Source organism: Amycolatopsis sp. NPDC051372 (assembly GCF_040682095.1).
Taxonomy (GTDB): Bacteria; Actinomycetota; Actinomycetes; order Mycobacteriales; family Pseudonocardiaceae; genus Amycolatopsis.
On the sequence record NZ_JBFBAF010000017.1, the window covers coordinates 1 to 56,619 of the forward strand.

At 71.5% G+C, this 56,619-nt stretch carries 53 protein-coding genes and 2 pseudogenes (1 of these 55 only partly in view); 38 read left to right on the forward strand and 17 right to left on the reverse strand.

What is annotated here, in order from left to right; all coding sequences use genetic code 11:
- Window positions 1-193 precede the first annotated feature (193 nt).
- Together AB0M56_RS24890 and AB0M56_RS24895 are read left to right on the forward strand one after the other, a co-directional pair.
- The gene (locus AB0M56_RS24890) at window positions 194-1,351 is read left to right on the forward strand and encodes a M50 family metallopeptidase (RefSeq protein WP_364180033.1); all 1,158 of its coding nucleotides are present in this window, start codon (window positions 194-196) and stop codon (window positions 1,349-1,351) included.
- An 81-nt stretch (window positions 1,352-1,432) separates the two neighbouring features.
- A complete protein-coding gene (locus AB0M56_RS24895) occupies window positions 1,433-2,263 on the forward strand; it encodes a tRNA (adenine-N1)-methyltransferase (RefSeq protein WP_364180202.1) in 831 nt (276 codons plus the stop codon).
- 3 nt (window positions 2,264-2,266) lie between these two features.
- On the opposite strand, the gene AB0M56_RS24900 is transcribed toward AB0M56_RS24895, so the two are convergent.
- Together AB0M56_RS24900 and AB0M56_RS24905 are read right to left on the reverse strand one after the other, a co-directional pair.
- A complete protein-coding gene (locus AB0M56_RS24900) occupies window positions 2,267-2,719 on the reverse strand; it encodes a hypothetical protein (RefSeq protein WP_364180035.1) in 453 nt (150 codons plus the stop codon).
- Between the two features lie 10 nt (window positions 2,720-2,729).
- The gene (locus tag AB0M56_RS24905) at window positions 2,730-3,755 is read right to left on the reverse strand and encodes a hypothetical protein (protein ID WP_364180037.1); all 1,026 of its coding nucleotides are present in this window, start codon (window positions 3,753-3,755) and stop codon (window positions 2,730-2,732) included.
- A gap of 349 nt (window positions 3,756-4,104) precedes the next feature.
- Here AB0M56_RS24905 and arc point away from each other — a divergent pair, with 349 nt between their 5' ends.
- Window positions 4,105-5,907, forward strand: coding sequence for a proteasome ATPase (gene arc, locus AB0M56_RS24910; protein ID WP_364180039.1), 1,803 nt, complete (start codon window positions 4,105-4,107; stop codon window positions 5,905-5,907).
- A gap of 21 nt (window positions 5,908-5,928) precedes the next feature.
- Here arc and AB0M56_RS24915 read toward each other — a convergent pair whose 3' ends face one another.
- Window positions 5,929-6,873 carry a DMT family transporter gene (locus tag AB0M56_RS24915; RefSeq protein WP_364180041.1) on the reverse strand — a complete coding sequence of 315 codons (945 nt, stop codon included), beginning with the start codon at window positions 6,871-6,873 and terminating at the stop codon, window positions 5,929-5,931.
- 116 nt (window positions 6,874-6,989) lie between these two features.
- Here AB0M56_RS24915 and AB0M56_RS24920 point away from each other — a divergent pair, with 116 nt between their 5' ends.
- From AB0M56_RS24920 to AB0M56_RS24930, 3 genes are all read left to right on the forward strand, one after another.
- Window positions 6,990-7,331, forward strand: coding sequence for a hypothetical protein (locus tag AB0M56_RS24920; RefSeq protein WP_364180043.1), 342 nt, complete (start codon window positions 6,990-6,992; stop codon window positions 7,329-7,331).
- A gap of 90 nt (window positions 7,332-7,421) precedes the next feature.
- Window positions 7,422-8,345 (forward strand): aldo/keto reductase, encoded by a 924-nt coding sequence (locus tag AB0M56_RS24925; protein ID WP_364180045.1) that lies wholly within the window; start codon window positions 7,422-7,424, stop codon window positions 8,343-8,345.
- Window positions 8,346-8,421: 76 nt separating this feature from the next.
- Window positions 8,422-9,048, forward strand: a complete 627-nt coding sequence (locus AB0M56_RS24930; protein ID WP_364180047.1) for a hypothetical protein — start codon at window positions 8,422-8,424, stop codon at window positions 9,046-9,048.
- On the opposite strand, the gene AB0M56_RS24935 is transcribed toward AB0M56_RS24930, so the two are convergent.
- Entirely contained in the window at window positions 9,039-9,551 is a 513-nt protein-coding gene (locus AB0M56_RS24935) for an NUDIX domain-containing protein (RefSeq protein ID WP_364180049.1), read from the reverse strand. The genes AB0M56_RS24930 and AB0M56_RS24935 overlap by 10 nt on opposite strands.
- 41 nt (window positions 9,552-9,592) lie before the next feature.
- On the opposite strand from AB0M56_RS24935, the gene dop reads away from it, so the two are divergent.
- From dop to prcA, 4 genes are all read left to right on the forward strand, one after another.
- Window positions 9,593-11,095 carry a depupylase/deamidase Dop gene (dop, locus tag AB0M56_RS24940; RefSeq protein WP_364180051.1) on the forward strand — a complete coding sequence of 501 codons (1,503 nt, stop codon included), beginning with the start codon at window positions 9,593-9,595 and terminating at the stop codon, window positions 11,093-11,095.
- A 99-nt stretch (window positions 11,096-11,194) separates the two neighbouring features.
- The gene (locus AB0M56_RS24945) at window positions 11,195-11,389 is read left to right on the forward strand and encodes a ubiquitin-like protein Pup (RefSeq protein ID WP_220240779.1); all 195 of its coding nucleotides are present in this window, start codon (window positions 11,195-11,197) and stop codon (window positions 11,387-11,389) included.
- Between the two features lie 208 nt (window positions 11,390-11,597).
- Complete coding sequence (gene prcB / locus AB0M56_RS24950) at window positions 11,598-12,464, forward strand: proteasome subunit beta (protein ID WP_364048730.1); 867 nt, start codon at window positions 11,598-11,600, stop codon at window positions 12,462-12,464.
- Between the two features lie 68 nt (window positions 12,465-12,532).
- Window positions 12,533-13,312 carry a proteasome subunit alpha gene (gene prcA / locus AB0M56_RS24955; RefSeq protein WP_364180053.1) on the forward strand — a complete coding sequence of 260 codons (780 nt, stop codon included), beginning with the start codon at window positions 12,533-12,535 and terminating at the stop codon, window positions 13,310-13,312.
- Between the two features lie 76 nt (window positions 13,313-13,388).
- Here the strand turns inward: prcA and AB0M56_RS24960 are convergent, their stop codons facing one another.
- Together AB0M56_RS24960 and AB0M56_RS24965 are read right to left on the reverse strand one after the other, a co-directional pair.
- The gene (locus tag AB0M56_RS24960; protein WP_364180055.1) at window positions 13,389-14,564 is read right to left on the reverse strand and encodes an alpha/beta hydrolase-fold protein; all 1,176 of its coding nucleotides are present in this window, start codon (window positions 14,562-14,564) and stop codon (window positions 13,389-13,391) included.
- A gap of 153 nt (window positions 14,565-14,717) precedes the next feature.
- Entirely contained in the window at window positions 14,718-16,217 is a 1,500-nt protein-coding gene (locus tag AB0M56_RS24965) for a phosphatase PAP2 family protein (protein WP_364180057.1), read from the reverse strand.
- Between the two features lie 146 nt (window positions 16,218-16,363).
- Here AB0M56_RS24965 and pafA point away from each other — a divergent pair, with 146 nt between their 5' ends.
- Window positions 16,364-17,722 carry a Pup--protein ligase gene (gene pafA, locus AB0M56_RS24970; protein ID WP_220240774.1) on the forward strand — a complete coding sequence of 453 codons (1,359 nt, stop codon included), beginning with the start codon at window positions 16,364-16,366 and terminating at the stop codon, window positions 17,720-17,722.
- Between the two features lie 161 nt (window positions 17,723-17,883).
- The gene (locus AB0M56_RS24975) at window positions 17,884-18,918 is read left to right on the forward strand and encodes an oxidoreductase (RefSeq protein WP_364180204.1); all 1,035 of its coding nucleotides are present in this window, start codon (window positions 17,884-17,886) and stop codon (window positions 18,916-18,918) included.
- Here AB0M56_RS24975 and AB0M56_RS24980 read toward each other — a convergent pair.
- Entirely contained in the window at window positions 18,915-19,613 is a 699-nt protein-coding gene (locus tag AB0M56_RS24980; RefSeq protein ID WP_364180059.1) for an SDR family oxidoreductase, read from the reverse strand. The genes AB0M56_RS24975 and AB0M56_RS24980 overlap by 4 nt on opposite strands.
- 75 nt (window positions 19,614-19,688) lie before the next feature.
- Between AB0M56_RS24980 and AB0M56_RS24985 the strand changes: the two genes are divergently transcribed.
- From AB0M56_RS24985 to AB0M56_RS25035, 11 genes are all read left to right on the forward strand, one after another.
- Window positions 19,689-20,681 carry a WYL domain-containing protein gene (locus tag AB0M56_RS24985; RefSeq protein ID WP_364180061.1) on the forward strand — a complete coding sequence of 331 codons (993 nt, stop codon included), beginning with the start codon at window positions 19,689-19,691 and terminating at the stop codon, window positions 20,679-20,681.
- Window positions 20,678-21,658, forward strand: a complete 981-nt coding sequence (locus AB0M56_RS24990; protein ID WP_220240771.1) for a WYL domain-containing protein — start codon at window positions 20,678-20,680, stop codon at window positions 21,656-21,658. The genes AB0M56_RS24985 and AB0M56_RS24990 overlap by 4 nt, the downstream gene beginning before the upstream one ends.
- Window positions 21,659-21,668: 10 nt before the next feature.
- Window positions 21,669-21,896 (forward strand): bacteriophage holin, encoded by a 228-nt coding sequence (locus AB0M56_RS24995; protein ID WP_364180064.1) that lies wholly within the window; start codon window positions 21,669-21,671, stop codon window positions 21,894-21,896.
- A 21-nt stretch (window positions 21,897-21,917) separates the two neighbouring features.
- Entirely contained in the window at window positions 21,918-22,214 is a 297-nt protein-coding gene (tatA, locus tag AB0M56_RS25000; protein ID WP_364180066.1) for a Sec-independent protein translocase subunit TatA, read from the forward strand.
- A gap of 89 nt (window positions 22,215-22,303) precedes the next feature.
- Window positions 22,304-23,269, forward strand: coding sequence for a twin-arginine translocase subunit TatC (gene tatC, locus AB0M56_RS25005; RefSeq protein WP_364180068.1), 966 nt, complete (start codon window positions 22,304-22,306; stop codon window positions 23,267-23,269).
- 10 nt (window positions 23,270-23,279) lie between these two features.
- The gene (locus AB0M56_RS25010) at window positions 23,280-24,215 is read left to right on the forward strand and encodes a YegS/Rv2252/BmrU family lipid kinase (RefSeq protein ID WP_364180070.1); all 936 of its coding nucleotides are present in this window, start codon (window positions 23,280-23,282) and stop codon (window positions 24,213-24,215) included.
- 67 nt (window positions 24,216-24,282) lie between these two features.
- Entirely contained in the window at window positions 24,283-27,048 is a 2,766-nt protein-coding gene (locus AB0M56_RS25015) for a DEAD/DEAH box helicase (RefSeq protein ID WP_364180072.1), read from the forward strand.
- 187 nt (window positions 27,049-27,235) lie between these two features.
- Complete coding sequence (locus tag AB0M56_RS25020; RefSeq protein WP_364180074.1) at window positions 27,236-28,087, forward strand: DUF4333 domain-containing protein; 852 nt, start codon at window positions 27,236-27,238, stop codon at window positions 28,085-28,087.
- Between the two features lie 80 nt (window positions 28,088-28,167).
- Window positions 28,168-29,370 (forward strand): GNAT family N-acetyltransferase, encoded by a 1,203-nt coding sequence (locus tag AB0M56_RS25025; RefSeq protein WP_364180076.1) that lies wholly within the window; start codon window positions 28,168-28,170, stop codon window positions 29,368-29,370.
- A gap of 45 nt (window positions 29,371-29,415) precedes the next feature.
- Window positions 29,416-29,808: a DUF4333 domain-containing protein gene (locus tag AB0M56_RS25030; protein WP_364180078.1), complete on the forward strand. Its 393-nt coding sequence runs from the start codon at window positions 29,416-29,418 to the stop codon at window positions 29,806-29,808.
- A 54-nt stretch (window positions 29,809-29,862) separates the two neighbouring features.
- Window positions 29,863-31,080, forward strand: coding sequence for a GNAT family N-acetyltransferase (locus AB0M56_RS25035; RefSeq protein ID WP_364180080.1), 1,218 nt, complete (start codon window positions 29,863-29,865; stop codon window positions 31,078-31,080).
- Window positions 31,081-31,087: 7 nt separating this feature from the next.
- On the opposite strand, the gene AB0M56_RS25040 is transcribed toward AB0M56_RS25035, so the two are convergent.
- Entirely contained in the window at window positions 31,088-32,038 is a 951-nt protein-coding gene (locus AB0M56_RS25040) for a 5'-3' exonuclease (protein WP_364180082.1), read from the reverse strand.
- Between the two features lie 111 nt (window positions 32,039-32,149).
- Between AB0M56_RS25040 and AB0M56_RS25045 the strand changes: the two genes are divergently transcribed.
- Genes AB0M56_RS25045 through AB0M56_RS25060 form a run of 4 tightly spaced genes read left to right on the forward strand, consistent with a single transcriptional unit; the run spans window position 32,150 to window position 35,276 of the window.
- Window positions 32,150-33,037, forward strand: coding sequence for an NAD(P)H-binding protein (locus tag AB0M56_RS25045; RefSeq protein ID WP_364180084.1), 888 nt, complete (start codon window positions 32,150-32,152; stop codon window positions 33,035-33,037).
- Entirely contained in the window at window positions 33,037-33,648 is a 612-nt protein-coding gene (locus AB0M56_RS25050) for a CPBP family intramembrane glutamic endopeptidase (protein WP_364180086.1), read from the forward strand. The genes AB0M56_RS25045 and AB0M56_RS25050 overlap by 1 nt, the downstream gene beginning before the upstream one ends.
- 36 nt (window positions 33,649-33,684) lie before the next feature.
- On the forward strand, window positions 33,685-34,827 hold the full coding sequence (locus tag AB0M56_RS25055) for a Xaa-Pro peptidase family protein (RefSeq protein WP_364180088.1): 1,143 nt from the start codon (window positions 33,685-33,687) through the stop codon (window positions 34,825-34,827).
- Window positions 34,824-35,276 (forward strand): Lrp/AsnC family transcriptional regulator, encoded by a 453-nt coding sequence (locus AB0M56_RS25060; RefSeq protein ID WP_009078207.1) that lies wholly within the window; start codon window positions 34,824-34,826, stop codon window positions 35,274-35,276. The genes AB0M56_RS25055 and AB0M56_RS25060 overlap by 4 nt, the downstream gene beginning before the upstream one ends.
- A gap of 46 nt (window positions 35,277-35,322) precedes the next feature.
- Here the strand turns inward: AB0M56_RS25060 and AB0M56_RS25065 are convergent, their stop codons facing one another.
- Together AB0M56_RS25065 and AB0M56_RS25070 are read right to left on the reverse strand one after the other, a co-directional pair.
- Entirely contained in the window at window positions 35,323-36,060 is a 738-nt protein-coding gene (locus tag AB0M56_RS25065) for a hypothetical protein (RefSeq protein ID WP_364180090.1), read from the reverse strand.
- Window positions 36,061-36,090: 30 nt separating this feature from the next.
- Window positions 36,091-36,360 (reverse strand): hypothetical protein, encoded by a 270-nt coding sequence (locus AB0M56_RS25070; RefSeq protein WP_364180092.1) that lies wholly within the window; start codon window positions 36,358-36,360, stop codon window positions 36,091-36,093.
- A 68-nt stretch (window positions 36,361-36,428) separates the two neighbouring features.
- Here AB0M56_RS25070 and AB0M56_RS25075 point away from each other — a divergent pair, with 68 nt between their 5' ends.
- From AB0M56_RS25075 to AB0M56_RS25090, 4 genes are all read left to right on the forward strand, one after another.
- Window positions 36,429-36,701 (forward strand): hypothetical protein, encoded by a 273-nt coding sequence (locus AB0M56_RS25075; protein ID WP_364180094.1) that lies wholly within the window; start codon window positions 36,429-36,431, stop codon window positions 36,699-36,701.
- Between the two features lie 395 nt (window positions 36,702-37,096).
- Window positions 37,097-38,167, forward strand: coding sequence for a class I SAM-dependent methyltransferase (locus tag AB0M56_RS25080; protein WP_364180096.1), 1,071 nt, complete (start codon window positions 37,097-37,099; stop codon window positions 38,165-38,167).
- Between the two features lie 5 nt (window positions 38,168-38,172).
- Entirely contained in the window at window positions 38,173-38,400 is a 228-nt protein-coding gene (locus tag AB0M56_RS25085; protein ID WP_360601484.1) for a hypothetical protein, read from the forward strand.
- Entirely contained in the window at window positions 38,387-38,686 is a 300-nt protein-coding gene (locus AB0M56_RS25090) for a hypothetical protein (RefSeq protein WP_360601482.1), read from the forward strand. The genes AB0M56_RS25085 and AB0M56_RS25090 overlap by 14 nt, the downstream gene beginning before the upstream one ends.
- Window positions 38,687-38,695: 9 nt before the next feature.
- Here the strand turns inward: AB0M56_RS25090 and AB0M56_RS25095 are convergent, their stop codons facing one another.
- On the reverse strand, window positions 38,696-39,775 hold the full coding sequence (locus tag AB0M56_RS25095) for a GDSL-type esterase/lipase family protein (RefSeq protein ID WP_364180097.1): 1,080 nt from the start codon (window positions 39,773-39,775) through the stop codon (window positions 38,696-38,698).
- Between the two features lie 365 nt (window positions 39,776-40,140).
- Between AB0M56_RS25095 and AB0M56_RS25100 the strand changes: the two genes are divergently transcribed.
- Entirely contained in the window at window positions 40,141-40,461 is a 321-nt protein-coding gene (locus tag AB0M56_RS25100) for a hypothetical protein (protein WP_364180099.1), read from the forward strand.
- Window positions 40,462-40,625: 164 nt separating this feature from the next.
- Here the strand turns inward: AB0M56_RS25100 and AB0M56_RS25105 are convergent, their stop codons facing one another.
- The 3 genes and pseudogenes from AB0M56_RS25105 to AB0M56_RS25115 form a co-directional block, all read right to left on the reverse strand.
- Window positions 40,626-41,849: a sigma-70 family RNA polymerase sigma factor gene (locus tag AB0M56_RS25105; RefSeq protein ID WP_364180206.1), complete on the reverse strand. Its 1,224-nt coding sequence runs from the start codon at window positions 41,847-41,849 to the stop codon at window positions 40,626-40,628.
- On the reverse strand, window positions 41,846-42,193 hold the full coding sequence (locus AB0M56_RS25110) for a YciI family protein (protein ID WP_364180101.1): 348 nt from the start codon (window positions 42,191-42,193) through the stop codon (window positions 41,846-41,848). The genes AB0M56_RS25105 and AB0M56_RS25110 overlap by 4 nt, the downstream gene beginning before the upstream one ends.
- A 140-nt stretch (window positions 42,194-42,333) precedes the next feature.
- Window positions 42,334-44,372: pseudogene (locus AB0M56_RS25115) on the reverse strand (hypothetical protein).
- 290 nt (window positions 44,373-44,662) lie between these two features.
- Between AB0M56_RS25115 and AB0M56_RS25120 the strand changes: the two are divergent.
- From AB0M56_RS25120 to AB0M56_RS25135, 4 genes are all read left to right on the forward strand, one after another.
- Complete coding sequence (locus AB0M56_RS25120; protein ID WP_364180103.1) at window positions 44,663-45,892, forward strand: S8 family serine peptidase; 1,230 nt, start codon at window positions 44,663-44,665, stop codon at window positions 45,890-45,892.
- Between the two features lie 107 nt (window positions 45,893-45,999).
- Window positions 46,000-46,620: a hypothetical protein gene (locus AB0M56_RS25125; RefSeq protein WP_364180105.1), complete on the forward strand. Its 621-nt coding sequence runs from the start codon at window positions 46,000-46,002 to the stop codon at window positions 46,618-46,620.
- A 356-nt stretch (window positions 46,621-46,976) separates the two neighbouring features.
- Complete coding sequence (locus AB0M56_RS25130) at window positions 46,977-47,963, forward strand: serine hydrolase domain-containing protein (protein WP_364180207.1); 987 nt, start codon at window positions 46,977-46,979, stop codon at window positions 47,961-47,963.
- Between the two features lie 84 nt (window positions 47,964-48,047).
- Window positions 48,048-49,361, forward strand: coding sequence for a DUF4041 domain-containing protein (locus AB0M56_RS25135; RefSeq protein ID WP_364180107.1), 1,314 nt, complete (start codon window positions 48,048-48,050; stop codon window positions 49,359-49,361).
- Between the two features lie 123 nt (window positions 49,362-49,484).
- Here the strand turns inward: AB0M56_RS25135 and helR are convergent.
- Window positions 49,485-51,688, reverse strand: a pseudogene (gene helR, locus AB0M56_RS25140) (RNA polymerase recycling motor ATPase HelR).
- Window positions 51,689-51,807: 119 nt separating this feature from the next.
- Between helR and AB0M56_RS25145 the strand changes: the two are divergent.
- Window positions 51,808-52,338, forward strand: a complete 531-nt coding sequence (locus AB0M56_RS25145) for a hypothetical protein (RefSeq protein WP_364180109.1) — start codon at window positions 51,808-51,810, stop codon at window positions 52,336-52,338.
- Between the two features lie 383 nt (window positions 52,339-52,721).
- Here AB0M56_RS25145 and AB0M56_RS25150 read toward each other — a convergent pair whose 3' ends face one another.
- Both AB0M56_RS25150 and AB0M56_RS25155 read right to left on the reverse strand, forming a co-directional pair.
- Complete coding sequence (locus AB0M56_RS25150) at window positions 52,722-54,110, reverse strand: lysine 2,3-aminomutase (RefSeq protein ID WP_364180111.1); 1,389 nt, start codon at window positions 54,108-54,110, stop codon at window positions 52,722-52,724.
- Window positions 54,111-54,245: 135 nt separating this feature from the next.
- Complete coding sequence (locus tag AB0M56_RS25155) at window positions 54,246-55,664, reverse strand: FAD-binding oxidoreductase (protein ID WP_364180113.1); 1,419 nt, start codon at window positions 55,662-55,664, stop codon at window positions 54,246-54,248.
- Window positions 55,665-55,878: 214 nt separating this feature from the next.
- On the opposite strand from AB0M56_RS25155, the gene AB0M56_RS25160 reads away from it, so the two are divergent.
- Window positions 55,879-56,619: the 5' end (the start) of an amidohydrolase gene (locus AB0M56_RS25160; protein ID WP_364180114.1), read on the forward strand. The gene runs 876 nt beyond the window's last position; 741 of the gene's 1,617 nt are visible here — the first part of the coding sequence; its start codon is at window positions 55,879-55,881; its stop codon lies beyond the right edge, outside the window.

Below are 56,619 nucleotides of genomic sequence, written 5' to 3' on the forward strand. Positions count from 1 at the left end.
GGATTGGGGGGGATCGGCCCCCCGCCGGACCCACCGCCCCCCCCAATCCGGAAGCCGGCTCAAAGGCGATCTCGCACGCCCCTGCGAAGCCGGGCAGAAAACACAGCGATCTCGCCCGGCCCGGCGGAGCCAGGGCCAAGGACACGGACACAGGTCACTCCCTTCCCACACCTTGACCCCTACTCTTGCCCGCATGGCCGCGACCCGACAGCACGGTGCCGGGCCGTCCCGGCGCGCCACGCCCGGCGACGGCGGGCTGCTGCTGTTCCGGGTGGCCGGGGTGCCGGTGCTGCTGGCGCCGTCGTGGTGGATCGGGTCGCTGATCATCGTGGTGCTGTACGCGCCGCTGGTGGGGCGGCTGCTGCCGGACGCGTCGACGCCCACGTCGTGGCTGCTGGCGGCCGCGTTCGCGGTGCTGCTGGGGCTGTCGGTGCTCGCGCACGAGCTAGGGCACTGCCTCGTGGCGCTGCGGTTGGGGATTCCTGTGCGGCGGCTGCGGCTGTTTCTGCTCGGCGGGCTGTCCGAGGTGGCGCGAACGCCGCGCCGGCCCGGGCAGGAAGGGCTGGTGGCCGCGGCCGGGCCGGCGGTCTCGCTGGTGCTGGGCGGGTTCTGTGCCCTGCTGATGCTCGCTGTGCCGCCTGACGGTGCGGTGTGGCTGCTGGTCGCGGAGTGCGCCGTGGCGAACTTCGCGGTGGGCGTGTTCAACCTGCTTCCCGGGCTGCCGCTCGACGGCGGCCGCCTCGTGCGGGCCGGCGTCTGGGCCGCGACGGGGCTGCGCGCCAAGGGCACACGCGCCGCCGTGGCCGGGGGCGCGGTGGTCGCAACGGGCCTGATCGTGTGGGCGCTGTGGGGCCTGGCCACCCAGAGCGAGGACCGCTGGCTGCGGCTCGGCGTCTGCGTGGTCACGGCGTGGTTCGTGATCCTCGGCGCCCGTGCGGAGCTCGCGGCCGAAGCCCGGCGCAGCTGGCCCGACGGCCTCGAGCTGACCGAGCTGGTCCGCCCCGTTCTGCAGCTGCCCGCGGAAAGCCCGGTGTCCGACGCGCTGGCCGCCTCGGCCGGCCGCGGGGTCGTCCTGGTGCGCGCCGACGGGGTCGCCGCGGGGCTGCTCGACGAGCAGGCCGCCGAACAGCTGGCCGGGACCCACCCGCACGCCCCGGCGGAGCTCGCGGCCGAGCCGATCCGTGCCGAGACGGTACTGCTGGCCTCCGAACCGGGGGAGGAGATCGCCGAACGCGTGCGCGAAACCCCCGCGTGGCAGTTCCTCGTGGTCGACGACGAGGGCCGCCCCGCCGGCGTGCTGCGCCGCGAAGACCTCCGGGCTGCGTTCGTGCGCGGCCGCCACGCTCACTGAGAGTGCACCCGACCGGCGGCCCGCGCGGACGACCTGCGAGGATCTGACGCCAGCGTTTCGCGTGTGAGGTGGAGGAAGAAGTTGTCGGTCAGCGGACCGTTTCGCGCAGGAGACCGGGTTCAGTTGACGGACTCGAAGGGCCGGCACTACACCCTCACGCTCGCCGAGGGCGGGGAGTACCACACCCACCGCGGTGCGCTCGCGCACAACGAGCTGATCGGGCTCCCCGAGGGCTCCGTGGTGACCTCGGCCGGCGGCAGCAACTACCTCGCGCTGCGGCCCCTGCTGCCGGACTACGTGCTCTCCATGCCGCGCGGCGCCCAGGTTATCTACCCCAAGGACGCGTCGCAGATCGTGATGTGGGGCGACATCTTCCCGGGCGCGCGCGTCCTCGAAGCCGGTGCCGGCTCGGGCGCGCTGACGCTCTCGCTGCTGCGCGCCGTCGGCCCGGCCGGGCACGTGTCCTCCTACGAGATCCGCGACGACCACGCGGAGCACGCCGAGCGCAACGTCGTGAAGTTCTTCGGCGAGAAGCCGGACAACTGGACGCTCACCGTCGCCGACCTGGCCACGCACACCGGCGAGGTCGACCGGGTCGTGCTCGACATGCTCGCGCCGTGGGACCAGCTGCCGAACGTCGCCGCGCACCTCGTGCCGGGCGGCGTCCTCACGGTGTATGTGGCGACCGTCACACAGCTTTCCCGTGTGACGGAGTCGTTGCGGGAACAGCAGTGCTGGACCGAACCGGAGTCGTGGGAGACGCTGATGCGCCCGTGGCACGTCGTCGGCCTCGCGGTGCGGCCGGACCACCGGATGGTGGCGCACACGGCGTTCCTGCTCACCGCGCGCCGGCTGGCAGACGGCACGGTGTCCCCGCGCGTGTCGCGCCGGCCCGCGAAGGGCAAGGGCTGAGGCCTAGCCCGGCACACACCACCGGCCGCGTTCCCGGTGCATCGGGAACGGCGTGTCCTTGCGCCCGCCCGGGCCTTCCACGTGCACGGTGACGCCGGCCGAGTCCCCGGCCACGTTCGGCGGCCTCGCCAGGGTCACGGTGAGCGGTCCCGCCGCGTCCCACTTCGACTGCAGTTCGGCCAGTGCCTGGGAAGTCTGCGGTTCGCACGTGAGCCGGCCGAACTCCGTGGCGTCGCCGCGCTTGATGGCGTCGACGATGGCGTTGGCGAGCACGTTCGTCGCGGCGACGTCCGCGTCGCTCGCGGGCGAGGAAAACGAGGGGACGCTCGCCGGCTGGGAAGTCGCGGCAGGCGGTGGCGGTGAGGGCCCGGCCGGTGCGACCAGCACCAGGCCGAGCACCGCGCCGGCCACGAGAGCGCCGAGCACGACGAGCCCGGCGGTGAGTCTGCCACTCACCGCCGGGGTCTCACTGCTTGTCCGCCTGGGCGTCGACCAGGCACCAGACGCCGGCCTCGCGCTTCGAGGTCATCGTCCCGTTCGCCGTTCTCGCGCCCTGCGTGGCCTTGTACCGCACGGACGCAGTGTCGCCGTTCTCCTGTGCGGCGCCCGTGAGCTGGATCTGGGTGGTCGGGATGTCCACGGCGCCACCGTTGTAGAGGCTGCGGCAGGCCAGTCCGGCGAGGGCGGCACCGTCGCCGCTTGTGAAGTCGTCCGCGGCGGCCTGGAACAGCTCCTGCGCGCTTTGCTTCCCGCCGGGTGCGGGCGAGTTGCTGCCGGAGGCCGAACGCGTCGACGGGGTCGAACCGGTGCTCGTGCTGGGCCGGGTCGGCACGCCGGTGTTCGGCAGGCCCCCGCCCGGGCTGCTCACGGCCGGGGGCGCCGGCGGGGCTGCGGTGTCGGTTTTGTCCTTGTCGTCACCCGAAAGCCCGATGACGAGACCGATCGCGGCACCCACCACGACCACGACGCCGACGGCGATCCCGACGATCAGGCCGGTCTTCTTTTTCTTCGGAGGCTGCTCGTTGTAGCCGCCGAAGGACTGATAACCACCCGGTTGGCCGTACTGATCGCCGAAACCGCCCTGCTGCTGGCCCTCCGGCTGCCCGAACTGCTGCGTTCCGCCCTGCTGGTACGGATCTTGCTGCCCGTACTGCTGGGGCCCGCCGTGGGGCTGGTAGGGATCTTGCTGGCCGTACTGCGGTGGCTGGGAGTACGGATCTTGCTGCCCGAAGGGCGGGGGCTGCTGAGCCGGGTAGCCCGGCTGCTGCTGCGGACCGGACTGCGGGTACCCGCCCTGTGGGGGCCAGGTGCCCGGCTGCGGCTGCCCGCCGTAGGGCTGCCCGCCGGGGTAGCCGGGCTGCTGCTGAGGGCCGGACGGGGGCTGACCTGGGCCCTGCTGGGACTGTCCGTAGGGATTCGGCTGCTGCCCGTAACCTCCGTAGCCACCGCCCTGCTGGCCGTGACCACCGGGCTGCTGCGGCGGGTAGGTCATGTGTGGTGCCCCCTAGTGTTCCTTCGCGTGCCGACCTGGCCACCGGGTGAGGTGAACCCCGGGCGATGCTAGCCAGGCCACCCGGGATCCGTGCGCTCAGGCCGGAATCCGGCGAAACCAGGGTTGGCGGCGGCGGCCGAGGGTACCTGCACCGTGCTCGCTTTCGCCTGGTGAACACGGCGTGACGGCCTCCGGTGTCCGGGCACCGAATCGGCCGCTTGCGCATCCGTGACGACCGTGCTGAGCGGGTGCGGAAATCGCGACGCGCCGATCTTGTGATGCGGAAAGGCCTTTTATTGTCGGTGATCGCCGGTACCGTGGAATGAAAAGCACTCCGAGGAGGTGCCCGATGCATCATGACCTTCCCGGAGGTCGGCGCGAGGAGGCCGACCCTTCAGCAACAGGCGGAGCTGGGCAGACGGCGGAACAACAAGCCCGGCAGATCCGTTTTCTCGAGGAGGAAGTGGCGCTCTTGCGTCGCAAACTCACCGATTCGCCGCGGCAGAACCGAGTTCTCGAACAGCGCCTCGCCGAGGCGTCCGAACGGGTGAGCCAGCTCACCGAGCGCAACACGAAACTGGTCGAGACCCTGCGCGAGGCGCGTGGTCAGCTGCTCGCCCTCCGCGAAGAGGTCGACAGGCTGGCTCAGCCGCCGAGCGGCTACGGGGTCTTCGTCACCTCGTACGAGGACAACACGGTGGACGTCTTCACCGCGGGCCGCAAGATGCGGGTCTCGGTGTCGCCGGCCGTGGAGATCTCGTCGCTGCGCCGTGGTCAGGCGCTGCGTCTCAACGAGGCACTCACCGTCGTCGAAGGCGGCGATTTCGAGCGCACCGGCGAGGTGTGCGCACTGCGTGAGGTGCTCGCACCCGAGGACGAGGGCGGCGTGCCCCGTGCCCTCGTGGTGGGGCACGCGGACGAGGAGCGGGTCGTCCTGCTCTCCGAACCGCTGGCCGAGCAGCCGCTCAAGCCGGGCGACTCGCTGCTCGTGGACACGAAGGTCGGGTACGCGTACGAACGCGTGCCGAAGGCCGAGGTCGAGGACCTGGTGCTGGAGGAGGTGCCCGACGTCCGCTACGAGGACATCGGTGGCCTGAGCAGGCAGATCGAGCAGATCCGCGACGCGGTGGAGCTGCCGTTCCTGCACGCCGATCTCTACCAGGAATACCAGCTGCGGCCGCCGAAGGGTGTGCTGCTCTACGGGCCTCCGGGCTGCGGGAAGACGCTCATCGCCAAGGCGGTGGCCAACTCCCTGGCCAAGAAGGTCGCGCAGGCACGGGGCGACAAGGCGGACGGGAAGTCCTACTTCCTGAACATCAAAGGTCCCGAGCTGCTCAACAAGTTCGTCGGCGAGACCGAGCGGTCCATCCGCCTGATCTTCCAGCGGGCACGGGAGAAGGCCTCCGAGGGCACTCCTGTCATCGTGTTCTTCGACGAGATGGACTCCATCTTCCGCACCCGTGGTTCGGGCGTGTCCTCCGACGTGGAGACCACGATCGTGCCGCAGCTGCTGTCGGAGATCGACGGTGTGGAAGGGCTGGAGAACGTCATCGTCATCGGCGCCTCCAACCGTGAGGACATGATCGACCCGGCGATCCTGCGGCCGGGCCGGCTCGATGTGAAGATCAAGATCGAGCGTCCGGACGCCGAAGGCGCGAAGGACATCTTCTCCAAGTACCTGGCCGAAGGCCTGCCGATCCACGCCGACGACCTGGCGGAGTTCGGCGGGGACCAGAAGGCCACGTTCGACGCGATGATCCAGCACACGGTCGAGCGCATGTACGAGGAGAGCGACGAAAACCGGTTCCTCGAGGTGACCTACGCCAACGGGGACAAGGAAGTCCTGTACTTCCGCGACTTCAACTCGGGCGCGATGATCCAGAACATCGTGGACCGGGCGAAGAAATCGGCCATCAAGTCCGTGCTGGAGACGCAGCAGCCCGGCTTGCGTGTGCAGCACCTGCTGGACGCGATCGTCGACGAGTTCGCGGAGAACGAGGACCTGCCGAACACCACGAACCCGGACGACTGGGCCCGGATCTCGGGCAAGAAGGGCGAGCGGATCGTCTACATCCGCACGCTCGTCACCGGCAAGAACCAGGACTCGGGGCGGGCGATCGACACCGCCACGAACACGGGTCAGTACCTGTAGAAGTCGTTTCGAGACGTGGGGCTACCGGTTCGCCGGTGGCCCCACGCTTTCGTTCGCGCCTTGCACCTGCACCACACGGCGGCGCGGCGTGAGCTTGCCGTGCGATGCCAGGATTCCGAGGACCACCAGGACGGCGCCGGCGGGTTCGTTCCAGTGCACGGGCTCGTGCAGCACGAGGACGCCGAGCACCACCCCGACCACCGGTGTGAGGTAAGTCACCGACGAGGCGTGCGCCGCGCCCCAGGCCGCTACTACGCGTGTGTTCCACACGTACGCGATGCCCGTCCCGAGTACACCGAGGGCGAGCATGCTCACCACCACGGCCACGCTCAGGTGCATCGGCTGCGCCGCGATGAGCGGCGACAGCAGGGCCAGCAGCACGGTCGCCGACCCGACCTGTCCGAACGCGACCACCACCGGATCCGCGCCCCGCGGCGACACGAACCGGCGCAGGTACACAAAAGCCGCGCCGTAGCACGTCGTGGCGCCCAGACACGCCAGCTGGGCCGTGAGCTCGTGCGACAGGTCCACGCCCTGCCACACGCCGACGAGCGTCAGCACACCCGCGAACCCCAGCAGCAGCCCCGAGACGCGCGCGGCGGTGAGGCGCTCGGCCGGCAGGGCCGCCGCGGCGAACAGCATCGTCAGCAACGGCGTGGTCGCGTTGAAGATGCTGGCCAGCCCGGACGAGATGTACTGCTCGGCCCACGAGAACAGCAGGAACGGCGCGACGCACAACAGCACCGACACCACGGCGAGGTGACCCCACAGCGCGCGGTCGCGGGGGAGGGGCCGGCGGCGCACCACGAGGACCACCGCCAGGGCGAGCGCGCCGAACCCGACCCGCGCGAACGCCACCTGGGCAGGGGAGAGGCCCTCCAGCCCGACCTTGATGAAGAGAAAACTCGCGCCCCACACCACCGCCAGCGCGACAAACCGCGCACTGACGCCGAACCGCCCGCTCATGACCCTCCTGATCGCCGCCTGCTCGTGGTCAGTCAAGGGGTTCGCCACGCCGGGAGGCCAGCGCTTTTCGGCCATCTCGCTCAAGTCTGGTGTATAACGCCCTATACTTCCTGGCTGTGAGCACCGACGACACTCCGCGCCCGCGCGCCCCGATCACCGAAGCCGACGTCCTCACCTGGCTGGAGACGACCGCGGCCGCCGTCCAAGCGGGGGAGCTGAACGCCAACGACCTCATCGACCTGCTGGGGGAGCTGCGCCGCGCGTCCGCCGCCTGCGCCGACGCGTCAGACTGGGCTCTGCTCGCCGCCCGCGAGGAAGGCGCCAGCCTCCGCCAGATCGCCCCGGTCTTCGGCAAAGGCTACGTCCGAGCGCCCGCCGCCCGGCTGGAAAAACTCCACCGCCAAGCCCAGAACTCCGGACAATGGCTCGCCATCCTCCGGCACAAACAATCCGTATAACGACCTATACATCTGGCTGTTGGAGAAAAAATCCGTACCCGGCAATGCATTCGCGTCACCACACAAAACCCGCACAGACAAGGACACCGAATGGAGCGCATCGCGGTCGGGCTCGCCGCTCTCGGCCGGCCCGCGTACATCAACCTGGGCCGGGAGCTGCCGGGGACGCGGGACGTGCCGGCGATGCGTGCCGCGACCCACGAGGTGCTCGACGCGGCCTACGCGGCGGGCGTGCGCTGGGTCGACGTCGCGCGTTCCTACGGGCTGGCCGAGGACTTCCTCGCGAGCTGGCTCGCGGAGACCGGCCACACCGACGTGACGGTGTCGAGCAAGTGGGGCTACCGCTACGTCGGCGAGTGGCGGCTCGACGCGCCGGTGCACGAGGTCAAGGAGCACTCGGCGGCGCGGTTCGCCGAGCAGTGGGCCGAGACGCGGGCCCTGCTGGCCGACCAAGTGAGCCTGTACCAGGTGCATTCGCTCACTGTGGACAGTTCCTTGTTCTCCGACGCTGCGCTGATCGAAGCGCTGGCGGGATTGTCCGATCAGGGCGTCGAGGTCGGGTTCTCCACGTCCGGGCCGGCGCAGGCGGACGCTGTGCTGCGCGCGTTCGAGCTGGAAGCGGCGGGGCGGCCGGTGTTCTCGTCGGTGCAGTCCACTTGGAACGTCCTGGAGCCGTCGGTCGGCGGGGCGCTCGCCCAGGCGCGGGCGGCGGGGAAACGGGTGCTGGTCAAGGAGACGCTGGCCAACGGGCGGTTGGCCGTGGAGGCGCCCGCGCCGCTCGCGCGCATCGCCGCCGCGCACGGGGTGGGTCCGGACGCGGTCGCGGTGGCGGCGGTACTGGCGAACGACTGGGTTTCGGCGGCGCTGGTGGGTCCGTCGAGCACTGCGCAGCTGGCCGCGAACCTGGCGGCCACCCGGGTTTCGCTGACTGCGGACGAGGTGGCCGAGTTGGCGGCTCTGGCGGAGTCGCCGGAGGAGTACTGGCGGCACCGGTCCCACCTCGGGTGGGACTGAGGGGCTGCACTACCCTCGCTGCAGCGCGGGCCTGGCGGGTGGGCCGCGGTTCTCGGATCTTCCGGAGGGGCGGCAGGTGCGTCATCGGCAGGTGCTCGCGGTGGCGGCGGTCGCGCTCGTAGGGCTCACGTCCGCGTGCGGCAACCGGCCCAACGATCTCGAGACGTACTACGACGATCCGACGCCGGTGAACGACGCGACGTCGTCCGCGCCGGTGATTCCGCCGCCTGCCGCGCCGCCGAGTTCTCCCACGTCCGCCGCGCCCGATCCTCGGATTCTGGCCGCTGGGGCGGCTTCGACCGCGTTGCTGTCCGATGAGGACGTTGCGGAGGAGGGCGTGGCGCCCGGGCCGGGGAAGGCGTCGGGGTGCTTGTCGGGGTTGGCTCAGGGGGAGCGGCGGTCGGCGAGCTGGGTGTACCCGAGTGGTTCGGGGATCACGCACGAGGTCACGGCGTACGCGGGTGGGTCGGGTGCGGATGTGGTGGCCGCTGCGGATTGTGCCGGTCAGGTGCTGACGATCGCGCCGCAGCCGGGTGTTTCGCAGCAGCGGGCGTGGTGCGACGGGGCGACCTGCACGGTGCTGGTGGCGAAGGGTGAGCTGGTGTCGGCGTTGAGCGTCGCGGCGAGCACGCCGGCACGGGCGGCGGACGCGGCGAAGCGGTTGCTGCCGAAGGTCGTGGCGAAGCTGGTTGCTCAGCAGTAGCGGCGGAACCACTCCTGGACGCCTTCGCGGCCGTCGGGGATGAAGGGGCTTTCGGGGTCGTCGACCCAGGCGCGCAGTTCGGTCAGGGGGAGCCAGCGGCCTTCGACGATTTCTTCGGCCTGGTGGTGGATGGGGCCGTCCCAGCGGACTTCGTAGGCGAAGTTGTGGCAGTGGACGGTGCCGTTGTCGTAGATCTTGGTGAACAGGGGTTCCGGTTCCACTCCGTGGACGCCGAGTTCTTCGGCGAGCTCGCGGCGGGCGCAGTCGGCGGGGGTTTCGCCTGCGGCGACGACTCCGCCGGCCCAGCAGTCCCAGGTGGACGGGAAGATGTCCTTGTCCGCGGTGCGGAGGTGGACGTACACGGATTCGCCGTCGCCCGAACGGACGAGCACCACGCCGGCGGCGTGCCACAGTCCTTCGGCGCGGACGCGGGAGCGGGGGGCCTGGCCCACGACGTGGCCGGTGCGGTCATAGAGGGCAACGAGTTCGTCACTGCCTGGCATGGGGGCATCGTCGCACGGCCTTACCCCGTAGGGTGGTGGGTATGCGTCGGATCATGGGAACCGAAGTCGAGTACGGCATCGCCGTGCCCGGGGACGCCACGGCGAACCCGGTGCTCACCTCGACTCAGGTGGTGCTCGCCTACGCGGCGGCTGCTGACATTCCGCGGGCTCGCCGGGCCCGGTGGGACTACGAGGTGGAGTCGCCGTTGCGCGACGCGCGCGGGTTCGACTTGACGGGTCCGGGTGGGCCGGGGCACGACCCGGACGTGGAGGATCTGGGCGCCGCGAACGTCATTTTGACGAACGGTGCGCGCCTGTATGTGGACCACGCGCACCCGGAGTATTCGGCGCCTGAGGTCACGAACGCGCGGGACGCGGTGATCTGGGACAAGGCCGGCGAGCGGGTGATGGAGGAGGCGGCGCTGAAGGCGGCGTCCGTGCCGGGTCAGCCGCCGTTGCAGCTTTACAAGAACAACGTGGACGGCAAGGGTGCGAGCTACGGCACGCACGAGAACTATCTGTGTTCGCGGTCGACGCCGTTCACCGCGATCATCGCCGGGTTGACGCCGTTCTTCGTGTCGCGGCAGGTGGTGACGGGCTCGGGGCGGGTCGGGATCGGCCAGCAGAGCGAAGAGGCCGGTTTCCAGCTGTCGCAGCGGTCGGACTACATCGAGGTCGAGGTCGGCCTGGAGACGACGCTGAAGCGCGGGATCATCAACACGCGCGACGAGCCGCACGCGGACGCGGACAAGTACCGGCGGCTGCACGTCATCGTCGGTGACGCGAACCTGTCGGAGTATTCGACCTACCTGAAGGTGGGTACGACGGCGCTGATCCTGGATCTCATCGAGTCGGGGATCCGGTTCGACGAGTTGAAGCTGGACGAGCCGGTGCGGGCCGTGCACAAGATCAGTCACGACCCGACGTTGAAGACGAAGGTCGAGCTGGCGAACGGGAAGAAGTTCTCGGGGCTGGACATGCAGTTCGCCTACCACGAGATCGCGTCGGCGAACCTCGAGCGCACGGGTGCGGACGAGGCGTCGAAGGAGGTTCTGCGGGTCTGGGGCGAGGTGCTGGACGCGTTGGCTCGGGATCCGCAGGAGTGCGCGGACCGGCTGGACTGGCCGGCGAAGCTGCGGCTGCTGGAGGGGTATCGGGAGCGGGACCAGCTGGCGTGGGGTGCGCCGCGGTTGCGGCTGGTGGACTTGCAGTACTCGGACGTGCGGCTGGCGAAGGGCCTGTACAACCGGCTGGTCACGCGTGGGTCGATGAAGCGGCTGGTCACGGAGGAGGAGGTCCAGGCGGCGATCACGACTCCGCCGTCGGACACCCGGGCGTACTTCCGGGGGCGGGCTCTGGAGAAGTACGCGACGTCGATCGCGGCCGCGTCGTGGGATTCGGTCATCTTCGACGTGGGCAAGGAGTCGCTGGTGCGGATCCCGACGCTGGAGCCGCTGCGGGGCACGAAGGCGCACGTCGGGAAGCTGCTGGACGCGGCGGCGACGGCCGAGGAGCTGGTCGAGGCGATCACCGGTTCGGACTAGTCCGAACCGGCACGGGGCCGCGGATCGGGATCGCGGCGTTGCCCCGAATGTCGGGGCCGCTGGGTAGGCTAGGAATCATCGGCCACACCGGGAGGCGATATGGCGCAGGAGAAGATCGAGAAGCACGGCGGTGGAGACTCCGACGAGGAGTTCGAAGCCACCGGAGCGGCGGGCCAGGAGCGGCGCGAGAAGCTCGGCGAGGACGTCGACACGATCCTCGACGAGATCGACGACGTGCTGGAGGAGAACGCCGAGGACTTCGTTCGCGCCTACGTGCAGAAGGGCGGCGAGTAGTCGTTCGCGGCCGGTAGCCGCCCTCGGGTTTCCGGGGGCGGTTGTCGGTTGGCGTGCCGCTGCGCGACTTCGGCGGTGCGGGCGACATACTGCGCGGCGACGGATGGCGCGGCAGAGTTCGCCTCGCCACGGTTTCGGGTTGCGCAGCTTCGGCACGCGGCTTCAGCGTTGTTTCTTCAGCCGATACAGATGGGAACCAAGAGCACGTATGGACAACACCTTCCCTCGGGCGGGTTTTTCGGGACCCGGCCTGCCTGCTTCGTACTTCTCGCCGGCTTCGTCGTCGTTCGCGGACTTCGTGCGGGCGCAGGCGCCTGAGCTGTTGCCGGCGCGGCGGGTGCCGTCGTCCGGGGCGGGTGAGCTGGCGGTGCCGCACGGGACCACGATCGTGGCGCTGACGTTCGCCGGGGGTGTGCTGATCGCGGGTGACCGGCGGGCGACGTCGGGGAACCTGATCGCGAGCCGGGACATCGAGAAGGTGCACGTCACGGACGAGTACTCGGCGGTGGGGATCGCGGGTACCGCGGGCCTGGCCGTGGAGATGGTCCGGTTGTACGCGGTGGAGCTGGCGCACTACGAGAAGATCGAGGGTGTGTCGCTGTCGCTGGACGGCAAGACGAACAAGCTGGCCGGGATGGTGAAGGCCAACCTGGACATGGCGATGGCGGGCCTGGCCGTGGTGCCGCTGTTCGTGGGCTATGACTTGGAGGCCGAGGACGCGAAGCGCGCCGGCCGGATCATCTCGTACGACGCCGCCGGTGGGCGCTACGAGGAGAACGCCGGGTACGCGGGTGTCGGTTCGGGTTCGCTGTTCGCGAAGTCGGCGTTGAAGAAGCTGTACGACCCCGACGCGGATGTCGACGCCGCGGTGCGGGCGGCCGTGGAGGCGTTGTACGACGCCGCGGACGACGACACGGCGAGTGGTGGGCCGGACCTGGTGCGGCGCATCTTCCCGAGCGTTGTCACGATCACCGCCGAGACCGGTGCGGTGCAGCTGCCGTCGGAGCAGACGGCGGCGGTGGCGGAGGCCGTGGTGGCCGGCCGCGCCGAGCGCACGCACCACCGGCCGAGCTGATCACCGGTGACTTTCCCGAACGCTGAACCTTCGACCGCCGGTACACCGGAGAACGTGGAGCCGACACCGTGACGATGCCGTTGTATGCCTCTCCCGAGCAGCTGATGCGGGAGCGTTCCGAGCTGGCGCGCAAGGGCATCGCGCGCGGCCGGAGCGTGGTGGTGCTGAAGTATTCCGGCGGGGTGCTGTTCGTGGCGGAGAACCCGTCGGCGACCTTGCACAAGGTGTCGGAGATCTATGACCGGATCGGGTTCGCCGCGGTGGGCCGGTACTCGGAGTTCGAGAACCTGCGGGTGGCAGGGATCCGGCATGCGGACCTGAAGGGCTATCAGTACGACCGGCGTGACGTGAGCGCGCGGGCGCTGGCGAACGCGTATGCCGCGACGCTGGGCAGCATCTTCACCGAGCAGCTGAAGCCGTTCGAGGTGGAGGTGTGTGTCGCCGAGGTCGGGGCGAATCAGTCGGAGGATCAGCTGTACCGGCTGACTTACGACGGGTCGATCTTCGACGAGTCGCCGTTCGTGGTGATGGGTGGCCAGACCGAGCCGATCAGCACGAAGCTGAAGGACACCGTCGACCCGGAGCACGATCTGGCGACGGCGCTGGCGACGGCGATCGAGGGCCTGCGGGCGTCCGCGTCGTCGTCGAACGGCAACAACGGTGCGGCCGCTGCCGAACCGGACCAGATCAAGCTCGAGGTGGCCGTGCTGGATCGGGCGCGGCCGCGGCGGGCGTTCCGCCGGTTGACCGGGGCGGCGCTGGATGCGTTGCTGCCCGCGGCGCCGGCGAAGGACGACGCCGAGAAGCCGGCCGAGGGTGACTCGGACGGTGACTCCGCCAAGGAGTGACGGCCACGGAATGAAGTGGTCGTGCGAGTGGGCCGTCCGGGTTTCCGGGCGGCCCACTCGGCGTTTCAGGACTGGTTCAGGACGTCGGCGTGCTGCGGAAGTTCTGGTCGGCGAAGGCCAGGAGGTAGGGCAGGGTCGCGCGGGCGGTGTGCCAGGTATGGTTGAAGCCGTGTTCGGTGTGGACGACGGCGTCCTGGCCGCGGCGGTGCAGCGCGTCGGCGATGCAGTGGGCCGTGGCGACGTCGGTGGGGGCGCCGGTGCCGGCCGCGAGGAGCACGGAGATCGGTGCGGTGAACGTCATCGTCGGCAGGTAGTGGCGTGGCGTGTTCGCGGCGATGGCGGAGGGATGGCCGTCGAGGACGCCGATGGAGTCGTTGAGGTCGTCGTAGGGCAGGGCGATCACGAGGGTGGCGAATTCGTCGAGGTGGTGCAGGCCGGTGTTGAGGGCGGCGAACCCGCCGCCGGACATGCCGCCGAGTGCGCGGTGGCGGCGGTCGGCGAGGGTCCGGTAGCGGTGGTCGACGCCGGTGACGACGGTTTTGGCGAGGTAGGTCTCGAGCTGCGGGCCGCCGGGGACGTCGAGGCCTTCCCAGTCCTTGCTGGGCACGCCGGCGGTGAGGTCGACGCTGACCACGATCATCGGGGCGATCACGTGGTCGGCTTCGAGGTTGTGCAGCGCGTCGGGCGCGGCGCCGGAGGTGAGCCAATCGCGCGGGCCGCCGTAGGGGTAGCCGTGGATCAGGTAGACGACGGGGTAGCGGTGGCCGGCGTTGGCCGGGTCGTCGTAGCCGGGCGGCAGGATCACGTAGTTCTCGCCCGAGGGCACGGTGTCGGCGGGGTCGGGCAGGCTGAGCACGTCGACGCGTTGCCCGCTGCTCACCACCGCGGGGTGGCGCTGCGCGGTGGCGGCCGGCGCGTCGGGTTCGTCGGCGCCGTCGTCGAGCAGCATCCCCACGGCGTCGGCCGCGCCGGAGCCGCGTTCGAAGAGCCGGCCGAGGTCGCCAGGGGTGCGGACGTAGCCGACGTAGCTGTTCACGGCGGTCACGGCCGCGAGGAGGAAGAGCACCACCGCGCCGCTGGTTCCCCAGCGGCGGGCGCGCCGGTGGTGCCCGAGCACGATGGTCACGGCGAGTACGGCGACGGCCGCGCCCGCGGCGGTCAGCCAGATCGCCGGTGACTCGAGCGGGCCGAGGTCACGCGCCTGTGCCGTGATGTCGGGCGGCAGTACCGGGTCGACCGCGGCTTGCGGCATCACGATCGCACCGCCGGGCGCGTGGCATCGCATGAGGAAAAACGCACGAGGGGTTCCCTGCCGTGAACGGAAGCGGGCAGGGTCGCCCGCACCTGACGTGATCACGCTAGGGACGAGGTGCTGTGGATTCGCTGTGAGCGGGTAAAGCGCTGGTCAAGCCCGGTTGTCGGGGTTGCGGTAGATCGTCAGGGCGCTGGGGCGGGCGCGGAAGGTGAACTCGTTGCCGAGCGGCCCGACCTCACCGTCGGTGGCGACGCGGCGGTTGCCGCCGAGCAGCTTCACGCGCAGCTCCGGCACGTCCAGCTGCTGGTAGACGTGGCTGGCGTTGAGGCTGTTGGTCACCATCGCGAGCAGGAACCGGGCGCGGGAGTACGGCACGTCGGCGCGCAGGTAGCGCACGTCGAGCAAGCCGGTGTCCAGCGCCGGGCGCCGCGACGGCGCGAAGCCCTTGGGGGAGTAGGTGCCGTTGCCGACGAAGATCAGCCAGACGTCAGCGGGTTCGTCGTTGAGCAGGATCGGCAGCGGTTTCGCACCGCGCAGCACGCGGGCCAGCGCCAGCGCGGCCGCAGGCCATTTCGGGTGCTTCTGCTGCAGCTTCTCGCGCAGCCGGACCATCTCGGGGTATCCGCCGAGGCTCGCGGTGTTCACGAACCAGCGGTGCTCCGCTTCGCCCGCGCCGTGGACCTCGACCTCGCCCAGGTCGATGCCGACCGCGTTGCCGGCTTCGGTGGCCGCGTCGGCGTCGGGCATCGACCGCACGCCGACGTCACGGGCGAAGTGGTTGAGCGTGCCCGCGGGAATGAGCGCGAGCGGCAGGCCGCGTTCGGCGGCCACGGACGCGACCGCGGCGACCGTGCCGTCACCACCCGCCACGCCCAGCGCGCGCACGGAGCCGCCGCGGGCGTCGATCTCGGCCGCGAGCTGGTCGCGCAGGTCCTGGTGCGGGTCGGGGTAGAGCAGCGTGGCCTTGGGCCAGGCGTAGCGGACGTCCTCGGTCGGGTCCTGGCCGTCGACGCCGGAGTGCGGGTTGACCAGGGCCAGCATGTCCTCGCCGTCACGCATCTCCGGCGCTTCGGCCGTGTGCGCGGTGCGGGCGGGCACGTCGGGGTGCAGCGGCCACCAGTGCCTCGTCAGGGCGGCGACCCCGACGCCGATCACCAGGCCGGCGCCGACGTCACTGGGCCAGTGGACGCCGGTGTGCACCCGCGAGTACGCGACCGCGCCCGCCAGCGGTGCGACGACGAGCCCGGCCTTGGGCGACTCCATCGCGACGGCCGTGGCGAACGCGGCCGCCGATGCCGCGTGGCCGGACGGGAACGACGAGGACGTGGGCCGCTTGCGCAGCCGCCGGTGCTCGGGCACCTCGTCCTCGGCCGGGCGCCGGCGGGGGAACATCGGCTTGCCGAGCAGGTTCGCGGCCGCGCTTGCCCCGGCGATGGCGACAATCCCGCGCAGCGCTCCCCGGCGCGTCGCACCCTTGCGCGTGGCCAGTGCGGCGGCCACGACCCACCACAGGCGCGATTTGTTCGCGGATTTCGAAAGCCGGCCCAAAACATCGTCGGCGCGGGTCTTCGGCAGGGCCGCGCTACGGCGGATCAGGGCCCGATCGGAGCGCCCCACCTTCCGGAACGGGCGGCTGAGCTGGTACAACACCGTCGCTGGCCTCTTCTCCGTCCGGCCTGGGCCACGCTGCTCCGTCGCCGGATTCGCGCGATTTCTCACCCCACGCAACGTACCGACCGGGTGTCGCCGCCCGATCGGCGCACCGCTCAAGGGGGTGCAGCGCCTACTCTGGTGGGATGCAGCGGCGGATCTTTGGCATCGAGACCGAGTTCGGGGTCACGTGCACCTTCCACGGTCAGCGCAGGCTCTCGCCCGACGAGGTCGCGCGGTATCTCTTCCGGCGGGTCGTGTCCTGGGGACGCTCGTCGAACGTCTTCCTCTCCAACGGCTCCCGGCTCTACCTCGACGTGGGCTCGCACCCCGAGTACGCGACGGCCGAGTGCGACGACCTCACGCAGCTGGTCACGCACGACAAGGCCGGTGAGCGGATCCTCGAGGACCTGCTGGTCGACGCCGAGCGCCGGCTGGCCGACGAGGGCATCGGCGGCGACATCTTCCTGTTCAAGAACAACACCGACTCCGCGGGCAACTCGTATGGCTGCCACGAGAACTACCTCGTGACGCGCGCCGGCGAGTTCTCCCGCATCGCCGACGTGCTGCTGCCGTTCCTCGTGACCCGCCAGCTCATCTGCGGCGCGGGCAAGGTCCTGCAGACCCCCCGCGGCGCCGTGTACTGCCTCTCGCAGCGCGCGGAGCACATCTGGGAGGGCGTCTCCAGCGCCACCACGCGCTCGCGCCCCATCATCAACACCCGCGACGAGCCCCACGCCGACGCCGAGCGTTACCGGCGCCTGCACGTGATCGTGGGCGACTCGAACATGGCCGAGCCCACCACGATGCTCAAGATCGGGTCGGCGAACCTGGTGCTCGAGATGATCGAGGCCGGCGTGCAGTTCCGCGACTTCACCCTCGACAACCCGATCCGGGCGATCCGCGAGATCAGCCACGACCTGACCGGCCGTCGCCAGGTCCGCCTCGCCGGCGGCCGCGAGGCCTCGGCGCTCGACATCCAGCGCGAGTACCACGCGCGCGCCGTGCAGCACCTCAAGGAGAATGGCTCCACCCCCGCCAACGAGCGGGTGGTCGAGCTGTGGGGCCGCGCCCTGGAGGCCGTCGAACAGCAGGACTTCGCGAAGATCGACACCGAGATCGACTGGGCCATCAAGCACCGCCTGGTCGAGCGCTACCGCGCGAAGCACGACCTGGACCTCTCCAGCCCCCGCATCGCCCAGCTCGACCTCGCCTACCACGACATCCGCCGCGGCCGGGGCATCTTCGACCTGCTGCAGCGCAAGGGCCTGGTCAAGCGCGTCACCGACGACGGCGAGATCGAAGCCGCCAAGGACACCCCGCCCCAGACCACCCGTGCCAAGCTCCGCGGAGACTTCATCGCCGCCGCCCAGGCCGCCGGCCGCGACTTCACCGTCGACTGGGTCCACCTCAAGCTCAACGACCAGGCCCAGCGCACCGTGCTGTGCAAGGACCCGTTCCGCTCGGTGGACGAGCGAGTGGAACGTCTGATCAGCTCGCTGTAACCCGCCAGGACCGCAGCCGCCGAGGGTCGCCCCGCCACCACGCGAGGCGGCCCTCGGGCATTTCCGGCGCAATCGGCTCGGGCCCGACGGGCGGTTGGCAGATCCGGCGTTCCCGACGAAAGTCGCCGTCCGGGTGCGGCAAGATCGGCCGCATGCGGCTCGTGCGTACGTTGGTGGTTCTGCTGGGTGCGGTGCTGCCGCTGGTCGCCGGTGGGGTGGCGGGCGCGGCTCAGCGGCTCCCGTCGTGGCGGCTGACGCCGACCGGGCTCCCGGCGCAGTTCCGGGGGCTTTCGGCCGTCAGCGGGCGCGTGGCGTGGGTCAGCGGCACGCAGGGGACCGTCTTGCGCACCACGGACGGCGGCCGCACCTGGAGCCCCGTCGGGCCGCCCGGCACGGAGACGCTGGAGTTCCGCGACATCGAGGCCTTCGACGCCGACCACGCCGTGGTGCTCTCCATCGGCCCCGGGGAGGACTCGCGCGTCTACCGCACCGACGACGCCGGCCGGCACTGGCGCCAGACGTTCGCCAACCCCGACCCGAAAGCGTTCTACGACTGCTTCGCCTTCTTCGACCCCTGGCGCGGTCACGCGATGAGCGACCCCGTCGACGGGAAGTTCCGCGTGCAGGCCACCGCGGACGGCGGCCGTACCTGGCGGCAGATCCCCGACAGCGCATTCCCGCCCGCCCTGCCCGGCGAAGCGGGCTTCGCGGCGAGCGGCCAGTGCGTGGCCACCTCCGGGCCGTTCGACGCGTGGCTCGCGATGGGCGGCGGGGACCGCGCCCGGGTGCTGCACACCGGCGACGCCGGGCACCACTGGACCGTCGCCGACACCCCGCTGCCCAGCAGCGCGTCCGCCGGCGTGTTCGCGCTCGCGTTCCGCACGCCGTGGCAAGGCGTCGCGATCGGCGGGGACTTCGCGAACCCCACGGCGCCCGGCCCGGCCGTCGCGCTCAGCGCCGACCGCGGCCGTACCTGGCGCACCCCGGCGCAATACCCCGCGGGCTACCGCTCCGGGCTCGCGTGGCTCGGCGGCTCCGTCATCGCCGTCGGCCCCGGCGGCAGCGACCTCAGCCCCGACGGCGGCCGCCACTGGACGCGGTTCGACACCGGCAGCTTCGACACCGTCGACTGCGCGCCCGCGGGCAGCTGCTGGGCCGGCGGCACCGGCGGCCGCGTCGCCCGGCTGGAGCGCTAAAGGACCTGCCCGGCCGGGCGGACCATGATCTCGTTGACGTCCACCGACGGCGGCTGCTCCAGCGCGTAGAGCACCGCGCGGGCGACGTCGTCGGCCTCGAGCTTCGGCTTGCGCCGCTGCTCATCCGTCAGGATGTCGGTGTCGGTGATGCCGGGCTGCACCAGCGTGACCCGCACGCCCGTGCCGACGGCCTCCTCCCGGATTCCCGCCGCCAGCCCGCTCACCGCCCACTTCGTCGCCGAATACAGGCTCCCCTTGCGCGGGTAACGGCCGGCGACCGAACCCGTCAGCACGAGATGACCGCTCGTGTCCGCCAACGCCGGCAGCACGGCACGGGCCGTGAGCGCGGGACCGTAAACGTTGGTCAGCACCAGTTCCCGCCACTGTTCGGGCTCCGCGCCGCCGTCGCCGAAGAACGACACGCCCATGCCGATCCCGGCATTCGCGAAAGCCGCGTCCAGCCGCCCGAACCGCGCCAGCGTCGCCTCGACCGCGCCCGACACACCCCGCCAGTCGGTGACGTCGGCGGCCAGCGCCAGCGCGTTTTCCTCGCCGAACTCGGCCACGAGCGGGGCCACGGCCTCGGATTTCCGGGCCACGAGCGCCACCCGGAACCCCGCCGACACGGCGCGCCTGGCCGTGGCCGCCCCGATCCCTCGCGACGCTCCGGTCACCAGCAGTACACGTTCAGCCATGGTTCCAGGCTAGGGTCGCGACGCGTTCGGGGAACCTCACGATCGGGGACGACGAGGAGAGCTAGGGTTGTACGGGTGTCCACCGCACGCGCCGAACGGCTGGTCAACCTCGTGCTCGCCCTGCTGTCCACCCGGCAGTACCTCACCGCCGAGCGGATTCGCGGAATCGTGCCCGGGTACGCCGACGCGGCCAGCGACGAGGCCTTCTTCCGCACGTTCGAACGCGACAAAACGGAGCTGCGGGAGCTCGGCATCCCCCTGGAGACCGGCCGCAACTCCGCGTTCGACCCCGTCGAGGGCTACCGCATCGCCCGCCGCGACTACGAGCTCGGTGAGATCGACCTGGCCCCCGACGAAGCGGCCGCCGTCGGCCTCGCCGTGCGCCTGTGGGACTCGCCCGAGCTGACCGGGCAGGCCCAGGGCGCGCTCGTGAAGCTGCGCGCTGCCGGCGTCGAGGTCGACGACCAGGCGCCCACCGTGATCGAACCCCGCGTGCGCGCCGAGCCGGCGTTCGGGCCGCTGCTCGCCGCCGTGCAGAGCGGCCAGGCCGTGCGCTTCGAGTACCGCCGCGTCGGCTCCCCGGAACGCCGCATGCGTGAGCTCGAACCGTGGGGAGTCGTGTCCTGGCGCGCTCGCTGGTACGTCGTCGGGCACGACCGCGACCGCGGCGCGACCCGCTGCTTCCGGCTCTCCCGCGTCACCGGCAAAGTGACCCCGATCGGCGAGCCCGGCGCGGTGACGCGGCCCGAGGGTGTGAAGCTGCTGCAGCTCGTGTCCGTCACCGGCGGCAGCGAGGAATCCAGCCCCGTCACCACCGCCCGCCTCTGGGTCGCGGACGGGCGCGCCGCCGGCGTGCGCCGCCGCGGCGAGGTCGTCGGCCGCGACACGATCGACGGCGAGGAGGGCGACCTCATCGAGATCGGCCTGTTCTTCCCCGAGTCGGCCGCCGACTGGATCGCCGCCCAGGGACCCGACGTGCTCGTGCTCGAACCCGACGTGCTCGCCAAATCCGTGCAGCACCGCCTCGAAGCCGTCCTCGCCCGCGCCGAGCAGGGGAGCGGCCGATGAGCGGCTCCACCGAACGCATGCCGCGCCTGCTCGCGCTCGTGCCCTACCTGCTCGCGCGCCCCGGCGTGCGCGTCGACGAGGCCGCCCACGACTTCGACGTCACGCCGCGCCAGCTGCGCAAGGACCTCGAACTGCTGTGGATGTGCGGCCTGCCCGGCTACGGCCCGGGCGACCTGATCGACCTCTCCTTCGAAGGCGACACCATCGTCGTCACCCACGACGCCGGCATGAGCCGCCCCCTGCGCCTCACCGGCGGCGAGGCCACCGCGCTGCTCGTGGCCCTGCGCGCGCTCGCCGACACCCCCGGCGTGGTCGACGGCGACGCCGTGCGCCGCTCGATCGCCAAGATCGAGGACGCCGCGGGCCAGGCCCAGCCGGCCGGTGTCGTGGTCGGCGGCGGCGTGCGCGAGGGCAAACGCGCCGCGAAGACCCGCGAGGAGGTCGCGGCCGCGCTACAGGCCGGGCGCGCCCTGCGGATGCGGTACTACACCGCGTCCAAGGACCAGATCACCGAACGCACCGTGGACCCGATGCGGCTGCTCATCGTGCAGGCCGTCGGCTACCTCGAAGCCTGGTGCCGCCGCGTCGAGGACGTCCGGCTGTTCCGCCTCGACCGCATCGACGAGCTGACCGTGCTCGACGAACCCGCCGCGCCCCCGGCCCACGCGCGGCCCACCGACCTGTCCGACGGCGTGTTCTCAGCGCGGCCCGACCAGTGCGAGGCCGAGCTCGTGCTCGACCCCGACGCGCGCTGGGTCGCGGAGTACTACCCGTGTGAAGAACTCGCCGAACTCGACGGTGGGCGGCTGCGCATCCGGATGCGCTATGCGGACGAGTCCTGGATGGTCCGTTTGGTCCTCGGACTCGCCGGAGACGCGCAGGTGGAGAGCCCCGTCACACTCGCTGACGCGGTTCGACGACGAGCGGCCGACGCGGTGGCCCGATCCCGTCACCTACCGTCAACCTACGGCCGTTAAGGTAACCCACGTGTCGTACTTGCCCACTTACGTAGTGCTCGCGGCGGGCCTGCTCGTCCTGATTCTCCTGGCAGTACAGACGATCAGAGTCTTGCGCCAGTTCCGCCGCACCCTGAGCATGGTGGCTACGAACACCCAGGACCGGACCGGACTCCTCCGCGCCCGGTCCGCAGCACTTCGCGTGGCCGTGGCGCAGCGCCGCGACGCACCGGAAACCAGTAACATCGGCAACGACTAAAGAAACAAGGAGGCCACCGCCATGAACGCGCTGCAGCCGTGGCACATCATCATCCTGGTGCTCGTCGTGGTTCTGCTGTTCGGGGCCAAGAGGCTTCCGGACGCCGCCCGCTCCATCGGCAAGTCCATGAAGATCTTCAAGGCCGAGACCAAGGACCTCACCGGCGAGCACAAGGACGAGGCCGAGCAGGTCGAGACCCGCCAGCTCCCGCAGGCCACCGCCCCGGCCCAGGACCAGCAGGTCGCCGACCTCCAGCGCCAGCTCGACGAGCTGAAGAAGCAGCAGGCGGCCGAGCAGCCGCAGAAGAACGCCAGCTGAGGCCCGACCACCCCACCCGGTCCCCGGTCCGCGGAGCGCGCTGAACACCCAGCGCGCTCCGGCGGGCTATGACGAGAACGGAACGACCAGTGGCGGAAGCCGCCAACGGCGCAGGCGCGCGCCCCAGCAACCGGCGCCGGCGCAGCCGCCGGAGAAACCCCGACGGCACGATGACACTCATCGAGCACGTCTACGAGTTCCGGCGCCGGCTCGGGTTCGCCCTGCTGTTCATCGTCATCGGCGGCATCTTCGGCTGGATCTGGTTCGAACAGCACCTCGGCCCGATCCCGTCGCTCGGCGACATCATGACCCACCCGTACTGCGCCATCCCCGCCGAACAGCGCTTCGGTGGCAACCAGGCCGGGTGCCGGCTGCTGCAGACGCAGCCGTTCGAGGTCTTCATGGTCCGCCTGAAGATCGGCGTCGCGGCCGGCGCGGTCCTGCTCTCGCCGTTCTGGCTGTACCAGTTCTGGGCGTTCATCGCTCCCGGGCTCTACACGAAGGAACGCAAGTACGCGCTCGTCTTCGTCGGCTTCGCCTCGGTGCTCTTCGCCGCCGGTGCCGTGCTGGCGTACTTCCTCGTGCCGCACGCGCTGGCGCTGCTGGCAGGCTTCGGCCAGGACCAGTTCGTGACCGCGTTGACCGCGGACAAGTACATCTCGTTCATCCTGTCGCTGCTGCTCATCTTCGGCGTCAGTTTCGAGCTCCCCTTGATCGTGGTGATGCTCAACCTCGTCGGGGTCGTCCGCTACCAGCAGCTCAAGCGGTGGCGCCGCGGCATCCTGTTCGCGCTGTTCGTGTTCGCCGCGTTCGCGACGCCGGGCTCCGACCCGTTCTCCATGCTCGGTCTCGCCGCCGCACTCACCGTGCTGTTCGAGATCGCCATCCAGATCACGCGTTTCCACGACCGCAAGCGCGACAAGATCCGCGAAGACGAGGGCTGGGACAAGCTCGACGACGACGAAGCCGCACCGTTCAACTACACGCCGAGCACCGTCGAGGAAGACGAGCCCGTGACCTCGCCGCGCAGCCAGTCGACCGACGACATCACGTAACCACCACCGCATGGGGCTCACCGCGGCGCTCGCCGTCCACCCGGCCTCCGGCCACGGAGCCGCGGCCCGGATCGCGGACGCCGTGGCCGCCCGGCTGCGCCTCGCCGTCGAAAGGCTCGACGTCCTCACCGCCACCAGCGTCGAGGAATCCCGAGCCCTCATGCGATCCGCGCACGCCGAGGGTCTCGACGTGCTCATCGTCCTCGGCGGCGACGGCGCCGCGCATCAAGGCGTGCAGTTCTGCGCCGACCACGACGTTGCCCTCGGCCTCGTGCCCTCAGGAACCGGCAACGACTTCGCCCGCGCCCTCGGCACTCCACCCGACGCCCTCACAGCCGCAGACAAGCTCGCCGAAGCCCTGCGCGCCGGCACCCGCCGCACCCTCGACCTCGGCCGCCTCGGCGGCGCGGAAGGCAGCGGCGCGGGAGAGCAGGGCGCTTGGTTCGCCACGGTCCTGTGCTCCGGATTCGACGCCGCCGTCAACGCCCGCGCCAACAGCCTCCGCTGGCCCTCCGGCCCCCGCCGCTACGACGTCGCCATCCTCGCCGAGCTCGCTGCCTTCCGCCCCCGCCCCGTCACCCTCCACACCGACGAAGGCACCCTCGAGCTCGACGCCACGCTGATCGCCGTCGGCAACACCCCCTACTACGGCGGCGGCGTCCCGATCTGCCCCCAGGCCACGCCGGACGACGGGCTTTTCGACGTCACCGTGATCGGCGCCGCCGGCCGCCTGCAGCTGCTGCGCCTGCTGCCCGGCCTGCGCACCGGCGCGCACCTCGACCACCCCGCCGTCCGCACCCTGCGCACCCGGACACTGAGTATCGAAACCGGCATCGAAACCGGAACCGGCCCCGGCTGGCCCGCCTACGCCGACGGCGAATCCCAGGGCACCACCCCCGTCACCGCCACCTGCGTGCCCGGCGCGCTCACCGTCGTCGCCCCGTAACCGCACGGCCACACACCGGTCGGCACGCCGCGTGCGGACTGTCGGTGCCGTGTGGAACCCTGACGGGGTGGCCACTAGCCCTTCACCTTCCCCGGCCGAGGCCTACGCGGTCTCACGCCGCCGCGCCAAATACCCGCAGCTGACGCGTTTCGCCGGCGAGGTGTCGTTCGAGTTCGACGACTTCCAGGTCCGCGGCTGCGAGGCTCTCGAAGACGGCCACGGCGTGCTCGTGTGCGCACCCACCGGCGCCGGCAAGACCGTGGTCGGCGAGTTCGCCGTGCACCTGGCACTCGCCGAGGGCCGTAAATGCTTCTACACGACGCCCATCAAGGCGCTGTCCAACCAGAAGTACGCCGACCTCGTAGCCCACTACGGCAGCGACGCCGTCGGCCTGCTCACCGGCGACACCTCCATCAACGGCAACGCGCAGGTGGTCGTGATGACCACCGAGGTGCTGCGCAACATGCTCTACGCCGGCAGCTCCGCCATCCCCGAGCTCGGCTACGTCGTGATGGACGAGGTCCACTACCTCGCCGACCGCTTCCGCGGCGCCGTGTGGGAGGAAGTGATCCTCCACCTGCCCGAACACGTCCGCGTCGTCGGGCTCTCGGCCACCGTGAGCAACGCCGAGGAGTTCGGCGAATGGCTCGTCGAGGTCCGCGGCGACACCACCGTCGTCGTCGACGAGCACCGGCCCGTGCCGCTGTGGCAGCACATGCTCATCGGCAACCGCCTGATGGACCTGTTCGCCGGCCAGGACGAAGGCGACCCGAACGCCGAGCTGAGCATCAACCCCGGCCTGCTGCGCCGCGCCGAAGAGCTCGGCCGCTTCGCCCCCGCCTCGATGCGCGGCAACCGCGGAGGCCGCCGCGGCGCACCCCGCCCGCAACGGTTCCGCCCGCCCTCACGCGTCGACGTCGTGGAGCGCCTCGACACGGCCGGGCTGCTGCCCGCGATCGTGTTCATCTTCTCCCGCGCCGGCTGCGACGCCGCCGTCGCGCAGTGCGTGCGCTCCGGCCTGCGGCTCAACGGGCCCGAGCAGGTCGAGGAGATCCGCCGCATCGTCGCCGAGCGCACCGCCGACCTGCCCGAGGGCGACCTGAGCGTCCTCGGTTTCTGGGAATGGCGCGAAGCGCTGGAACGCGGCTTCGCCGGCCACCACGCGGGCCTGCTGCCCGCGTTCAAGGAGACCGTCGAGGAACTGTTCCTGCGCGGCCTGGTCAAGGCCGTGTTCGCCACCGAGACCCTCGCGCTGGGTATCAACATGCCCGCGCGCACTGTGGTGCTGGAACGGCTGGTCAAGTACAACGGCGAAGCCCACGTCGACCTCACCCCGGGCGAGTACACGCAGCTGACCGGCCGCGCCGGGCGCCGCGGTATCGACGTCGAGGGCCACGCCGTCGTCGCGTGGCAGCCCGGCGTCGACCCGAAGCAGGTCGCCGGCCTCGCCTCCACGCGTACGTATCCGCTGCGCTCGTCGTTCCGGCCCGGCTACAACATGGCCGTCAACCTCGTCGCCCAGGTCGGCGCAGACTCCGCGCGCGAGCTGCTGGAACAGTCGTTCGCCCAGTTCCAGGCCGACCGGTCCGTGGTCGGCACCTCGCGGCGCATCGACCGCAACAAGGAAGCCCTCGTCGGCTACGCCCGCGCGGTGACCGGCGAGTTCGACGAGATGCTCGAATACGTCGAGCTGCGCGCCAAGATCTCCGCCCGCGAGAAGACGCTCTCCCGGCAGAACACCGCCACCCGCCGCGCCGGCACCGCGGAATCGCTGGAGAAGCTGCGCAAGGGCGACGTCATCGCCGTGCCCGCCGGGCGCCGCGCCGGGCTGGCCGTGGTCGTCGACCCGGGCCTGGATCCGATCCGCGAGCCGCGGCCCGTGGTCGTCACCGAGGACCGCTGGTCCGGGCCGCTTTCGGTCGCCGACTTCCCGGCCCCGGTCGAGCCCCTCGGCCGCATCCGCCTGCCCAAGCACGTCGAACTGCGCTCACCCAAGACCCGCCGCGACATCGCGTCGGCCCTGCGCGACTCCGGCATCTCCCTGCCCGGGCGCCAGCGGCGCCGCACGAGCCAGGGCGACGATGCGGAGCTCAACGCCCTGCAGCGCGCCCTGCGCGCCCACCCCTGCCACGGTCTGGCCGAACGCGAGGCCAACCTGCGCTGGGTCGAGCGTTACCAGCGCCTGCAGGCCGAGACCGAGCAGCTCGAACGCAAGGTCGCCGCGACCACCCACTCGCTGGCCCGCGCGTTCGACCGGATCCTCGCGCTGCTCGGCGAACGCGGCTACCTCGGCCCCGGCACCGGCGAGGACCGCGTCACCGAACACGGCCACCGCCTCGCGCGTCTCTACAGCGAGTCCGACCTGCTGGCCGCCGAGTGCATCCGCCATGGCGTGTGGGAAGGCCTCGGCGCGGCCGAGCTCGCCGCCGTCGTGTCCACGCTCGTGTTCGAGGCCCGCCGCGATATGGCGGGGGAGCCGCGCCTGCCCGGCGGCTCCGTGCCCAAGGCCTGGGAAGAGACCACCAAGCTGTGGGTCGACCTCACCGAGGACGAACGCCGCCACCACCTCGACCGCACCCGCGAACCCGACGCCGGTTTCGCGTGGCCGGTCTACCGGTGGGCCCGCGGCGAATCGCTCGAGAAGGTCCTCACCGCCGCCGAGACCAACGGCCAGGAACTGTCCGCCGGCGACTTCGTCCGCTGGTCACGCCAGGTGATCGACCTGCTCGACCAGATCCGCGACGTCCTCGGCAAAGCCGACCCGGTCGGCGCCGCCGCCGCGGAAGCCGTGCGCGCACTGCGCCGCGGCGTCGTCGCGGCCGGCGGGGCATGACTGTTTTGCCGGAAGCGCGCGCCTCGGCCGCAGGGCGTTCGCGGGCAGGTCGAGGTCACCGCTCGGACAGGGTGCGCGTGGACGCGTGTGCTCGGCCCCGACCTGTGGTTGGATCGCGCTCGACACCGTGGGCAGCGACTCCTCCCGAGGAGGTCACTGCCACAGGCAATCAAGGCGGAGGCGAACGATGAGCACGCCGTATGGCGGCAACGACCCGCAGCAGCAGCCCCAGTACGGGCAGCAGCCGCAATACGGGCAACAGCCGGGCGGCGCCTACCCGCCGAGCGGGCCGCAGGAGCAGCAACAGCAGCCCTACAACCCGCAGCAGTACGGCCAGCAGCCCCAGCAGCCCTACGACTCGCAGCCGACGCAGTGGGTCCAGCCGCAGCAGCAGCCCCAGTACGGCCAGCAGCCCGGCGGCTACCCCCAGCAGCAGCCACCGCAGTCGCCGCAGCAACCGCAGTGGGGCCAGCAGCCGCTCCCGCAGCAGTACGGCCAGCCCTACGACCCGAACCGGCAGCAGCCGCCCCAGCAGTACGGGCAGCAGCCCGGCGGCGGGTACCCGCAGAGCGGCCCGCAGCAGCAGCCGCTGTACGGCCAGCCGCAGACCGGCCCGCAGGCTCAGCAGCCCTACGGCCAGCCCGCCGGCAACCAGTACGACTACGGCCAGGCGACCGCCCTCACGCAGACCGTCGGCGACACCGGTGACGAACCGAAGTCGAAGCGCGGCCTGTTCATCGGCATCGGCGCGCTCATCGTGGTGGTGGCCGTGGTCGCGATCCTCGGGTTCGTCGCCCCCGGCTTCTTCAAGACCGAGGTCTTCAACAACACCCAGATGCAGACCGACGTCGCGAAGCTGCTCACCGACACCTACAAGATCGAAGGCGTCACCGGCGTCACCTGCCCGGCCGAGCAGAAGGTCGAGGACGGTGCAAAGTTCGAGTGCACCGCGACCATCAACGGCAAGCCGCAGCAGGTGCCGATCACCGTCAAGGGCAGCGACGGCAACTACGAGGTCTCGCCGCCTGCCGCCCCATGATCACCGCGGTGATCCACTCTGAAAAGTGAAGCCGGGTAAATCGGTGGCCCGCACCCCGCTGGCCACAGGATGATCGCGGCATGAGCGACCACACCGTACGACTCCTGTCCTCCGCCGACGAGCAGCGCGCGGCCTGGAACCTGTTCCGGTCCGCGCTGCACGTCAAGGCCGGCAGCGACGAGGAGTGGGAGCGGATCGGCGAGGCTCTGCAGGAGTCGCGCGTGTTCGCCGCGTTCGACCCGGAGCTGATCGGCACCGTGCGAGCCGCCGACCACGAGGTCGTCCTCCCCGGCGGCGCGCGCGTGCCCCTCGCGGCCGTGACCGGCGTCGGCGTGCGCGCCGGCCGCACCCGCCGCGGCGTGCTCAGCGCCCTGCAGGCCGCGCAGCTGCAGGACTTCGCCGAACGCGACGTGGTGCTGGCGTCCCTGCACGCCACCGAAGGCGCGATCTACGGCCGGTACGGCTACGGCGTCGCGACCCTCAGCCGCAACCTCGTCGTCGACCGCCGCCACGCGCGGCTGCGCCCGGAAGCACCGTCCGGCGGCGAGGTCAGCGTGTTCAGCCTCGAGCAGACCCTGCTGCACTGGCCCGACCTCTACGCCGCCACCGGCACCGCCCGGCCCGGCATGATCACGCGGCCCGCGCACTACTGGCCCATGAACGAGAACCAGGCCCGCCGCTCGGACAGCCCCGTCGAGACCGCGGTGCACCGCGGCCCGGACGGCGTCGACGGCTACCTCGTCTACCACGTCGAACGCGGCGAGGGCGACCGGCAGAAACTCACGGTCTTCGAGTTCCACTACACCAACCCCGCCGCGTTCGCCGGCCTGTGGCGGTTCCTGCTGTCGGTGGACCTCGTCGACGACATCTCCGTGATCGCCCGCCCCGTGGACGAACCCGTCGAACTGCTCTTCACCGACCCGCGCGCGGTGAAGGTCAAGGCCGTCGAGGACGAAACGTGGCTGCGCGTGATCGACGCGCCCGCCGCACTCGCCGCCCGCACCTACGGCGAGGCCGAACCGGTCGTCCTCGAAGTGACCGACCCGCTGTTGCCCGCCAACGACGGTCGCTACCGCATCAGCCCCGACGGCGCCGAACGCACCGACGCCGCCCCCGCCCTGCGCCTCGACGTCACCTCGCTCGCGATGCTCTACTTCGGAGCGTGGCACGCCTCGGCCCTGGCCGACACCGGCCGTGTCGAAGTCCTGGACGACGCCGCGGTGTCGCACGTGGACACCTTGTTCGGCACGCGCCGCGCGTCCTGGTGCGGTACTTTCTTCTGACCGTGACCAGGGGCCCGTAACGGGCATCGGGGGACAGGAGCGGGAATGCGCGCCGTGCTGGTGCTGGGTCTGTGCGGCCTGGGAATGCTGCTCGCCACCGGCTGTTCGACCAAAGCCGACCCGGTGACGTCCGTCAAGACCGTCACGGTCACGCCCTCCGCCACCACGCCTGCAGAGACGTCGGCGGGCGCGACGCCGGCGTCGGCCACCGGGCCCGGGCGCGTGTTCGACGCGAAAGCCATGGACGCCGCCGTCGCCAAGATCCTCGCCGACACCTACAAGCTCGACGGCGTCGGCGAGGTCAGCTGCCCCGACCGCCAAGCCGTGACCGACGGCTCCACGTTCCAGTGCGTGGTCGACCTCGCGGGCGAGGAGAAACACGTGCCCATCACGGTCACCGGCACCGCGGGCGACTACCGCGTCGACGCCCCGAAGTAGCGCGCCGGGGGAAAACGCGTGGCACCCGCGCCGCGGGCTTGGTTGGATCGCGGCATGACCGACTTCGTGGTACGCCCGATCACCGACGACGAGCGCCGGCCCACCTTGGACCTGCTCGGGCAAGCACTGCACAGCCCCCTGCTCTCGGACGAGGCGTGGGCGCAGATCGGCGATTCCTGGGCCGCGCCCGGCAAGTTCGCCGCGTTCGCCGACGACCGTCCGATCGGGATCACCAGCGGTTTCGACACCACGATCGCCGTCCCCGGCGGCGCGCTCCTGCCCGCGACGGCGGTCGACGGTGTCGGCGTGCGCGCCGACTGGACCCGCCGCGGCGTCGTCACCGCGTTGATGAGCGCGCAGCTCAACGACCTCGCCGAACGCGGCACCACGCTCGCGTGCCTGCACGCCAGCGAAGCTGTGATCTACGGCCGCTTCGGCTACGGCATCGCCACCTCCGGCGCCACCGTCCGCGTCGACCACCCCGCGCGGCTGCGCGAAGGCGCCGAGGCCGGTGGCGCCGTCCGGTTGCTCGACACCGAGGAGGCCCGCGCGCAGCTTCCCGCGCTGTACCAACGGATCGGGCTGCACCGGCCGGGCATGATCGCCCGCCCCGACGTCTGGTGGCCCATCGCCCTCAACCGCCGCCTCAGCCGCGAAGACGGGTACCGCGTGGCTGTCCACACCGGACCGAACGGTGAGGACGACGCGTTCGCGATGTTCAAGAGCGTGGACCAGTCCACCGCCGCCGAACCCGAACGCGGCCCGCTGCTGGAGGTCCGCGACCTGCACGGCACGAACCCGGAGGCGATCGCCGCGCTGTGGCGGTTCCTGCTCTCGATCGACCTCGTCGCCACCGTGAGCTCCCGCTTCCGCCCGCTCGACGAACCCCTCTCCGTGCTGCTCGCCGACCCGCGCCGTGCCCGCACCACCGAGGTGGAAGACGACCTGTGGCTGCGGCTGGTCGACGTCGCCGGCGCGCTCGCCGCTCGCACCTACGGCTCGGGCGAACCCGTCGTGTTCGAAGTGGACGATCGGCTGCTGCCGGCCAACCGCGGCCGCTACCGCGTCGGCCCCGACGGCGCCGAACGCACCGACGCCGACGCGGACGTGCGCCTCGACGCCGACAGCCTCGCCATGCTCTACCTCGGCGAGTGGCGCGCCTCGACGCTCGCGCAAGCCGGCCGGATCACCGCGGTCGACCCGGCGGCGCTCGGCCGTGCCGACACCCTGTTCGCCACCGACACGCGGCCGTGGTGCGGCACGTACTTCTGAGCCGCGCTCACGCCTTCGGCAGCGCCGCCAGGAGCCGTTCGACCGAGCGGCCCAGGTTCCACTGCTCGGCCAGCTCCGCGACCCGGTCCGGGTCCGCGGGGCTCGTCGGCACGGCGTCCGGCCCGGACTGCACCACCGGCGCGTCGACGGCGACCCGCACCACAGTGGGGGCCACGGCGAGGTAGTCGGCCGCGTCCTTGAGCCGCAGCCGGGTCTTCAGCGGCAACCGCGAGTCGCCCGACTGCGAGGCCGAGATCAGCTCCTCCAGCGACCCGAACTGCGTGATGAGCTTCGCCGCGGTCTTCTCGCCGATACCGGCCACGCCGGGCAGCCCGTCGGACGGGTCACCCCGCAACGCGGACATGTCGGCGTAGGCCGGACCCGCGTGGCCGGCCGGCACGCCGTAGCGCTCGGCGATCTCGGCCTGCCCCAGCACCTCGGCCTTCGCCCAGCCCTTGCCCACGTACACGACCGAGGTCGGCGTCGGCGTCGCGCGCACGAGCTGGAACAGGTCGCGATCGCCGGTGATGACCTCGACCGGCGCGTCCTGCTCGTGGGTGGCCAGCGCGCCGATCACGTCGTCGGCCTCGTAGCCCGCCGCCTCGGCCGTGGCGAACCCGAACGCGGCCAGCACGTCGAGGATCACCGGCACCTGCGGCGTGAGCGTGTCGGGCACCTCCTCCACGTCGGCCTCGCCCTCGCCGTGCCCCGGCACCGCGACCCTGTGTGCCTTGTAACTGGGCAGCAGGTCGGTGCGGAACTTCGGCCGCCAGTCCGCGTCCAGGCACGCCACCAGCCGCGACGGGCGTCGGTCGGTGAGGATGCGCGCCAGCGTGTCGGTGAACCCGCGCACGGCGTTGACCGGCGTCCCGTCGGGCGCGGTCATCGAGTCGGGCAGCGCGTAGTACGAGCGGAAGTACAGGCTCGCGGAGTCGAGGAGGGCGAGTGGTCCGGTCACGCGCCCAGCCTGCCACGTCTGCCCGCGCAGTACCGCGCCTGACGCGCCGCCCGGTTTCCACCGCCCCGTCCCGGGTACCCCTGATCGACACCGTGGGAAAGGGGAGTGGGAGTGCGCGTACTGGTCACCGGGGCGTCCGGTTTCGTCGGGAGCCGCGTCGCCGAGGCACTGGCCGCCGACGGGCACGACGTGCGCGCGATGACCCGCAACCCGGCCGCCTACACGGGCGCGGGCACCGCGGTGCACGGCGACGTCGAGGACTCCCGCTCGCTCGAGATGGCGTTGCGGGGCACCGACGCCGCCTACTACCTCGTGCACGCCCTCGACGCTCGTGACTTCGAACGCCGCGACTCCGCGGCGGCCCGCGCGTTCGCCCTCGCCGCGCGCACCGCCGGGACCGGCCGCATCGTCTACCTCGGCGGCCTCGGCGACGACTCCGACGACCTGTCCGCCCACCTGCGCAGCCGCCGCCAAGTCGAGTACCTGCTCGCCGGCACCGGTGTGCCCGTGACCGTGCTGCGCGCCGGCATCGTGATCGGCCACGGCGGCATCTCGTGGGAGATCACCCGCCAGCTCGTGGAGCACCTGCCCGCGATGGTCACCCCGCGCTGGGCCGCCACCCGCGCCCAGCCGATCGCGATCGCCGACGTCGTGCGCTACCTCGTAGGCGTGCTCGACTCGCAGGCCGCGGAAGGCCGGACGTTCGAGATCGGCGGCAGCGAACAGCTGGCCTACCTGGACATGCTGAGGCGGCTGGCGCGGATCGAGGGCCGCAGGCCGCTGATCGTGCCCGTGCCGCTGCTCTCGCCGCGGCTCTCGTCGTACTGGCTCGCGCTGGTGACCGACGTCGACGTGGCCACCGGCCGCACGCTCATCGACTCCATGGCCAACGAGGTGGTCGTGCGCGACCCCGCGATCCGCGACGTCGTACCGTTCGAACCCATGGACTACGACTCCGCGGCCCTGGCGGCGCTGGCCGAACGCGCGCGGGCGGCGTGATGCGGCGCTCGCTGCTCGGGCTGGTCACCGCGGCCGGTACCGGATTGCTCGGCCGGTCGCTCTCCACGCCTCCCGGTTCAGCCCGCTTCCACGGGCGCACGGGAGCCGTCGCCGCCACCTGGGCCGCGGGCGGGCTCGCCGCGGGACCACCGCCGCGCGGCACCTCGCGCCACCCCGTCGCGGGGCCCGTGGCGGTCGCCGTCGGCGCGTTCGGCGTGTTCTACGGCTGTGCGCTGGTGGCCCGCCGCATCCCGCCGTTGTCACGGGCGATCGCGGGGGTGCTCGCCTACGCCGATCGCGGTTCGGGTCCGGCCGTCTACGCGACGACGCTGATCACCGGCGCCGCCGAGGAAGTCTTCTTCCGCGGCGCCCTGCAAGGCTCGGTGACGCGCGCGCCGGTGGCGACCTCGACGGCGGTCTACGCACTGTCCACCGTGGCCACTCGCAACCCGGCCCTCGTGCTGGCGTCGATCGTGATGGGGACGCTGTTCGGGCTGCAACGGCGTGCCACGGGCGGCATTCAGGCGCCGATGCTGACCCATGTGGTCTGGTCCTCGTTGATGCTCACGGCGTTGCCGCCGCTGTTCGAAACTCCGGCCCCGCCCGGGTGACGGGCCCCTCCGCGCGCCGGTACTAGGCTCAGCCGCATGTCGCGCCGATCCCTCCACACGCCCGCCCCGGACGCCGCCGCGCTCCGCGCCCGCCTCGACCGCGCAGCGAAAGCGGCCGCCGCCGCGGACACCGACGCCCTGCTCATCGCCCCCGGCTCCGACCTGCGCTACCTGCTCGGCCAGGCGGGCGGCTCCTTCGAGCGCCTCACCACGCTCGTGGTGCCCGCCGACGGCGTGCCCGCGCTCGTCGTGCCCAAGCTGGAGGCCCCCGGCTACGCCGACGTGCCCACCGCCGAGCTCGGCGTCGAGGTCCTCACGTGGGTCGACGGCGACGACGCCTACCGGCTGGTGGCCGACCGGCTCGGCAAGGCCCGCCGCGTCGCCGTCAGCGACTTCACCCCGGCCCTGCACGTGCTCGCCCTGCGCACCGCCCTCGGTGACGCCGAGCAGATCCTGGCCGGTCCCGTCGTGCGCGAGCTGCGGATGCGCAAGGACGCTGCCGAGATCGCCGCGCTGCGCGCCGCGGGTGCCGCCATCGACCGCGTGCACGCCCGCGTGGGCGAGTGGCTGCGCGCCGGGCGCACCGAGGCTGAGGTGGGCGCCGACATCGCCGCCGCCATCGTCGAGGAGGGCCACACGGTGGCCGACTTCGTGATCGTCGGCTCCGGCCCCAACGGTGCCAGCCCCCACCACGACGTCTCCGATCGCGTGATCGAGCGCGGCGACGTGGTCGTCGTCGACATCGGCGGCCCGCTGCCCGAGGGCTACAACTCCGACTCCACCCGCACCTACGCCGTCGGCGAACCGCGCGACGCCGACGTCGCCCCGACCTACGCCGTGCTGCAGCAGGCCCAGCAGGCCGCGGTCGACGCCGTGCGCCCCGGCGCCACGGCCGAGTCCATCGACGCCGCCGCGCGCGACGTGATCGACGCCGCGGGCTTCGGCGAGTTCTTCATCCACCGCACCGGCCACGGCATCGGCCTCGACGTGCACGAGGAGCCCTACATCATCGCGGGCAACACGCTGCCGCTGGAGCCGGGCATGGCGTTCAGCGTCGAGCCGGGCATCTACCAGCCGGGCCGCTGGGGCGCCCGCATCGAGGACATCGTCGTGGTCACCGAGACCGGCGTCGAGGCCGTGAACACCCGGCCGCACGACCTCGTCGTGCTCGAAGCATGAGCGGCCCCCTCGAGCCGCTCGACCAGGCCATCGTGCAGGAGCTCGCCGCCGACGGCCGGCGCAGCTTCACCGACCTCGCCGAACGCGTGGGCCTGTCGGTGTCGGCCGTGCACCAGCGCGTGCGGAGGCTGGAGCAGCGCGGCGTGATCCTCGGCTACACCGCCCGTCTCGACGGCGAGCAGATCGGCCTCCCGCTCACCGCGCTGATCTCGCTGACCCCCAACGACCCGGCCGCCCCCGACGACTACCCGCAACGCATCCAGCACATCACGGAGATCGAGTCCTGCTACTCGGTCGCGGGGGACGAGTCGTACATCCTGCTGGTGCGCGTCGCTTCGCCGCTGGGGCTGGAGGATCTGCTGCGGCGGATCCGGGAGGCGGCGAAGGTGTCGACTCGGACGACGGTGGTGCTGTCGACGCCGTTCGAAGGGCGTTCGCCGACGTTGTGACTTCCGGCGGGTGGTGGCTTTCCCGTGAGGAGAGCACCACCCGCCGCTACAGCACGGTCGAGCGCACCGTCGCCGGCAACCGTTCGGGGTGCGTGTCGCCGAGCCGGTCGAGGATCCGGCCGGCCTCGGCATCGGGATCACCCTGGGGATCGCAGCCGAACTGGAGGTAGTGCCGGCCCCCGGGGCCGACGACGGACATCTCCACTTCGCCGTCGGCCCCGATCGTCCAGCCCCGCCCGCCGAGCAACCCGAACCCCCACTGCCCGAGCACCCCGGGCCGGTCGTCCAGCACCGACACCACGTGCCGCGCCACCCGCCTCGGCACGTCCTCCCACCACCGGTCGACGTCCGCGCGGATCAGCTCCTCGAAGTACTGCCCGGGATCGAACCGCACCACCTCCGGCGGCGTCAGCCCCTCCCACCGCCGGACCTGCCAGTCCGCCCACACCACCGCGTCGTGCGGCGCGCCCCAGCCCGCGTTCTCCCGCTCGACCAGCACGGAGATCGCCACCGGATCCTCGGCCCGCGAGCCCCGCCACAGCGGCGCCCGCGGCCGCTCGTCGAACAGCTCCAGGCCCACGTCGGGTGGACGCAGCGGGCTGCGCCGCCCGAGCAGCACATCCGGATCAATTCCCCGGCCGTAGTCACCGCGCACCGCGTGCGCGACCAGGTCGAGCCCGAGGATCCGCCCGTCCACCAGCGGTACGACCTGCGGCGTCCGGACCCCGTCGACCTCGTCGACCCGTACCTCCAGCCGCAGCCGCGCGTATCCCGTGTCCGTCATCCGCGCCAGCATGGCAGGCCGCGAACCCGCTCACCGGCCGGCGAGTACCGCCACACCGGATCGGGCGACTTCCGGAGCCGGCCCGGGCCGCACCGCGGCACCCGGCGCCCAGTAGGCGCAGTCGTGCCAGTTGTCCTGGGCCGGCTCGGTGTAGATCGTGGCGATGTCGCCGGTGACCTCGTTGTAGACCACGTGGGCGCGCTGCTCCGTGCCTCGGAACTGCAGGATGTTCTGCTTGTTGCCCGGACCCGACGCGGGCCTCGGAAATCCGTAGCTCACCGTGCGGTCGGCGCACCGCATGAACCCTTCCGGGATCCGAGTAGGGATCGTGCTGCTCCCCGCCCGGGCGCGGGTCCTCGAGCATGTGCTTGAGCGAGCTGCACCGCCACTGCCGCTTCTCGCCGGAGCTGACGTTGATCCAGCCCATGAGCAGGAAGCCGTCGTCCACCTGCCGGCTGGTGCACTGGTCCATCCGCTGCGTCAGCTTCACCGGATCGAAGTCGAATCCCGGGATGGGGTCCGCGAGCGCCGCCGGTACGGCCACTGCCGCCGAAGCGATGGTCAGAGCGAAAACCGCCGCGGAAATCCGGGCGGAGCGAATCCTTGCCGTTCGCGTTTCCATGGTCTCGAACCCCCTGTGATCGCGAAAACCCTCCGCGGCGGAGCCTAAGATCATTTTCGGAGCCGCAGGGAACAGCCCGGCGGGAACCACCGCTGTGGGTGGCCTGGGCCGCGGGCTGAGGAGTCGTGCGTCGCTCGTGTTGCGGTGGGTTCACCACCGCTGTTCCGAACGGCCGAAATCCGGTGGCGGTCACGAGTGCACAGGTGCCATGCTGCGGCCCCGCGTATCGGCTCTCCGAAAGGCTTCTCGTGACACTCGGCATGGTGCTCGGCGATCACTCCTCGCGCACTTCGGCGCCGAGGCGATAGCCGGACCTTTCCCACGTCTCGATCCCCCGGCCTGGTCCAGGGGTTCCTCGCTCGCGCCCCGAAGTGCTCGCCGTGTACCCGCACGTCCGATCACGAGGAGCCCGAGATGCCCCCGTTCCCGCCCCCGTCGCGACTCGTCCCCGTCGACGACCGCTGCAGTGCCGCCACCGCCTGCGACCTGGCCCGTTCCGGCGTGGCCCTGCTGTGGCGTGGTGACTTCCCCCAGGCCCGCCGGCTGCTGGCGGCCATGGGCCGCCGGCTGGACCGGCGAACCCCGCACCCCGTCGCCGACCCGGCCGAGGCTTTCCGCGAGCATCGCCGGGCGCGCCGGAACCGCGCCCGCGTACTGGGGCAGCTGCTCGTCGCCGTGGACGCCGAGCACCGCCTCGACGTGCGGCGCGCTCCGGACGTCCGGAAGGCGTGCCGCCAGGCGTACGGGGCCGCGACCGGCCCTGGTGTGCTCGCCCTGCGTGAGCTGCTCGGCGTGCTGGGTGCGCACCAATGGCGCGAGCGCGGCGTCTTCGTCCCGGCTCTCGGCGCCCGCGTCCATCCCCACTATGGGGTGTTCACACCGACCCGAAGCGAGTACGTCGACCTCGTGGCCCAGACACCCCTGCCCGCACTGACGCGCACCGCGTTCGACCTCGGCACGGGTACCGGGGTCCTCGCCGCCGTGCTGGCGCGCCGCGGCATCGCCCGCGTCACGGCCACCGACAGCAATCCGCGTGCCCTCGCGTGCGCCCGCGACAACGCCACCCGGCTGGGCCTCACCGCCCGGATCCAGGTGCCCGAACCCTGCCTGTACCCGGAGGGGCGAGCCGATCTCGTGGTCTGCAACCCGCCGTGGCTGCCCGCGCATCCGGTGTCCGACCTGGAGAAAGGCGTCTATGATCCCGACAGCCGCATGCTGCGGGGTTTCCTCACCGGCCTGACCGCCCATCTCGAACCCGGCGGGGAAGGCTGGCTCGTCCTCTCGGACCTGGCCGAGCGCGTCGGACTCCGAACCCGCGCCGAACTCGTGGACCTCGTCAGCGCCGCCGGCCTACGCGTAGCCGGCCGCATCGACACGACACCGCGGCACCCGAAGGCGGCTGCCACCGAAGACCCTTTTCACGCCGCCCGTGCCGGGGAGGTGACATCGCTGTGGCGCCTCCAAGCCCGACCGCTGGTACGATAAAAGGTATGGCAACACGTAAGGTCACCCTTTCTCTCGACAGTGGTGCGCTCGAGTTCGCCGAACGAGCTGCGAAAGCGCACGGGATCTCGGTCTCGTCCTGGTTGTCCAAGGCGGCCCGGCGGGAGGCGGTGCGCACGGGCTACACCCCGCAGCAGGCGCCGACCGCGCCGGCGGCCGAGGCGGACGAGGTGGAACGGACGGCGGCGGAAAAGGACATGCGTGCGCAGGGGTGAAGTCTGGACGTACCATCCCCCGACCGAACCGGCCCGGGAACGCACCGTGGTGCTCCTGTCGTCGGACGGGGTGAACGAGTCCGAGCGGCCCTGGCTGCTCGGCACCGAACTGCTCGACCGCGACCCGCAGGACATCCTGGGCGTCGCGATCGACGCGCGGTACTGGGTGTCCACGCTCAACCTGACCCGGCTGTACCGGCCGTGGTTCGACGAGCGCATCGCCGAGATCGACCAGGAAGTGCAGGAACAGATCGACGTCGCACTGCGGGCCGCGCTCGACCTCTAGGGCCGCCGCTCAGCGGTTGGCGACCTCGGGCACGGCGTGGAGCTTGCCGTCAGGCCCGGACAGGCACGTGGCGTTGCCCTCGCGCCCGGCGAGGAACTCCGAGAGGCAGTCGGCGATCGCGGCGTGCCCCGCGGCGTTGGGGTGGAACGACTCCTGCAGCGCGTGCTGCGCCCGGTCCGCCTGGCCCAGATCACTCAGGTGCAGCGTCAGGCGCGTGAACCACTCCGAAGCCGGGTTCGCGCCGCCACTGCACGCCTCGTGGTGCTCACCCGCGCGCGCCAGGTCCAGGAACCGCGCGCCGGACTGCACGGCGGCCTGCTTCAGGCCCGCCGAGAGCGTGGTGATGCCCGTGGTCGAGATCCACTGCAGGTCGTCGGTGTGAAACGGGCAGCCGTCGAGGTTCTGCAACCCCGGCGGAACGTCTGTGGCGACCGGCGCGGCGTAGGACTGCAGCACGAGCTGGTAGTCGGCCGGCACGTAACCCGCCTGGGCCAGGACCTTCTTCACATCGCCGACTGCGTTGACCACCTTCGGCACCATCGCGTCCACTTTGGACTGCCACGTCTTCTGCAGCGCCAGGTTGCACGACGGCGCGCTCACCGAGAACCAGGCCTTGAAGCACTCGGACACCTGCGTGGAGAACTTCGGGTCGTCGTTGGCGCCGATCGCGATCACCACGGCGGACACCCGGTGGTTCTTCACCACCGCGGCCAGCTGCTGCGCCTGCGACCGCTCGCCCCACTGCTTCACCCCGCCCAGCGACACCTGCTCCGCCGGCGCGCCCGAACACGCCAGGTTCACCCGCGCCGTGACGTCCGGAATGCGAACCTTCTGCACGAAGGCGTTGGCCGAGCGATGGCACCAATCGCCGTTGCGGCCGTCGGTGTCGGGGGTGTAGTCGCCGGCGCCCTCGCCGGACACGGTGCTGTCGCCGATCGCCACCACCGTCAGCGGGCCCGTGCCGGGCGGACCTTTGCGCGGCAGCGGCTGGCCGGGCTTGAGCCCGGGGCCGGAGAACACGAAGAAGCTCGCGAGCACAGCCACGCAGGCGAGGACCAGGGCTCCCCACCACCACCGGAATCGACGCATCGCCGCCCGAGTCTAGCGAGCGCGCCCGGGTCTGGGGTTTTCCCCGGTCCCGCGCTGGGACATCGGTCACCACCCGGAAGGGAGCGGATGCCGTGAACGGGCACGAGAAGGACGGACAGCGGCCGCACGAGGCCTTGACCCGCGACGCGGACAAGCGCGCCCCGGTACGCGGCCGACACCTGCTTCCAGGAGTCGCTCGAACCCCTGCGCGCCCTCACCGGCGACGTCGGGCGCTTCGCGAGCGCCCACGGGCTGCTGCTGGTCAAACCCGACGCGATCGCCGCCCGCCGAATCACGTCCACAATGGACTGGCTGGCCGAGAAAGGCTTCCGCGTCGTCGGCGCCCGCCGAGTGCCGCTCACCCGGTGACCCTGCGGGCGCTGTGGTACTTCCAATGGAACACGGCCACCCCCCAGGTGCGTCGCATCGCCGACCACTGCGCCGACTCGCTGCTGCTGGTCGTCGCCCCCGCCGGGGACCAGGGCCCGCTCGCGGACCTGCCCGTGCCGGTCCGCCTCACCGAGCTCGTCGGCCCCGGCGACCCCGCCGCGCGCGAACCGGGGCGGCTACGCACCGAACTCGGCCGCTACGCGCTGCTCAACCTCGTCCACTCCGCCGGCGACACCGCCGACATGCTGCGCGACCTCGGCATCTCCTGCACCCCGCGGCCGACCTGTACCCGATGACGGTCCGGGCGCCCGCCCGCTCGTGGCCCCGATGACGGCGGCGGCCTGGCGACGAGCCGCCCTGCACGCGGTCCGCCACGCGTAGCGCTCGGTGCGCCGGGGCTCGTGGCCGCTCCGAAGCCAGTTCTTCGCCTCGTACTCGCCGGCGATCGGCCGCGGTCCGCCTAGGTATCGGAGAGAGCGGCTCGCTTGCGTTCCAGCAGGGCCCGTTCGGCGGCGTTCTCCGCGAGCTCCACCGCCCGGTCGTACGCGGCCGCCGCCTCGCCGCGTCGGCCGGCGCGCGCCAGCAGGTCGGCCCGCACGGCGTGCAGCAGGTGGTAACCGTCCAGATCCAAGGAGTCCACCAGCGCCAGCGCCGCCCCCGGCCCGTCGACCTCCGCAACGGCCACCGCGCGGTGCAGCGCGACCACCGGTGTCGGCGTGAGAAGCAACAGGTGGTCGTACAGCTGCACGATCTGGCGCCAGTCGGTCTGCCCGGCGGTGGCAGCGTCGGCGTGGACGGCGTTGATCGCGGCCTGCAACTGATACGGCCCGGGCCGGTCGCGGCGCAGGCAGCGGCGCACGAGATCCTGCCCTTCGGAAACCAGGGCAGCGTCCCAGAGACCGCGGTCCTGGTCGGACAGCAGCACCACCGCACCGCCGGGACCTGTGCGCGCAGGACGGCGTGACTCGACCAGCAGCATCAGCGCCAGCAACCCCAGCACCTCGGGCTCGTCGGGCATCAGCGAAGCCAGCACCCGCCCCAGCCGGATCGCCTCCGCCGCGAGGTCGGGGCGGCCCAGTGAGGCTCCGGACGTGGCCGTGTGGCCCTCGGTGAAGATCAGGTACACCACGGCCAGCACGGCGACGAGACGGCCGGGCAGGTCGGCGTCGGCGGGGACGCAGTAGGGGATGCCGGCGTCGCGGATCTTGGCCTTGGCGCGGGAGACGCGCTGCGCCATCGTGGGCTCCGGCACGAGGAACGCGTGGGCGATCTCGCCCGTCGTCAGGCCGCCCAGCAGCCGCAGGGTGAGCGCGACCCGGGCGTGCGGGGCGAGCGCCGGGTGGCAGCAGGTGAAGATGAGGCGAAGCCGTTCGTCACGCACCGGGCCCTCCTCGACCGGTTCTGTACCGGCGTGCAGAAGAGCGGCCTGCGCGTGCCGGTCGGAGCGCGAGGACTCGCGGCGCAGACGATCCAGAGCCCGGCGACGAGCCGTGGTCACGAGCCAGCCGGCGGGGCTCGGCGGCAGTCCCTCGGCCGGCCAGCGGCTCGCCGCTATCGCGAAGGCCTCCTGCACCGCTTCCTCGGCGACGTCGACGTCCCCGAACACCCTCACCAGCACCGCCACGGTCCGCCCGTACTCGGCGCGGAACACCCGATCCAGAGCGTCCACAGTGGACACGCTCAGGCCTTGCCCTGGAACGGCCGGACCTCCACCGGCAGCGTGGTGATCTCGGCGATCCGCCCGGCCCAGCCGAGCGCGGCGTCGAGGTCCGGCGCGCGCACGATCGTGAACCCGCCCAGGTGCTCCTTGCCCTCGGTGAACGGGCCGTCGGTCGTGAGCAGATCACCGCCCTCGGCGCGCACGACCGTCGCCGAACCGGGCGCGTGCAGGCCACCGGAAAACACCCACGCGCCGGCGTCCTTCATCTCGGCGTTGAGCGCGTCCAGCCGGTCCACGATCATGTCGAGCTGTTCGGCCGGCGGCGTGGGTCCGTCGGGCTGGTAGACGCTGAGCAGGTACTGCTTCATGGCTCGATCCTTCCTCTCGTCGCCCGTTACACGAACGGCCGGAGGGCACTTCGACACCCGCCGGCATTTCCACGAAAGACGAGAGGGCTCTTCGCCGGAGCGACGCCGGCGAAGAGCCCTCTCGTACCCGTCGCGCGCCGCTAGGGGTAGCTGACCACGTTCACCGGTGCCGTGCCAGACGGTGTCGCCGCGCCGGTGTCGTTGACGACGTGCGTGATGCTGCCGCGGGTGTTCAGCGACACCGTGAGCAGGCTGTGCAGCCGCACGCCGGGCGTGTTCGGCACTTCGAACGCGTGGTAGCTCGACACGGCGGGGTTGGTGTCGAAGAAGCAGTAGCTGCCCAGGCCCCACGCCTCGTGGGAGGTCACGTTCGCCCCGACCTTGTAGGCCGCGTACCCCGCCACGCCCGAGGGCGCGTTCCACGACGCCTGGTCCGGCACGTCGTAGGGCATCTCGTTCTGGAAGAAGATCGTCCGCCCGCGCTGGCCGTTCCAGATCACCTGGTACTTCTGGTAGTGCTCCACGAACAGGCCGGTCGCGAGTACGTCGTCGCCGTTGACCAGTACCCCGGTGTCGGCGGTGTTGGTGGTCCAGCCGACTGTGCCGGGGTTGCCGTGGTCGGCACGCCACGCCCAGGTGTGGTCGATGATCGTGTCGTCGCTGTTCACGACCAGGCTCGTGGTGGCCTTGCCCGCGAGCTCACCGCCGACACGGAAGAACACGTCCTGCAGCGTCGTCGGGTTCGCCGCGTGGCCGACGTGCGACCCGGCCGTGCCGACGGTCAGCAGCGACTGCGAGTTCGTGGTGCCGGCGTCGAAGAGCAGGCCCTTCACCCGGACGCCGTCGACGTCCGCGACGTGCATGGCGTCGACGCCGTTGTCGGGCACCAGGGTCGGGTAGCCAATGCCGAGCACGACGGTGTCGGCGCGCGTGACGTTCAACGTCTGGTCGAGGTGGTACACGCCGGGGGTGAAGAACAGGTTGCAGCCTGCGGCCAGCGAGCTGTTGATCGACGCTGCGGTGTCACCGGGCTTGACCACGCGGAACTGGCTCATCGGCAGCGACGTCCCCGGGGTGGATCCGCCGGCCCAGCTCGGGCCCGACGCGTTGGCGCGCAGGGCGGGCAGGAACACGCGGTAGTCGGCGCCGTCGAGGTAGAGATAGGGCACGTCGCGCGACGGGCGTGGTGGCCAGCGTGGTCTCGGGCGGGTTCGGGAACGTGTTCGCCGGCGCACCGGTGGTGCCGGAAAAGACCATGTTCCACACGCCGCCGTCCCAGCTGCCGAACGCCGAGTCGCGCGTGTACCACTGCTGCTGCGAGATCGAGGCCGTCTGCCCGGACACACGGGTGTCGGCGACGTAGCCGCCGCTGGCGAAGCCGAAGCTGGCGGGGTAGAGCTGCAGCCCGCCGCGGATGTCCATCCGGCGGAACGGCGCGGCCTGCGCCACGGCCCACCGGTCGTTGCCGCTGGAAGGGTTCACCGCCATGTTCTCGGCCGAGCGCCAGAAGTTCTGCAGCGCCACGCCCTGGTCCGAGGCGTTGAACGCGTCGACGGTGATGTCACCGTTGATCGTCACGTCGTCGGGGTTGCGCCCGAGGCCCGCGACGGAGGTGTAGAAGCCGACGTCGTCGTGCACGGCGTAGGTGCCCGGCTTGAACAGGTGCGCCACGCGCCGGTCGGCGAACTGCGCGGTCTGCGTGTCCTTCTGTGCGTTGAAGTCGGCGTCGAGCTGCGCCTGGATCGTGGCGGTGGGCATGCTCGGGTCGAAGATCCGCACGTTCGGACCGAAGTCCGGCACATCGGGCTGTGCCGGGCAGCCGGCCTGCGTGCCGCCGCCCTGGGTGAACGTGAAGTGCGGGGTGTCGAACTGCGGCCCGTTCTTCTCGTAGGTGAACCAGTAGTCGAGCACGCTGCCGCTGCCAAGCCCACCGACGGTTGTGCGCCAGGTGCCGGCACCCTCGGTCATGCGCACGTTCTGCTGCCCGACGCCGGGCACGCCCGTGTAGTGCACGTCGACGTAGCGCGCCGGGGCGGCGGGGGTGAAGGTGAGCTGTACCTGCTGCGCACCGGCCGCTGCGGCGGCCTGGGTGTAGTCGCCGGCGGCCGAGGGCGGGGGGAGCGGCGACCAGCCCGGCCCCCGGCAGGAGTGCGGCCGTCGCGAGCGCCCTGCCCGCCATCGCGCGCCGTCGGATCGAGAGCTGCGGGATGGGAACCTGTGGTCCAAGGTCCGGTTCACGCCGTGACACCTCCGTCGGTGATTCACAGACACATATTTGTTGTAATTCACAACAAAGTAGCCGCCGGTCGGCGCCCTGGACGTCACGCATTGGTAACAGGTGTCTGGACCAATGTCGTGGACGAGGGCCAGCCGGAAACGGAGGTGTGGAACTTTCCCTCATTCGGACGGGTGACCCGGAACGAGTTACATGCGACCATTCGCTGTCTCAGCGTGATCAAGGAGGCCGCAGTGTCGCGACTCAAGAACCTGGCCCGTGTGCTCGTGGCGGTGACACTGGCCGTTCCCCTGGCGGCTTCCACCACGACCGCGGCGAACGCCGCGCCGCTGCTGGGCGGCGATCTCGTCGACTTCGGGTGCGCGCAGGCCCGCCTGCACTGCCTGGGCAAGGCGATCAAGTCGCCGGACGGGCCGGGACCATTGGTCGCGGCGACTCCGGTCGGCTACGGACCGGCCGAGATCCAGGCCGCGTACGGCCTCGGCGGCCGGCACGCGAACGGCCGCACCGTGGCGATCGTCGACGCCATGGACGCCCCGACCGCCGAGAGCGACCTCGCGACCTACCGCGCCGCGCGGGGGCTGGCGCCGTGCACCTCGGCCGACGGCTGCTTCCGCAAGGTCAACCAGCACGGCGCGGCGAGCCCGCTGCCGGCGCCGGACTACGGCTGGGCGGAGGAGATCAGCCTCGACCTCGACGCCGTGTCCGCGACCTGCCCCGACTGCCGCATCCTGTTGGTGGAAGCCGATTCCCCGGACACCGACCCGCTGATGACGGCAGTCGACACGGCCGCCACGACCCCGGGCGTCGTGGCGATCTCCAACAGCTACGGCGGCGACGAGGACCCGACGATCACCGCCGCCGACGCCCACCTCGACCACCCCGGCATCGCCATCACCGCCTCGTCCGGCGATGCCGGCTACGGCGTGAGCTGGCCCGCGTCGTCGCCCTACGTGACGGCGGTCGGCGGCACGACACTGAAGAAAGCCGCCGGCACCTCGCGCGGCTGGGCCGAGACGACGTGGTCGGGCAGCGGCAGCGGCTGCTCCGCGCTCGAGCCCAAACCCGCGTGGCAGCACGACACCGCGTGCGCGAAGCGGACTGTCGCCGACGTCGCCGCGGTGGCCGACCCGAAGACCGGGCTCGGCGTGTACGACACGTACAACAGTTGCGGCGGCGGGGCCTTGTGCGACCTGCTGCTCACCCTCGGGCTCGCGCAGGGTGCCGACGGCTGGGTGCAGGTCGGTGGCACGAGCCTGTCGTCTCCGGTCGTGGCGTCGGTGTACGCGCTGGCCGGGAATTCCGTCACGGCCGCCGCGCAGCCGTACGCACACCCGGATGGCCTGTTCGACGTGACCTCCGGCAGCAATGGCTCCTGTGGTGGTTCGTACCTGTGCACCGCAGGAGCGGGCTACGACGGCCCGACCGGTCTCGGCACGCCGAACGGCACCGCCGCGTTCTGACCCGCGCGCCGTGAAATTCGGGGCGTTGTGACCCGCCGCGCCCGGGGGGAGGGTGAGGGGACCGGTGGCGTCACCGGGGCGCCGCCACGACCGGCGGGAGGTGGATCGTGTTCGCTCGCAGCACGACGATCCAGCTGAAGCCGGCGTCGCTGGACGACGCGGTCGCGCACGTGCGTGACACCGTCATGCCCGCGGCGCTGGCCACCGAGGGGAACGTGGGACTGTCGATGCTCCTCGGCCGGCAGGACAGCCGCACGATCGTGACCACGGCGTGGCGCTCGGCCGAGACCATGCGCGAGAGCGCGCAGGCCATGACCGTGCTGCGGGAGCAGGTCGCCGAGATGTTCGGCGGACCGCCGAAGGCGGAGGAGTGGGAGATCGCGCTGCTGCACCGTGATCACCATTCCGGTGCCGGCGCGGCGGTGCGGGGAACGTGGCTGAAGGTGGCGCCCGAACGGGTGGACGCGGTCGTCGACGTGTTCAAGATGACCACGCTGCCGGGGCTCGCCGACTTCGACGGGTTCTGCAACGCGAGCCTGATGGTCGATCGCGCGAGCGGCCGGTGCGTGGCCTCGATCGGCTACGACAGCGCCGAGGCGCTGGGCCGCACCGCCGAGAAGGCCAACTCGCTGCGCGCGGCCACCCTGCGGGAAGCCGGCGCCGAACGGCTCGACGTCCGCGAGTTCGACCTCGCCATCGCGCACCTGAACGTGCCCGAGATGGCGTGAGCGGTGTCCGGGCCGCCGGTGCGCGGGGAAGTGCACCGCCGGCCCGGCCTGTAATTCACCGCCCGGGGCGCGGACGCGCGGAATGCGCACCGGGGGAAGAGGAAACGATTCTCCGTCGTGACGATTTCCGGGCGACGAAGAAACGTTAGGGCTGCGCATTTCCCGCGGTTACCGTGGTGCGATGGTGATGTCCCGGCGCGCGATTCTCGCCCAAGCCACCCTCGCCGCCGCGGGCGGTCTCGTGTGGACGGCCGCCCCGGCCACGGCCACCGGGCGCCCGCGCGTGGAGGACTCGCTGCGCGGCGATCCGGCGGCTGCACGAGAGCCCGCACGGCCCATCGGCGGTCGTCGTCGCGATCGGCCGCGGGTCGGGAACTTCCCTCTACACGGCGGGAGTTACCCGGCTCGGTGCCCGCCGCTCCCCGCGCGCGAGCGACCGCGTGCGGGTGGCGAGCGTGGCCAAGGCGTTCAGCGGCGCGACGGCGCTCTCCCTCGTGAGCAACGACCGGCTGTCGCTCGACACCACGGTGGGCCGGACGGTGCGCGGGATGCCCCGCGAGTGGTCGGCCGTGACGTTGCGCCAGCTGCTCGGCCACGCGAGCGGCATCCCCGATTTCAGCGGCACCAACGATTTCCGCGACGCACTGGTCGCGAACCTGCACGATCCGCCGCCGCCGCGGGAATTGCTGTCGTACGCCCCCGATCCCGATCTGCTGTTCCGCCCCGGCAGCCGCTACGCCTATTCGAACTCCGACAACATCCTCGTCGCGCTGATGTGCGAGTCGGTCACCGGCCGGCGGTACGAGGACGTGCTCCGCCAGCGCGTGCTGCAGCCACTGGGGCTGGGCGACACAAGCCTCCCGCGTGGTCCGGACCTGCCGGAACCGGCGCTGCACGGCTACGACACCACCGTCGCGGGCCCGCCCGAAGACGTGACGACCACCGTCGCCCCCGGCTGGAGCTGGGCCTCCGGCGGCGTGGTGTCCACACCGGCCGACCTGGTGCGCTTCATCCGCGGCTACGTCGGCGGCGCCCTGATCGACCGCCAGACCCGCGACGCCCAGCTCCGGTTCCGGCCGGGCGGCTCCGAACCCCCCGGCCCCGGCACCAACGCGGCCGGCCTGGCCCTCTTCCGCTACGACACCCGCTACGGCCACGTTTACGGCCACACCGGCAACACCGGCAACACCGGCAACACCCAGTTCAACGCCGCCGCACCCGACGGCCGCGGCGGCGTCGCGGTGTCCATCACGGCGCAGATCACCCCGACGAGCGGGTCGCCACTGTTCGGGCAACTGCGGGAGGTTTTCGAGCTCGCGGTCGGGGTGCTGCTCTCCGAATAACGACCGGCGGAGCGCCACGCAGCGCGCAAACGGGGGGCACGCGAGCGGCTGAAGCTCGACCGGAGCCGTAACGAACCGGAGCCCATGGACGACTCCGCCTGGCGCAGGGTGATCTCCGGGGAGGCGTCGGTGTTCGGTGGGCGGAAGCGGCAGGAAGAGCTCGAAGCGGCACAACGCGAGAACCTGTATTTGCGTGGCGAGCTCCAGCGGCTGGGTGCGCTCGGTTCGGTCGCCATCCAGCAGGAAATCGCCGCTCAGACGCAGCGGCTTCACGCGGACCAAGCCCGCTACCAGCAGCAGACTTCGGCCATGAACGCCGAGGTCGCCCAGCTGCAAGCGCAGCTCACGACCCTTCGGGCCGAGGTGGTCGAGACCGACGACGCCCGGCTGATGCAGGAGGTGGGCGTCTACCAGTACCGGCACGTTCTCTCCGACGCCGAGGCCTACAAGGCCGAGCTCGAACGGCTAAAGGCCGCCATGAAAGACATGACCCGGACGAAGTCCGCCGTCGAAGCATCGAACAGCTTCCACTACAACAACTCGCTGCCCCAGGGACGCAAGTTCGTCGGAGATCTGTCGAAGCTCATGCTCCGCGCGTACAACGCGGAAGCCGAGAACTGCGTGCGCGTGCTCAAAGCCGGCAATCTCGCGTCCGCCGTCAAGCGGCTGGAGACCGCTGTCCGGACGATCGAGAAGCTCGGGGCGATGGCGTCGATCCGGGTCAACCCCGCCTACCACGCGATGAAGATCGGGGAACTCGAGCTCACCGCCGATTACTTGGCGAAGAAGCAGCAGGAGAAGGAAGACGAACGCGAGCGACGTGCGGCTCTGAGGGAAGAGCAGAAGGCGTTGCAGGAATACCGTCGCGAGCAGGAACGGCTGCTCAAGGAGCAGGGGCACTACCGCAACGCCATCGCGGCCCTGCGGGCGAAGGGAGATCTGCAGGGGATGGCCGATCTCGAGCGCAAGCTTGCCGAAATCGAGGCCGCGCTGAGTGGCATCGAGGAACGGCAGGCCAACATTCGCGCGGGCTACGTCTACGTGATCAGCAACATCGGCTCGTTCGGCCCTGACGTCGTCAAGATCGGGATGACCCGCCGGCTCGAGCCGATGGACCGAGTGCGCGAGCTCGGCGACGCGTCGGTGCCCTTCCGCTTCGACGTGCACGCGCTGTTCTTCTCCCACGACGCAGTGGGGATCGAGCAGCAGCTCCACGCCAAGCTGGAGGCCCGGCGGCTCAACCGGGTCAACCGGCGGCGGGAGTACTTCCGGTGCACCCCGGCGGAGGTCAAGGCACTCCTGCACGACCTCGCCGGGAACCTGCTCGACTACCGGGACGAACCCGAGGCGTTCGAATACCGCCAGAGCCTGGGTGAGATCGCCTCGCCCGCCGCATGAGGCGAGGTCGTCGACCGCTGAGGGGGCTGGTGGGCCGCACCGGTGACGGTGTGGTGCACCAGCCCTCAGCAGTGCTTCGCCGAGGTCTCGCATTTCCGCGTCAGACTCTTCGAACATCCACCGTCAACGCCCGGCCGTGGCAGGCGTCGCCGTTTCGGTGAGCCCCGTCAGCGCCGCCGGCAACGGGCCGCGGTGTAAGACGCCGAGGCGCTGCGTCGCGCGCGTGAGCGCCACATACAGCTCGGCAGCGCCACGGGGGCCGTCCTCGAGGATGCGAGCCGGGTCCACAACGAGCACGGCGTCGAACTCCAGCCCCTTGGTCTCCGCGGCCGGCACCGCGCCGGGTACGTCCGCGGGCCCGATGACGACGCTGGTGCCTTCGCGTCCGGCTTCGTCACGTACGAAATCCTCCACCGCGGCGGGCAGTTCGGCCTCGGTGACGTGCCGGGACCACGGCTGGACCCCGTTGGCGCGGACCGACTCCGGCGGGCGGATCCCCGGGGCGAACCCGGCGAGCACGGCGGCCGCGACGCTCATGATCTCCGCCGGCGTGCGGTAGTTGACCGTGAGGGAGCGGTAGGCCCACCGGTCGCTCACGTAGCGGTCCAGCATAAAGGCCCACGACGTCGCCCCGGCTGCCGACCGGCGTTGCGCGAGGTCGCCGACGACGGTGAAGGAGCGGCCCGGGCAGCGGCGCATCAGCACGCGCCAGTCCATTTCGGACAGTTCCTGGGCCTCGTCGACCACCACGTGCCGGTAGGTCCAGTCGCGGTCGGAGGTGGCGCGTTCGACGAGGTCGCGGGTGTCGCGCGCCACGAACCGGTCGGCGAGGTCCTCGGCGTAGAGCAGGTCCTTGGCGAGCAGGCCGACGTCGTCGTTGAGGTCCTCGCGTTCGATGAGCGAGTCGAGCACGTCGGCGGCGTAGGCGGCCTGGGTCTTGCGCTCCCGCTCGGCCGCCTGCTCGGCCCGGGCGTCGGCGGCCTTGTCGCGGCCCAGCAGGTCGACGAGTTCGTCGAGCAGCGGCACGTCCGACACCGTCCATGCTTCGCCGTCTTCGCGCAGCAGTCCCGCGTCGGCGCCGGCCGCGCGCAGCCGTTCCGGTGACTCGTACAGTGACGCGAGCAGGCCCTGTGGGGTGAGGATGGGCCACAGCTCGTCGACGGCGGCGACGAACCGGGGTTGCCGGCGAGGTCTTTGAGGAGGGTGCGCTTGAGGTCATCGCGCGCCTCGCGGTCGTCGCGGCCCAGCCAGCCGTGGCCGATGCGGGTGATCGCGCGCTCGGTGAGCACGTAGGTGACGATCTCGGTGAACACGCCGCGCGCCTCGTTGTGCGGCAGCCCGCTCGCGCGCGCCTCCTCGATGGCCCACTGCGCGGTCTCGGCGTCGATCCGCACGGTGACGTCGCCGACCGTGACCGGCACCGGCTCCTGCGGCGTCCGCTGCCGGTCGGCGATCGCGGCCGCGAGCACGTCGAGGATCTTCAGCTCGCCCTTCAGCCGCGCCGCCTCCGGCCCGTCCTCGGCGGTCACGTGCAGGCCGGGCACGAAGCCGCCGGTGGTCGTGAACACCACGTCGGTCTCGCCCAGTGACGGCAGCACGCGCCCGATGTGGTGCAGAAACGCCGGGTTCGGCCCGACGACGAGCGCGCCATGACGTTCCATCCGCTCCCGCTGCGTGTAGAGCAGATAGGCGACGCGGTGCAGCGCCACCACCGTCTTCCCGGTGCCCGGGCCGCCTTCGATCACCAGCACGCCCGGGTGGTCGAGACGGATGATCTCGTCCTGCTCGGCCTGGATCGTCGCCACGATGTCGCGCATGCCCTCACCGCGCGGCGCGTTGACGGCCGCCAGCAGCGCCGCGTCGGCGTCACCGTGCTCGCCGGCGGTGGGCCGGCCGAGCACCTCGTCGGTGAACTCGGGGACCCGCCGCCCGCGCGTGTGGAACTGGCGGCGCCGGCGCACGTTCTCCGGGTTCGCCCCGGTCGCGGTGTAGAACGGGCGCGCCGCCGGCGCCCGCCAGTCCAGCAGCACGGGCCGGTACTCGTCCTCCTCGTCGAACAACCCGATGCGGCCGATGTAGGACACGTCGTCGTCGAGCGTGTCCAGCCGGCCGAAACACAGGCCGTTGTCCACCACGTCCAGCCGCCGCACCTCCCTGCTCAGCGCACGCACGCGCACGTCGCGCTCCATGGGCGTTCCGCCGTTTTCCCCCAGCGCCGCTTCGTACTCGCCCTTCACCCGCGCTCGCTCCCCGTCGAGGCGCGTGTAAAGCCCGGCGACGTAGGCGCGCTCGGACCGCAATTCCTGTTCGTACCCCTCAGCTGACACAGGTCCCCTTCACCGCTCTCGCCGCCACCTCGTTTTCGCAGGTCGCGGCTTCAGGGTGGTGATTGTGCGGCATCACCCGGGTCTTGCCACAAGCCCCGGGGTGCGTTATACGTTGATAGTTGCGGGGGAGTGTGTGCTTTCTTCCCGCCTTTTCCCGGCCTCGAGAACTTCCTCGAACAGGTGAGCCGGATCTTCCTCTTCGTGTTCACGCCCTGCCCGGCGTCCACGGCGTCTACTACGACCCCACCACGCGCCTGCTCTGGGCCGCCGGCAACGGCGACCTCGTCGGCCTCGACGTCGGCGGCACCTCGGCGGCGCCGAAGCTCCGGAAGATCGTGGACACCCCCCTGCCCGTCCGCCCCACCTCCTACGGCCACGACGTCCACCCGGTCCGCGGCAACGTGGCTCGATCCGCGTCCGTGCCCGCCAGCGTGGTCGGTGAACGGGGGACGGGCGAGGGGCAGGCCGACGTAGTGGTCGACGTGAGCGCGGCGCGCCACATCCTCCCCGACGGCGGCTGGACCTCGGTGTACGTGCAGGTGCGCAACGCCGGGACCGCGGTAGCGTCCGGGGTGCGGTTCAGCGTGACGTTGCCACCCGAGCTGCAGGAGACCGGCAGCATGACCACGAACCAGTGGGACTGCTGGTGAGGGGCGCACCACCACGTGTGCGTTCGTCGGCGACCTCGCCGCCGGTGCGGAGCCCTACGGGCTGAGCCTGTTCGACGGGAAGTACTCCGAGCAGGTCCCGGCGAAGGAGTACTACGCGGAGGTCGAGGTCCAGACCAGCCGGTGGCGCTTCACCACGCCGGACGCCGGGGACGACCGCGTCGACTCGGACTTCACGCCGAACGGCGAGAACCAGTACTACCGGACCGCTCGCACCGAGCCGCTCACGGTCACCGACGGCGGCACGGTGCAGGTCGACGTCGGCGTGGTCGCCGTGGCCGCGGGCAGCTGAGTTCCGGTAGCGGCCGGACGGTGGTGGGTGTCGCGCGGAACCCGTCGCGACGCCCACCACCGCGTCGAGCGCCTCAGCCGTTCTGCTCGGCCCACCACTTCCGCCCGCTCTCCGACAGCGTTGAAATCGGGTCGTAGTACGGGTACCGCCGCCGCAAGGCCTCCGGGTCCGCGTGCTCGATGCCGGTGCGGTAGTTCTTCGTCCAGTAGGAGACGCCGCGGTCGCGGTCGTAGTCGGCGAGCTGGTGGACCCAGCGTTTGCCGACGTAGGGGACGTCGCAGACGATGCGGGGGGTGGCGTAGCCCGGGAGGTAGCCCATGATGGCGTGCTGCAGGTCCTGGGCTTCCCACACGGCGACGCGCCAGTGTTCGGCGTTGGGGATCATGTCGCACATGTAGAAGTAGTACGGCAGGATGTTCGCCTCGCCCTGCAACGCGAAGCACAGGTCCAGCAGTGCGGCGGGGGTGGCGTTGACGCCGCGCATCAGCACGCCCTGGTTGCGCACGTCGCGCACGCCCACCTCGAGCGCGGTGCGCGCGGCTTCGGCGACCAGGGGCGTGACGGACTGCGCGTGGTTGACGTGCGTGTGGATGGCGAGGTTCACCCCGCGCCGCTGGGCGGTGACGGCGACGCGCTCGAGGCCCTCGATCACCTTCGGCTGCAGCCAGTGTTGCGGCAGCGCGGCCAGCGCCTTGGTGGCGAGGCGGATGTCGCGGACGGTCTCGATGTCCATCAGGCGCATGAGGAACGACTCGAGCTGCGGCCACGGCACGTTGGCGACATCGCCGCCGGACACCACGACGTCGCGCACGCCCGGGGTGCGCTTGAGGTAGTCGATCATCGCGTCCTGGCGGTCGACCGGCTTGAGCGTGAGCTTGTGCTTCTCGACCTGCTCCGTCGAGTTCCCGACCAGGTCCATGCGCGTGCAGTGCCCGCAGTACTGGGGGCACGTCGAGATCATCTCCGCGAGCACCTTGGTCGGGTACCGGTGCGTGAGACCCTCGACGACCCACATCTCGGCCTCGTGCAGCGAGTCGCGCTCCGAGTGCGGGTGGTTGGGCCACGCGAGGTCGCGGTCGGTGCGCACGGGCAGCATGTAGCGGCGGATCGGGTCGGCGTAGAACGCCTCGGTGACCTTCGCCGGGTCGCTGCCGGCGGAGGGAGCCATCGTGTTGAGCATCTGCGGGGGCAGCAGCATCGACATCGTGGCCATTTCACGCTGGTCCGCGAGCAGGTCCTCGTAGAACCGCTCCTCCAGCAGATCACCCATCAGCGCGCGCAGCTGCTTGACGTTGCGGACGCAGTGCACCCGCTGCCACTGCGCGTCGCGCCACTCGGCGTCGGTCACGTGGTGCCAGCCGGGGAAGCGGCGCCAGTCCGGTTCCACCAGCGCGGTGCGCGCGTACTCGTACGGCTGGTCGTGGGCGGCGGGAGGCGGCACAGGTTCCTGGATCGCAGTCATCTGTACTCCAGTCATTCGTGCTTCAAGTCGTCCGGAACGCGTTAAATTATCCTGCCATAACGTTCTCACGGCGTAAATCTTCTTGCACGGTGACTGTGCGTGCCGCAGCGGTCGAGACCGCTGCGGCACGCGTGCTCAGGCGGCCGGACGGATGTTGTGGTTCACGCGGAAGAGGTTGCCCGGGTCGTAGACCTGCTTCACCGCGGCGAGCCGGTCGTAGCGCTCCGGGCCGTAGATCGCGCGCACCGCGGCCGCCGACGAGCCCTCGTCGGCCGAGAGGAAGTTCGGCGACTGCCGCTCGATCGTCCACGGCTCCAGCGCGCCGACAACTTCGTCGAGGGCCGCGCGCAGCTCCTCAGCACGTTCGGTGCCGCCGACGCCGAGCGCGAACACCAGGAACGGCACGCCGCGCACGGGCACCGCGTTGGGCGCCGCGGGCTCGCGGTCCAGCGCGCCGCCGAGGGCGCGCAGCTCCACACCCAGCAGCGGGCAGCCCGAGTCCGGCCCGGTGAGCTCGACGAGCGCGTCGATCGTCTCGACGGTGACCTCGCGCAGGCTGGCGGTGCGGTCGTAGTACGGGAGCGGGTCGGCCGGGTCGAGGTGGATCTCGCCGATCGAGCTGAACGGCTTGTCTTCCACCAGGTCCAGCAGCACCGGGGCGACGTCGCGCAGCGGCGCGAGGAGCCGTTCGGCGGCCTCGGGCGAGCCGAGGTGGGCGAAGCGCAGGTGCACCACGAACGCGCCGCGCAGCACGTCGGGCAGCTCGGGCGCCGGCGGCAGCCGCTGCACCATCACCGAGGTCGTGGCTTCCTCCGGCAGCAGCGGCACCCACTGGCGCCACGCGTGCAGCACCGCGGCCAGGTCCTCGCCCGCGTAATAGAGGCCGCCACCGTAGAAGCGGGTGACGGGGAAGAGGTCGAACTCGAGCGCGGTGACCACGCCGAAGTTGCCCTTCCCGCCGCGCAGTGCCCAGAACAGGTCGCGCTCGGTCTCGGCCGTCACGGTCCGGTGCGCGCCGTCGGCGGTCACGACCTCGATGAGCCGCACGTGGTCGGCGGCGTAGCCGCGGGTCCGTCCGATCACGGGGCTGAGGCCGCCGCCCAGCGTGTAGCCGACGACGCCGACGCCCGGAGCGGACCCGGCAAGCGGTGCCAGCCCGTGCTCGGCCGCCGCGTCGAGGACCTGCTGCCAGCGGGCGCCGGCCTCGACCCGCGCGGTGCGCTGCCGCGGGTCCACGGTCACGCCGGTCATGCGGCTCGTGGTGATCAGCACCGCGTCCCGCGCCTGGGCCACGACCTGGTGAGCCGTGGCCTTGATCGTTACGGGCAGTGATCGGCGCCGCGCGAACCGGACGGCGTTCTGCACGTCGGCGGCCGAGGCCGCAGCGACGACGAGCGCGGGTTCGAGCGGGTTGTTGAAGTTGAAGGCGGCGCATTCGGCGGCGTATCCGGGCTCGCCCGGCAGCAGCACCTCGCCTTCGGTCACAGCGACGAGGTCGGTGATGTCTTCGGCCTGGATGAGCCCGGTCACCGGGCTCGCGACGATCTGGTGCATCGAAGTCCCCTGTCTCCCGCCCGGCCGGTCACCCGCACCGCGCGTCCCCTTCGGCGGCCACCTGGCGGCGGCGCTCCCTCACGGACCAAGCACGTGCCGACCGGCCCAACCCGTTCAGGTGACCTGGCTCACAGGAGCGAACCCGTGTTCACACGGAGTGAGGAAAACCGACCCCGGGCGGTCGGCGCACGCAACGCGGGGGAGACTCGACACCGTGACGAACGACAGCACGACGCTCCTGCTCGGCGGCAGGATCTACACCCCGTCTTCCCCTGACGCGACGGCGCTGGCCGTGTCCGGCGGCACCGTGGTCTGGGTCGGCCAGGACGCCCCTGCCCGCGCGCTGCACCCGGACGCGACGGTGGTCGACCTCGACGGCGCGTTCGTCGCACCCGCGTTCGTCGACGCCCACGTGCACGCCACCGCCACCGGCCTGCACCTGACCGGCCTCGACCTCACGCGCGTGCGCGGCGCCGACGAGCTGCTGGCCGCCGTCCGCACCGCCGTCGCGGCCGCGCCGGGCCAGGTGCTGCTCGCGCACGGCTGGGACGAGTCGGCCTGGACCGACCCGCGCCTGCCCAGCCGCGCCGAGCTCGACGCCGCCGCCGGCGCCACGCCCGTCTACCTCAGCCGCGTCGATGTGCACTCCGCGCTGGTGTCCACCGCGCTGATCGACCTCGCGCACGAGGCCCGCGTCGGCGAAGGCTTCTCCGCCGACGGGCCGCTCACCCGCGACGCCCACCACAAGGTCCGCGCGGCCGCGCGCGCCGCGATCACGCCGCAGCAGCGCACCGCGGCGCAGCGCGAGTTCCTCGCCGAAGCCGCCGCGCGCGGCATCGTCGGCGTGCACGAGTGCGGCGGCCCGGACATCGCCGGCCTGGACGACTTCACCGGCCTGCTCACCCTCGCCGCCGAACCCGGCCTGCCCGAGGTCGTCGGCTACTGGGGCGAGCTC

Bases quoted from the DNA above. Each gene is read 5' to 3' on its own strand.
- AB0M56_RS25055 (WP_364180088.1), top strand. From the start codon at position 33,685: ATGTCGCGCCGATCCCTCCACACGCCCGCCCCGGACGCCGCCGCGCTC.
- AB0M56_RS25155 (WP_364180113.1), bottom strand. From the start codon at position 55,664: ATGCACCAGATCGTCGCGAGCCCGGTGACCGGGCTCATCCAGGCCGAA.
- AB0M56_RS24980 (WP_364180059.1), bottom strand. From the start codon at position 19,613: ATGGCTGAACGTGTACTGCTGGTGACCGGAGCGTCGCGAGGGATCGGG.
- AB0M56_RS24990 (WP_220240771.1), top strand. From the start codon at position 20,678: ATGAGCGGCTCCACCGAACGCATGCCGCGCCTGCTCGCGCTCGTGCCC.
- AB0M56_RS25080 (WP_364180096.1), top strand. From the start codon at position 37,097: ATGCCCCCGTTCCCGCCCCCGTCGCGACTCGTCCCCGTCGACGACCGC.
- AB0M56_RS24960 (WP_364180055.1), bottom strand. From the start codon at position 14,564: ATGCCGCAAGCCGCGGTCGACCCGGTACTGCCGCCCGACATCACGGCA.
- AB0M56_RS24935 (WP_364180049.1), bottom strand. From the start codon at position 9,551: ATGCCAGGCAGTGACGAACTCGTTGCCCTCTATGACCGCACCGGCCAC.
- AB0M56_RS25095 (WP_364180097.1), bottom strand. From the start codon at position 39,775: ATGCGTCGATTCCGGTGGTGGTGGGGAGCCCTGGTCCTCGCCTGCGTG.
- AB0M56_RS25025 (WP_364180076.1), top strand. From the start codon at position 28,168: ATGAGCGACCACACCGTACGACTCCTGTCCTCCGCCGACGAGCAGCGC.
- AB0M56_RS25020 (WP_364180074.1), top strand. From the start codon at position 27,236: ATGAGCACGCCGTATGGCGGCAACGACCCGCAGCAGCAGCCCCAGTAC.
- AB0M56_RS25010 (WP_364180070.1), top strand. From the start codon at position 23,280: ATGGGGCTCACCGCGGCGCTCGCCGTCCACCCGGCCTCCGGCCACGGA.
- AB0M56_RS25150 (WP_364180111.1), bottom strand. From the start codon at position 54,110: ATGACTGCGATCCAGGAACCTGTGCCGCCTCCCGCCGCCCACGACCAG.
- arc (WP_364180039.1), top strand. From the start codon at position 4,105: ATGCATCATGACCTTCCCGGAGGTCGGCGCGAGGAGGCCGACCCTTCA.
- AB0M56_RS24915 (WP_364180041.1), bottom strand. From the start codon at position 6,873: ATGAGCGGGCGGTTCGGCGTCAGTGCGCGGTTTGTCGCGCTGGCGGTG.
- AB0M56_RS25065 (WP_364180090.1), bottom strand. From the start codon at position 36,060: ATGACGGACACGGGATACGCGCGGCTGCGGCTGGAGGTACGGGTCGAC.
- AB0M56_RS24905 (WP_364180037.1), bottom strand. From the start codon at position 3,755: ATGACCTACCCGCCGCAGCAGCCCGGTGGTCACGGCCAGCAGGGCGGT.
- AB0M56_RS25110 (WP_364180101.1), bottom strand. From the start codon at position 42,193: ATGAAGCAGTACCTGCTCAGCGTCTACCAGCCCGACGGACCCACGCCG.
- tatA (WP_364180066.1), top strand. From the start codon at position 21,918: ATGAACGCGCTGCAGCCGTGGCACATCATCATCCTGGTGCTCGTCGTG.
- AB0M56_RS25085 (WP_360601484.1), top strand. From the start codon at position 38,173: ATGGCAACACGTAAGGTCACCCTTTCTCTCGACAGTGGTGCGCTCGAG.
- AB0M56_RS25030 (WP_364180078.1), top strand. From the start codon at position 29,416: ATGCGCGCCGTGCTGGTGCTGGGTCTGTGCGGCCTGGGAATGCTGCTC.
- pafA (WP_220240774.1), top strand. From the start codon at position 16,364: ATGCAGCGGCGGATCTTTGGCATCGAGACCGAGTTCGGGGTCACGTGC.
- dop (WP_364180051.1), top strand. From the start codon at position 9,593: ATGCGTCGGATCATGGGAACCGAAGTCGAGTACGGCATCGCCGTGCCC.
- AB0M56_RS25035 (WP_364180080.1), top strand. From the start codon at position 29,863: ATGACCGACTTCGTGGTACGCCCGATCACCGACGACGAGCGCCGGCCC.
- AB0M56_RS25050 (WP_364180086.1), top strand. From the start codon at position 33,037: ATGCGGCGCTCGCTGCTCGGGCTGGTCACCGCGGCCGGTACCGGATTG.
- AB0M56_RS25060 (WP_009078207.1), top strand. From the start codon at position 34,824: ATGAGCGGCCCCCTCGAGCCGCTCGACCAGGCCATCGTGCAGGAGCTC.
- AB0M56_RS24925 (WP_364180045.1), top strand. From the start codon at position 7,422: ATGGAGCGCATCGCGGTCGGGCTCGCCGCTCTCGGCCGGCCCGCGTAC.
- AB0M56_RS25135 (WP_364180107.1), top strand. From the start codon at position 48,048: ATGGACGACTCCGCCTGGCGCAGGGTGATCTCCGGGGAGGCGTCGGTG.
- AB0M56_RS25070 (WP_364180092.1), bottom strand. From the start codon at position 36,360: ATGCGGTGCGCCGACCGCACGGTGAGCTACGGATTTCCGAGGCCCGCG.
- AB0M56_RS24890 (WP_364180033.1), top strand. From the start codon at position 194: ATGGCCGCGACCCGACAGCACGGTGCCGGGCCGTCCCGGCGCGCCACG.
- prcB (WP_364048730.1), top strand. From the start codon at position 11,598: ATGGACAACACCTTCCCTCGGGCGGGTTTTTCGGGACCCGGCCTGCCT.
- AB0M56_RS24945 (WP_220240779.1), top strand. From the start codon at position 11,195: ATGGCGCAGGAGAAGATCGAGAAGCACGGCGGTGGAGACTCCGACGAG.